The organism is Streptomyces sp. NPDC102360 (assembly GCF_044766085.1).
Taxonomy (GTDB): domain Bacteria; phylum Actinomycetota; class Actinomycetes; order Streptomycetales; family Streptomycetaceae; genus Streptomyces.
Map to the genome: position 1 here is coordinate 632224 of NZ_JBIWLG010000001.1, position 52768 is coordinate 684991.

At 71.6% G+C, this 52768-nt stretch carries 48 protein-coding genes (1 of these 48 cut by a window edge); 25 read left to right on the forward strand and 23 right to left on the reverse strand.

What is annotated here, in order from left to right:
• From ACIRHA_RS02905 to ACIRHA_RS02920, 4 genes are all read left to right on the forward strand, one after another.
• A protein-coding gene (locus ACIRHA_RS02905; RefSeq protein WP_403839154.1) for an AraC family transcriptional regulator crosses the window boundary here: on the forward strand, positions 1-324 show its final stretch. 453 nt of this gene lie to the left of the window's left edge; only the last 324 of its 777 coding nucleotides appear in the window; its start codon lies off the left edge, out of view; the stop codon is at positions 322-324.
• Between the two features lie 59 nt (positions 325-383).
• Positions 384-1145 (forward strand): IclR family transcriptional regulator, encoded by a 762-nt coding sequence (locus ACIRHA_RS02910; RefSeq protein WP_403839156.1) that lies wholly within the window; start codon positions 384-386, stop codon positions 1143-1145.
• 69 nt (positions 1146-1214) lie between these two features.
• Positions 1215-2165 (forward strand): PDR/VanB family oxidoreductase, encoded by a 951-nt coding sequence (locus ACIRHA_RS02915; RefSeq protein ID WP_403839158.1) that lies wholly within the window; start codon positions 1215-1217, stop codon positions 2163-2165.
• A 31-nt stretch (positions 2166-2196) separates the two neighbouring features.
• Positions 2197-3414, forward strand: a complete 1218-nt coding sequence (locus tag ACIRHA_RS02920; RefSeq protein ID WP_403839160.1) for a cytochrome P450 — start codon at positions 2197-2199, stop codon at positions 3412-3414.
• A 22-nt stretch (positions 3415-3436) separates the two neighbouring features.
• Here the strand turns inward: ACIRHA_RS02920 and mnhG are convergent, their stop codons facing one another.
• The 8 genes from mnhG to ACIRHA_RS02960 form a co-directional block, all read right to left on the reverse strand.
• On the reverse strand, positions 3437-3781 hold the full coding sequence (mnhG, locus tag ACIRHA_RS02925; RefSeq protein ID WP_403839162.1) for a monovalent cation/H(+) antiporter subunit G: 345 nt from the start codon (positions 3779-3781) through the stop codon (positions 3437-3439).
• The gene (locus ACIRHA_RS02930; protein ID WP_403839164.1) at positions 3778-4101 is read right to left on the reverse strand and encodes a monovalent cation/H+ antiporter complex subunit F; all 324 of its coding nucleotides are present in this window, start codon (positions 4099-4101) and stop codon (positions 3778-3780) included. Before ACIRHA_RS02930 ends, mnhG begins: the two co-directional genes overlap by 4 nt.
• On the reverse strand, positions 4098-4688 hold the full coding sequence (locus ACIRHA_RS02935) for a Na+/H+ antiporter subunit E (RefSeq protein WP_403839166.1): 591 nt from the start codon (positions 4686-4688) through the stop codon (positions 4098-4100). Before ACIRHA_RS02935 ends, ACIRHA_RS02930 begins: the two co-directional genes overlap by 4 nt.
• On the reverse strand, positions 4685-6277 hold the full coding sequence (locus ACIRHA_RS02940; protein ID WP_403839168.1) for a Na+/H+ antiporter subunit D: 1593 nt from the start codon (positions 6275-6277) through the stop codon (positions 4685-4687). Before ACIRHA_RS02940 ends, ACIRHA_RS02935 begins: the two co-directional genes overlap by 4 nt.
• Positions 6274-6867, reverse strand: coding sequence for a Na(+)/H(+) antiporter subunit C (locus tag ACIRHA_RS02945; RefSeq protein WP_403839170.1), 594 nt, complete (start codon positions 6865-6867; stop codon positions 6274-6276). The genes ACIRHA_RS02940 and ACIRHA_RS02945 overlap by 4 nt, the downstream gene beginning before the upstream one ends.
• The gene (locus ACIRHA_RS02950) at positions 6864-9758 is read right to left on the reverse strand and encodes a Na+/H+ antiporter subunit A (RefSeq protein WP_403839172.1); all 2895 of its coding nucleotides are present in this window, start codon (positions 9756-9758) and stop codon (positions 6864-6866) included. Before ACIRHA_RS02950 ends, ACIRHA_RS02945 begins: the two co-directional genes overlap by 4 nt.
• A 113-nt stretch (positions 9759-9871) precedes the next feature.
• Positions 9872-11113, reverse strand: a complete 1242-nt coding sequence (locus ACIRHA_RS02955; RefSeq protein WP_403839174.1) for a cytochrome P450 — start codon at positions 11111-11113, stop codon at positions 9872-9874.
• A gap of 469 nt (positions 11114-11582) precedes the next feature.
• A complete protein-coding gene (locus ACIRHA_RS02960) occupies positions 11583-12407 on the reverse strand; it encodes an SDR family oxidoreductase (RefSeq protein WP_403839176.1) in 825 nt (274 codons plus the stop codon).
• 48 nt (positions 12408-12455) lie between these two features.
• On the opposite strand from ACIRHA_RS02960, the gene ACIRHA_RS02965 reads away from it, so the two are divergent.
• Positions 12456-13034 carry a TetR family transcriptional regulator gene (locus tag ACIRHA_RS02965; protein WP_403839178.1) on the forward strand — a complete coding sequence of 193 codons (579 nt, stop codon included), beginning with the start codon at positions 12456-12458 and terminating at the stop codon, positions 13032-13034.
• A 24-nt stretch (positions 13035-13058) separates the two neighbouring features.
• Here the strand turns inward: ACIRHA_RS02965 and ACIRHA_RS02970 are convergent, their stop codons facing one another.
• Entirely contained in the window at positions 13059-14084 is a 1026-nt protein-coding gene (locus ACIRHA_RS02970; RefSeq protein ID WP_403839180.1) for an SMP-30/gluconolactonase/LRE family protein, read from the reverse strand.
• A 116-nt stretch (positions 14085-14200) separates the two neighbouring features.
• On the reverse strand, positions 14201-15259 hold the full coding sequence (locus ACIRHA_RS02975; RefSeq protein ID WP_403839182.1) for an SDR family NAD(P)-dependent oxidoreductase: 1059 nt from the start codon (positions 15257-15259) through the stop codon (positions 14201-14203).
• 181 nt (positions 15260-15440) lie between these two features.
• Between ACIRHA_RS02975 and ACIRHA_RS02980 the strand changes: the two genes are divergently transcribed.
• Positions 15441-17243 carry a flavin-containing monooxygenase gene (locus tag ACIRHA_RS02980; RefSeq protein WP_403839184.1) on the forward strand — a complete coding sequence of 601 codons (1803 nt, stop codon included), beginning with the start codon at positions 15441-15443 and terminating at the stop codon, positions 17241-17243.
• 34 nt (positions 17244-17277) lie between these two features.
• Here the strand turns inward: ACIRHA_RS02980 and ACIRHA_RS02985 are convergent, their stop codons facing one another.
• From ACIRHA_RS02985 to ACIRHA_RS03000, 4 genes are all read right to left on the reverse strand, one after another.
• Positions 17278-18084 carry an endonuclease/exonuclease/phosphatase family protein gene (locus ACIRHA_RS02985; RefSeq protein WP_403842064.1) on the reverse strand — a complete coding sequence of 269 codons (807 nt, stop codon included), beginning with the start codon at positions 18082-18084 and terminating at the stop codon, positions 17278-17280.
• A 120-nt stretch (positions 18085-18204) separates the two neighbouring features.
• Entirely contained in the window at positions 18205-19056 is an 852-nt protein-coding gene (locus ACIRHA_RS02990; RefSeq protein WP_403839186.1) for a PaaX family transcriptional regulator C-terminal domain-containing protein, read from the reverse strand.
• 52 nt (positions 19057-19108) lie between these two features.
• Positions 19109-20503 carry a prolyl oligopeptidase family serine peptidase gene (locus tag ACIRHA_RS02995; RefSeq protein WP_403839188.1) on the reverse strand — a complete coding sequence of 465 codons (1395 nt, stop codon included), beginning with the start codon at positions 20501-20503 and terminating at the stop codon, positions 19109-19111.
• Complete coding sequence (locus tag ACIRHA_RS03000; protein WP_403839190.1) at positions 20500-21819, reverse strand: MFS transporter; 1320 nt, start codon at positions 21817-21819, stop codon at positions 20500-20502. The genes ACIRHA_RS02995 and ACIRHA_RS03000 overlap by 4 nt, the downstream gene beginning before the upstream one ends.
• Before the next feature lie 119 nt (positions 21820-21938).
• Between ACIRHA_RS03000 and ACIRHA_RS03005 the strand changes: the two genes are divergently transcribed.
• Positions 21939-22451, forward strand: a complete 513-nt coding sequence (locus ACIRHA_RS03005; protein ID WP_403839192.1) for a GNAT family N-acetyltransferase — start codon at positions 21939-21941, stop codon at positions 22449-22451.
• A 26-nt stretch (positions 22452-22477) separates the two neighbouring features.
• Here ACIRHA_RS03005 and ACIRHA_RS03010 read toward each other — a convergent pair whose 3' ends face one another.
• The gene (locus ACIRHA_RS03010) at positions 22478-23659 is read right to left on the reverse strand and encodes an acyl-CoA dehydrogenase family protein (RefSeq protein ID WP_403839194.1); all 1182 of its coding nucleotides are present in this window, start codon (positions 23657-23659) and stop codon (positions 22478-22480) included.
• A 161-nt stretch (positions 23660-23820) separates the two neighbouring features.
• Between ACIRHA_RS03010 and ACIRHA_RS03015 the strand changes: the two genes are divergently transcribed.
• The 3 genes from ACIRHA_RS03015 (at position 23821) to ACIRHA_RS03025 (ending at position 26580) form a co-directional block, all read left to right on the forward strand.
• Positions 23821-25026, forward strand: coding sequence for a CaiB/BaiF CoA transferase family protein (locus tag ACIRHA_RS03015; RefSeq protein ID WP_403839196.1), 1206 nt, complete (start codon positions 23821-23823; stop codon positions 25024-25026).
• A 71-nt stretch (positions 25027-25097) separates the two neighbouring features.
• The gene (locus ACIRHA_RS03020) at positions 25098-25769 is read left to right on the forward strand and encodes a GntR family transcriptional regulator (protein ID WP_403839198.1); all 672 of its coding nucleotides are present in this window, start codon (positions 25098-25100) and stop codon (positions 25767-25769) included.
• Between the two features lie 64 nt (positions 25770-25833).
• Positions 25834-26580: an SAM-dependent methyltransferase gene (locus ACIRHA_RS03025; protein ID WP_403839200.1), complete on the forward strand. Its 747-nt coding sequence runs from the start codon at positions 25834-25836 to the stop codon at positions 26578-26580.
• A gap of 72 nt (positions 26581-26652) precedes the next feature.
• Here ACIRHA_RS03025 and ACIRHA_RS03030 read toward each other — a convergent pair whose 3' ends face one another.
• The 8 genes from ACIRHA_RS03030 to ACIRHA_RS03065 form a co-directional block, all read right to left on the reverse strand.
• Complete coding sequence (locus ACIRHA_RS03030; protein WP_403839202.1) at positions 26653-27933, reverse strand: YeeE/YedE family protein; 1281 nt, start codon at positions 27931-27933, stop codon at positions 26653-26655.
• A gap of 501 nt (positions 27934-28434) precedes the next feature.
• Positions 28435-29520 carry an ABC transporter ATP-binding protein gene (locus ACIRHA_RS03035; RefSeq protein WP_403839204.1) on the reverse strand — a complete coding sequence of 362 codons (1086 nt, stop codon included), beginning with the start codon at positions 29518-29520 and terminating at the stop codon, positions 28435-28437.
• A complete protein-coding gene (gene modB / locus ACIRHA_RS03040; RefSeq protein WP_403839206.1) occupies positions 29517-30344 on the reverse strand; it encodes a molybdate ABC transporter permease subunit in 828 nt (275 codons plus the stop codon). Before modB ends, ACIRHA_RS03035 begins: the two co-directional genes overlap by 4 nt.
• Complete coding sequence (gene modA, locus ACIRHA_RS03045; protein WP_403842066.1) at positions 30341-31144, reverse strand: molybdate ABC transporter substrate-binding protein; 804 nt, start codon at positions 31142-31144, stop codon at positions 30341-30343. Before modA ends, modB begins: the two co-directional genes overlap by 4 nt.
• 202 nt (positions 31145-31346) lie before the next feature.
• Positions 31347-31742, reverse strand: coding sequence for a molybdopterin-binding protein (locus ACIRHA_RS03050; RefSeq protein ID WP_267071799.1), 396 nt, complete (start codon positions 31740-31742; stop codon positions 31347-31349).
• 38 nt (positions 31743-31780) lie between these two features.
• Positions 31781-32245: a hypothetical protein gene (locus tag ACIRHA_RS03055; RefSeq protein ID WP_403839208.1), complete on the reverse strand. Its 465-nt coding sequence runs from the start codon at positions 32243-32245 to the stop codon at positions 31781-31783.
• A gap of 71 nt (positions 32246-32316) precedes the next feature.
• Positions 32317-32916 carry a TOPRIM nucleotidyl transferase/hydrolase domain-containing protein gene (locus ACIRHA_RS03060; RefSeq protein ID WP_403842069.1) on the reverse strand — a complete coding sequence of 200 codons (600 nt, stop codon included), beginning with the start codon at positions 32914-32916 and terminating at the stop codon, positions 32317-32319.
• 321 nt (positions 32917-33237) lie between these two features.
• The gene (locus ACIRHA_RS03065; RefSeq protein WP_403839210.1) at positions 33238-33918 is read right to left on the reverse strand and encodes a GntR family transcriptional regulator; all 681 of its coding nucleotides are present in this window, start codon (positions 33916-33918) and stop codon (positions 33238-33240) included.
• Positions 33919-34058: 140 nt separating this feature from the next.
• On the opposite strand from ACIRHA_RS03065, the gene ACIRHA_RS03070 reads away from it, so the two are divergent.
• The 15 genes from ACIRHA_RS03070 (at position 34059) to ACIRHA_RS03140 (ending at position 52632) form a co-directional block, all read left to right on the forward strand.
• Positions 34059-36971, forward strand: coding sequence for an AMP-binding protein (locus ACIRHA_RS03070; RefSeq protein ID WP_403839212.1), 2913 nt, complete (start codon positions 34059-34061; stop codon positions 36969-36971).
• 123 nt (positions 36972-37094) lie between these two features.
• The gene (madL, locus tag ACIRHA_RS03075) at positions 37095-37532 is read left to right on the forward strand and encodes a malonate transporter subunit MadL (protein ID WP_403839214.1); all 438 of its coding nucleotides are present in this window, start codon (positions 37095-37097) and stop codon (positions 37530-37532) included.
• 1 nt (position 37533) lies between these two features.
• Complete coding sequence (gene madM / locus ACIRHA_RS03080) at positions 37534-38298, forward strand: malonate transporter subunit MadM (RefSeq protein WP_403839216.1); 765 nt, start codon at positions 37534-37536, stop codon at positions 38296-38298.
• 101 nt (positions 38299-38399) lie between these two features.
• The gene (locus ACIRHA_RS03085; protein WP_403839218.1) at positions 38400-39716 is read left to right on the forward strand and encodes an SGNH/GDSL hydrolase family protein; all 1317 of its coding nucleotides are present in this window, start codon (positions 38400-38402) and stop codon (positions 39714-39716) included.
• Between the two features lie 94 nt (positions 39717-39810).
• Positions 39811-40383 (forward strand): TetR/AcrR family transcriptional regulator, encoded by a 573-nt coding sequence (locus ACIRHA_RS03090; RefSeq protein WP_403839220.1) that lies wholly within the window; start codon positions 39811-39813, stop codon positions 40381-40383.
• A gap of 53 nt (positions 40384-40436) precedes the next feature.
• Positions 40437-41648, forward strand: coding sequence for a GDSL-type esterase/lipase family protein (locus tag ACIRHA_RS03095; protein ID WP_403839221.1), 1212 nt, complete (start codon positions 40437-40439; stop codon positions 41646-41648).
• Positions 41649-41675: 27 nt separating this feature from the next.
• On the forward strand, positions 41676-43121 hold the full coding sequence (locus ACIRHA_RS03100) for a glyceraldehyde-3-phosphate dehydrogenase (RefSeq protein WP_403839223.1): 1446 nt from the start codon (positions 41676-41678) through the stop codon (positions 43119-43121).
• A 393-nt stretch (positions 43122-43514) separates the two neighbouring features.
• A complete protein-coding gene (locus tag ACIRHA_RS03105; protein ID WP_403842071.1) occupies positions 43515-44447 on the forward strand; it encodes a TauD/TfdA dioxygenase family protein in 933 nt (310 codons plus the stop codon).
• Positions 44448-44575: 128 nt separating this feature from the next.
• Entirely contained in the window at positions 44576-45766 is a 1191-nt protein-coding gene (locus ACIRHA_RS03110) for a sensor histidine kinase (protein WP_403839225.1), read from the forward strand.
• A complete protein-coding gene (locus ACIRHA_RS03115) occupies positions 45763-46413 on the forward strand; it encodes a response regulator (RefSeq protein WP_403839227.1) in 651 nt (216 codons plus the stop codon). Before ACIRHA_RS03110 ends, ACIRHA_RS03115 begins: the two co-directional genes overlap by 4 nt.
• Before the next feature lie 197 nt (positions 46414-46610).
• Positions 46611-46763 carry a hypothetical protein gene (locus ACIRHA_RS03120; RefSeq protein ID WP_403839229.1) on the forward strand — a complete coding sequence of 51 codons (153 nt, stop codon included), beginning with the start codon at positions 46611-46613 and terminating at the stop codon, positions 46761-46763.
• Positions 46764-46950: 187 nt separating this feature from the next.
• Positions 46951-48252, forward strand: coding sequence for a hypothetical protein (locus tag ACIRHA_RS03125; protein WP_403839231.1), 1302 nt, complete (start codon positions 46951-46953; stop codon positions 48250-48252).
• Positions 48253-48347: 95 nt separating this feature from the next.
• Complete coding sequence (locus ACIRHA_RS03130; RefSeq protein ID WP_403842073.1) at positions 48348-48911, forward strand: hypothetical protein; 564 nt, start codon at positions 48348-48350, stop codon at positions 48909-48911.
• The gene (locus ACIRHA_RS03135) at positions 48908-50272 is read left to right on the forward strand and encodes an MFS transporter (protein ID WP_403839233.1); all 1365 of its coding nucleotides are present in this window, start codon (positions 48908-48910) and stop codon (positions 50270-50272) included. The genes ACIRHA_RS03130 and ACIRHA_RS03135 overlap by 4 nt, the downstream gene beginning before the upstream one ends.
• A 245-nt stretch (positions 50273-50517) precedes the next feature.
• Positions 50518-52632 (forward strand): MMPL family transporter, encoded by a 2115-nt coding sequence (locus tag ACIRHA_RS03140; RefSeq protein ID WP_403839235.1) that lies wholly within the window; start codon positions 50518-50520, stop codon positions 52630-52632.
• Positions 52633-52768: the final 136 nt, after the last annotated feature.

The following is a 52768-nucleotide window of genomic DNA, read 5'->3' on the forward strand; positions in this document are numbered from 1 at the left end:
CTGCACCTGCCGACGCCGGCCGCGCCGCTGCTGCGCGCCGTGTGCGACCTCCTGCACGCCGACCCGGCGGACCCTCGCACCCTGGCCGAACTGGGCCGTGAGGTCGGGGCGAGCGACCGCACGCTGTCCCGGCTCTTCCGCGGCGATCTCGGCATGACGTTCCCGCAGTGGCGCACCCAACTGCGCCTGCACCACGCGCTGATCCTGCTCGCCGATCGCACACCGGTGACGACCGTGGCCCAGCTGTGCGGCTGGTCGTCGACGAGCGCGTTCATCGATGTGTTCCGGCGCGCGTTCGGACACACACCGGGTTCACACCGGTGACCAGGACAGAGGTCACGCGCGCCTCTTGACGTGTCCGTACGTACGCCGATGATGGCCGGGTGAGGACACAGAGCGGCGAATCGGTACTGTCCAGGGCCGTGCGGATCTTCGAGGCGTTCACGCCCGACGAGCCGGCGCTGACCGTCTCGGTGATCGCGCGGCGCACGGGCCTGCACGTGGCCACGGCGTCGCGCCTGGTCGCGGAGCTGGTGTCGCACGGGTTCCTGACCCGCGACGGCGACCGCCGGGTGCGGATCGGCCTGCGGATGTGGGAGCTGGTGACCCGCGCCTCGCCCGCGCTGTCGCTGCGGGACGCAGCGATGCCGTTCATGGAGGGTGTGCACGATGTGGTGGGCCACCATGTCCAGTTGGGCGTTCTCGACGGCGACGAAGTGCTGTTCCTGGAACGGCTGAGCGCGCCCGGAGGTGTCATCAACTTCACGCGGATCGCGGGCCGGCTGCCGCTGAACGCCTCCTCCAGCGGCCTGGTGCTCCTTGCCCACGGCTCCGGCGAGCTACGGGAGCGGGTGTGCGCCGAACCCCTCCACCGGTACACCGCGAACACGCCGTGCACGGCGTCCGGGCTGCGGGCCCTGCTCGCCGACATCCGCCGGCAGGGCTTCGCGTGCTGCCCCGGCTACGTCCACCCCGACGCGCTGGGCATCGCGGCGCCCGTGCGCGACGCCCACGGCGACGTGTGCGCCACCTTGTCGGTCATCGTGCCGAACGAGGAGGGCTCCGCCGCGGTCGTGCCGGTGGTACGGACCGCGGCGCGCGGCATCTCGCGTGCGCTGGCAGCGCGTTCGTCTCTCACTCATTGAGAAGGGCCTCGCGCCCGCCGCCCGCGGCCACGCATCCTTCCTGCCAACCCAACGACGGGAGGCGACAGCGTGGTCGGAACTGGCGTGGTCACCGGCAAGGAACCGATCGCCGAGGGCGTCGTGTCCGTGACCCTCGCGCACCCGGACGGAGCCCGGCTCCCGGACTGGACGCCGGGCGCGCACATCGACCTGGTCCTTCCCGACGGCACGGTTCGCCAGTACTCCCTGTGCGGCGACCGCTGGGACGCGCACACCTACCGCGTCGCCGTCCTGCGGGAACCGGACGGCCGGGGAGGCTCGGCGTACGTGCACGACCGGCTGGCGGTGGGGGACCGGGTCGGGATCGGGGGCCCGCGCAACAACTTCCCGCTCGCACCGCTCGCGGACTCGGGCGCGTACCTCTTCATCGCCGGAGGCATCGGCATCACCCCGCTCCTCCCGATGCTTCACCAGGCCGAACTCCTGGGTCTGGACTGGCAGTTGCTGTACGGCGGGCGGACCCGGCCCTCCATGGCCTTCCGTGCGGAACTCCTCGCGGCCCACGGCGGGCGCGTGCACGTCGTGCCGCAGGACGAGGAGGGCCTGCTGGACCTGGATGCCTGGCTCGGTGCGCCGCAGGCCGGAACCAAGGTGTACTGCTGCGGGCCCGCTCCGCTGCTCGCCGCGGTCGAGGAGGCCTGTGCGGGCTGGGAACCGTACGCGTTGCGCACCGAGCGGTTCACCGCCGCCGAGCGCGGTGCGCCGGTCCGTGACACGGCCTTCGACGTGGAACTGCGGCGCAGCGCCCGGACCGTGCGCGTGGCCCCCGACGTATCCGTGCTCCAGGCGGTGCGCGGGGCCGGGGCCGATGTGGTGTCTTCCTGCGAGCAGGGTACGTGCGGGACATGTCTGACGTCGGTCCTCGACGGCGAGCCCGACCACATGGACTCCGTCCTCACGGACCACCAACGAGCCGCCGGAGACTGCATGTTGGTGTGCGTGTCCCGGTCCTGCGGGAACCGCCTCGTACTCGATCTCTGACGTTCTCAAGGCGCACAAAGGAGTGTGTGACATGACCGAGGCACCCGCGCACGGCATCGTGATGCCGCCCACCAGCGACGCCGACCCGTTCGCCCACGAGCACCTGCTCGACCCCGAACCCCTGCACCGGTCGCTGCGCGCGGCCGGACCCGTCGTGCACCTGACGCGCTACGACGTGCACGCGCTCGCCCGCTACGAGCAGGTGCACGCCGCGCTCGTCGACTGGCAGCGCTTCGAGTCGGGCTCCGGCGTGGGCCATGCCAACTTCCGCCACGAGGAACCGTGGCGCAAACCCAGCGTCCTCCTGGAAGCCGATCCGCCCCTGCACGACGCGCCGCGCCGCGTCCTGCGTGACATCCTCGCCCCGCCCGCCCTGCGCCGACTGCGGGACACGTGGTCGGCGCAGGCCGAGGAGCTGGTCGACCAAGTCCTCGCGCAGGGAGCGGAGTTCGACGCTTTTGCGGCGCTGGCGGAGGCCTTCCCCCTGCGCGTGTTCCCCGACGCCGTGGGGATCGGGCCCGACGGGCGTGAGCACCTGCTGCCGTACGGGAACATGGCCTTCAACGCGTTCGGGCCGCGCAACGACCTCGTCGCCGCCGACGCGCACCGGGCCGCCGAACTCGGCGCGTGGGTGGGTGCCCAGTGCGCGCGCGAAGCCCTCACGGCGACCGGTTTCGGCGCCGACATCTGGGCGGCGGCCGACCGCGGCGATCTCACACGCGAGCAGGCCCCCATGGTGGTGCGCTCGCTGCTCACCGCCGGCGTCGACACCACCGTGCACGGCCTCGCCGCCTGCCTCTACGCCTTCGCCACCCACCCGGAAGAGTGGCAACGGCTGCGTCGTCGACCGGAGTTGGCCCGCGTCGCCTTCGAGGAGGCGATCCGCTGGCAGTCACCGGTGCAGACGTTCTTCCGCACCGCGACCACCGACGTCACCGTCGCGGACACCGTGATCCCCGAGGGCACGAAGATCCTGATGTTCCTCGGCGCCGCGAACCACGACCCGGACCGCTGGAGCGCCCCGGAACGCTTCGACCTCACCCGCGACCCCTCCGGCCATGTCGGCTTCGGCATGGGCCTGCACCAGTGCGTCGGCCAGCACGTCGCCCGCCTGGAGGCGGAGGCACTCCTCACGGCGCTCGCCCGTAGGGTCGAGTCGTTCGCGTTCGCGGGCGAGCCCCGGCGACACATCAACAACACCCTGCGGGGCTGGGAGTCGCTGCCCGTCCGGGTCCGCCTCGCGGACTGAGGGGCACTGACGGGCCGGGGCGTCACTGTCGTGGCGCCGACGCCAGCTCGTCCCGCAGCAGTGCGACCTCGCCGACCTGGCCCGTGCGATACGCGGCCCGCGCCACCAGATGGGCCGCGACCGCGCTGGTCAGGAGCTGGAAGAAGGCGACCAGGGCGAGCGTGCCCAGGTCGACGCCCGAGCGCAGCCGCAGCGCGACGCCCGCCACGAGCATCAGCATGCCGAGGGTCTGCGGATTGGTCGCGGCGTGGCTGCGGGTCAGCACATCGGGCAGCCGGAGCATGCCGATGACGCCGGTCAGGCAGACCGCGGCCCCGACGAACAGCAGGATGGATCCGGCGAGATCGGTGACGTCGTGCCAGTTCACGGGCGCTCCTTCTTGAGGGAGATGATGCCGGACCTCGGCCGGACGCCCGGCCGGTCGCGTGCCGCGATGAAGCGGGCGATGGCGACCGAACTCGTGAAGCCGAGGAAGGCGATCACCAGCATGATCGAGAGGTAGTAACTGGTGCGCGTGATGGCGGCGTTGACCCCGATCCCGGCGATGATGAGCACCGCGGCGATGTCGACGGACACGGCCCGGTCCAGCATCGAGGGGCCGCGCCAGATCCGTACCAGGAGCAGCGCGCCGGCCAGGACGATCAGCACCAGCGCGCCGTTGAGCAGGATGTCGTTGGCCAGTTTCATGCGTCGGGCGTCCTTCCTTCGGGCGCGTCAGGGGCGGCGGGTGGCGTGGTCTGTGCGAGTCGGGCGATCTCCTCGCGCGTGCCGAAGGCCCGTACGACGAGGGTCTCCAGGCGTCGCACGTCGGCGCGGGCCCGGTCCACCGCCCGCGGGTCGTCGGCGTGCACGACGTGCAGGAACAGGGTGGCGGTGGAGCCGTTGACCTCCACGAGCGCGCCGCCGGGGACGCTGGACACGGCGACGGCGGTCGCCGCGATCATCAGGTCGGTGCGGCAGCGCAGCGGCACCGCGATCACGGCCGCGGGGCCCGGCCTGGCGCGCAGCGTCTGCCAGGTCACGGTCACCGTGGACGAGGTCATGTCGTACAGGAGGTAGCCGGCGAGCCGGACGATGCCCACCGGCCGCAGGCGCAGGTCGAGTTCGACGGCGGGCAGCGGGAAGACCAGGCACAGCAGGACCGCGACGACCACGCCGCTGATCACGTTGCCCCAGCTCAGGCCGGTCCACAGCAGCGTCCAGATCACCGTGAGCCAGGCGATCAGGGGCAGGTCGATGCGGCGCCAACGGGTCCTGTGGCCAGAGGAGTTCACTGGTCGAGCACCGCCTTCACGTAGGGCGTGCGGGAGAGGAGTTCGGCGGCCGAGCGGTCGGCGAGGCCGGTCAAGGGGGTGGCCAGGAGGGTGTAGGAGAGGCCGAGGACGACCGCGGCGGCCGTCGCCGCGGTCATGGCGCGGGGGACACGCATCGTGGTGCGCACGCACACGGCGGTCGCCACCGCGGTGTCGCCGCCGCTCTCCTCCGGAGTCGAGTCCGAATCGTCGCTCTCCTCCAACACGTCGTCCTCGGAGGGGGGCTGAGCGGGCGCCGCCCGCCAGAACACCAGGTTCCAGACCTTCGCCATCACGTACAGGGTCAGCAGGCTGGTCACGGCTGCCGCGGCGAGCAGCGTGTACGACCACACTCCGCCGGCCGCCGCGCCCGCCCGCATCAGGCCCAGCTTGCCGAGGAACCCGGACAGGGGTGGGATGCCGGCGAGGTTCATGGCGGGCACGAACCAGAGCGCGGCGAGCAGCGGCGCCGAGCGCATCGTTCCGCCCAGACGCGTCAACTCCGTTGTCCCGTACCGCTTTTCGAGCAGCCCCGCGGCGAGGAACAGCGTCGTCTGTACGGTGATGTGGTGCGCCGTGTAGACGATGGCGCCGCCGATGCCTCCCTTGGTGCCGAGCGCGAGCCCGTACAGCATGAAGCCGATGTGGCTGACGAGGGTGAAGGACAGCAGGCGCTTGAGGTCGGTCTGGGCCACCGCGCCGAGGATGCCGATGATCATCGAGGCGAACGCGACCGCCATCAGTACGCCGGAGAGCCGGTTTCCGGGGAAGAACAACGTGTCCGCGCGGATCATCGAGTACACGCCGACCTTGGTGAGCAGCCCCGCGAACACGGCCGTCACCGGTGCCGGGGCCGTCGGGTAGGAGTCGGGCAGCCAGGCCGCGACGGGGAACGCCGCCGCCTTCACCCCGAACACCGTGAGCAGCAGCACCTCCGCCAACGTGCTGACCCCCTGGGGGAGTTCGGGCATGCGCTGGGCGAGCTGCGCGAAGTTCACGGTGCCCACCGCCGCGTAGGTCACCGCGATCCCGCACAGGAACACCAGGGACGAGACGAGGGAGACGACGACGTACGTCGATCCGGCCCGCACCCGTGGCTCCGTGGCACCCACCGTGAGCAGCACGAAGCTGGCCATCAGCATGATCTCGAAGCCGACGTAGAGGTTCACGAGGTCGCCCGCGAGGAACGTCAGTGACACCCCGGCGACCAGCACCAGGTACGCCGGGTGGAACACGGAGATCGGTGCCCGCTCCTCGCGGTCGGCCATGCCCTGGCTCATCGCGTAGATCAGGACGATGAAGGTGACGGCGCCGGACACCAGCAGCATCAGCGCGGCGAGCCGGTCGGCGACCAGGGTGACACCGAGCGGCGGCCCGAAGTCGCCGAGGTGCACCACGAGCGGGCCCGTGCGGTCGGCCTCGACGAGCAGGACGACATCGACCGCGACGACCGCCGCGAGCACCCCGACGGTGATGAGCCGGTGCAGCCAGCGCAGCCGCGGCCCGATGAACAGGGTCAGCCCGCACACCACGAGGGGCAGCACGACGGGCAGCGGGACGAGGGAGTTCACCGGGTCTCCTCCGGGCGGGTCTCGGTGGGCTCGGCCGGGTCGGCGGCGGATGCCTCGGGCGGGTCCGCGCCGAGGACGTCGTCCCACAGGTCGCCGCCCGCGTCCCGGGCGCGGGCCTGGTAGGCGCGGTTCGCGCGCAGTCTGCGGCGCTGCTCGCGCCGTTCGTCGCGCCAGGCGCTCGGGCCCTCTTCGCGATGGATCTCGCGCAGCTCGGCCCGCTCGGCGGAGATCTCCGCGCGCAGCACCACCCGCCGGTCAGCCACGTCGTCCGGCACGAAGTCCGAACCGGTCAACTGGCTGCTGCGGTACGCCATCGCCAGCACGAACGCCGTGGTGGCGAGCGTGATCACGACGGCGGTGAGGATGATGGCCTGCGGCAGCGGATCGGTCACCTTGGCCGCATCGACGCCCGGGTACAGCAGCGGCGGAAATCCCGCAGTCCCCGTCGAGGCGAGGACGAAGAGATTGACGCCGTTGCCGCACACGATGATGCCGACGAGCACCCGGGTGAGGCTGCGGGTGTGGATGAGGATCCCGCCTGCGCTGGTCAGTACGACCGCGCAGACCAGCAGGGTGAGACTGACGGTCACGAGTTCTGCGCCTCCCCGGCGAGCGCGAGACTCGCCTTGTGCTCGGTCTGCTGGTCGATCTTCGAGCCCAGCGCCCGTACGACGTCCAGGACCACGCCGAGGACCAGCAGATACACCCCGAGGTCGAAGAGGACGGCGGTGCTCGCGTGCCAGTCGCCGATCAGCGGCAGGTGTCCGTGCCAGGTCCAGCCGTGCAGCACCGTGCCGTCGGCGAGCCCGCCGAGCGCGACCGACGTCGACAGGGTCAGGCCGAGACCGGTGAAGAAGCCCGGGTGCACCGGCGCGGCCACCGCCAACTCGTGCCGCCCGCCCGCCAGGTAACGGATCGTCAGGGCGATGCCCGCGACAAGACCGGCGACGAAGCCGCCGCCCGGCAGGTTCTCCGCGCACAACAGCAGGTACACCGACAGCATCAGGATCGGATGGAAGACGAGCCGGGCGACCACCTCGAAGACGACCGAACGGTGCTCGGGCGCGAGCGTGTCACCGGCCACCAGCCAACTGCGCTCCGGGGCGCCCTGCTGGTACTTGGCGGGCACCTTGAGCCGCGACGTGGCCAGCGACCACGCGGTCACCCCGCCCGGAAGCCGGGGCGGCGGCGCGGTCGCCCGGCCCTGGCGGCGGTGCACGTACAGCAGGCTCGTGACACCGAGGACGGCGACGGCGAGGACGGCCGACTCGCCCATGGTGTCCCAGGCCCGGAAGTCCACGAGGATCGTCGCGACGACGTCCTTGAGGCCGTGGTGCGCGGTCTCCTCGATCAGCGCGGCGCCCGCGGGGTCCGCGGTGCGCGCGCCCGTCGCCAGCCACACCGCGCACGCCACCGCCACGCTGCTGCCGAGCGCGAGGAGCATGCTCACACCCCAGCGCCAGGTCCGCTGCGTGTCGCCGAAGAACACCGGAAGGCGCCGCAGGACGAGGACGAGCACCACGGTCGACACCGTCTCCACGCCGAACTGGGTGAGCGCCAGATCGGGCGCGCCCTGCACGACGTACAGGAGCGCCGTGCCGTACCCGGTCAGGCCCGCGAGAACCGCCGCCTTCATGCGTCGCTGCACGACCAGACACATCAGAGCGCACGCACAGGTCAGTGCGCCGACGCCCGCCTGCATCGGGTGGTCCCACAGGCGCGGCGCGGGCGTGGCGCCCCAGGGCCGGTCGGTGGCGAGGACCGCGACGAGTCCGACGAACATGACGCCCAGGACCGTCGCCACGTACGAGGGCAGCGAGCCCTTCTGTACGGCGCCCGTGATCTGGAGCGCGGACCGTTCGAGGCCGAGCACGGTCCGGCCGAACACCTCGTCCGCCTTCGGCCAGGCGAACCGCCGCCCGAGCCGCACCACCGGCCCCCGTGCCAGGAACAGCGCCGCGCCGCCCGCCCACGCGAGCACGGACAGGGCGAGCGCCGACCCGAAGCCGTGCCACAGCGCCAGGTGGTAGGGGTGCGCGGGGACCGGGTACTGCTTCGCGTACTGCTCGAAGAGGTGCGCCGGCCAGTCGATCCCGGGACCGAGCAGCAGACCGGCGAGGGCAAGGATCGCGGGCGGCGCGAGGAAGGTGGCGCCGACCCGGTGCACGGGGGTGTCGGCGACGCCGGGCTTGCGCGCGAACGCGCCCCACAGGAAGCGCAGGGTGTACGCGGTGGTGAGCGCGGACCCGACGACGATGCAGGCGAGCACCCACCGCTCGGCCACACTGCCGTGCAGCAGCGCGTCGAACGCCGCCTCCTTCGCCGCGAACCCGAGCAGCGGCGGAAGGGCGGCCATCGACGCGCCCGCGAGGACGGCGGTGCCGGCCACCCAAGGGAGCCGCCGCCCCACGCCCGAGAGCCGTCTGAGGTCACGGGTGCCGCTCGCGTGGTCGACGATCCCCGTCACCAGGAACAGCGGCGCCTTGAACAGCGCGTGCCCGAGAAGCATCGCGATGGCCGCGAGAGCGGCGTTGTACGTCCCGTCACCCGCGAGCACCACCAGAAAGCCCAGTTGGCTGACGGTTCCGTAGGCGAGCACCAGCTTCAGGTCGTTGAGCCGCAGCGCGCGCCAGCCGCCGAGCAGCATCGTCACCGCGCCCAGGATCAGCACCACGGCGCGCCACGGCGCGACATCCGCGAAGGCGGGAGCGAACCGAGCCACCAGATAGACGCCCGCCTTCACCATCGCGGCGGCGTGCAGATAGGCGCTGACCGGGGTGGGCGCCGCCATCGCGTTCGGCAGCCACATGCTCAGCGGCCAGATCGCCGACTTGGCGAGCGCCCCGCACAGGATCAGTACGAGCGCTGCCGACAGGGTGCCGCTCGCGGCGGGCGGCGACTGAAGGATGTGCGAGATCCGGTACGTGCCCGCCAGGTGACCGAGCATCAGGAAGCCGACGAACATCGCGAGCCCGCCGACCGAGGTCACCGTCAGCGCCTGCAGTGCGCAGCGACGGCTGGCGCGCTTCTCGCTGTCGTAGCCGATGAGCAGGAAGGACAGGACGGTGGTGAGTTCCCAGAACAGGTAGAGGGTCATCAGGTCGTCGGCCAGGACGAGCCCGAGCATCGCCCCCGCGAACGCGAGGAGGTTGCCGCCGAACGAGCCCAACTGCCGGGCGCCGCCGTCGAAGTAGCGCACGCAGTACAGCAGCACGAGCGCCCCGATGCCGGCCGCGAGCAGCACCATGACGAGGGACAGCGCGTCGAGCCGGAACGCGATCTCGACGTCGTAGTCCCTGATCCACCACCAGGCCTCTTCGCTCGCCCCGCCGCCGCTCACCTCGCCCCAGCGGGACAGCGCCCACCCGAGGGCGGCGGCCGGTGGCAGCGCGAGCAGGACGAACGCGCGGGATCCCACCCGGCGGATCAGCGGGGCAGCGCAGAGCGCGACGACGAAGTGTGCGAGGACCAGTGCCGTCATACACGATACATATCGGGTGAAAAGGGGTGCGTCGGGTGGGGCGCGCCGAGGGAGCTCCACCCGGTCCCCGACGAGGCGCGATGGGCGCGGCGCCGCGCATCGTCAGTTGGGCATCAGCGCGGGGCGTCGCCCTCCGGCTTCAGGCGTACGGGGAGGGACGTGTGGCCGTTGCTGATCAGCGTCGGGTACGGCGCCAGGTCCGTCACAGGAACGGCGAGCTCGATGCCGGGGAAGCGTCCGAACAGCAGGCGCAGGGCGGTCTCGACCTCGAGGCGGGCGAGCGGGGCGCCGAGGCAGAAGTGCACGCCGTAGCCGAACGCGAGGTGTTCTTTGGAGCGGCGGGTGGCGTCGAACTCGTCGGCGGTGTCGCCGTGCAGGGCGGGGTGCCGGTTGGCGGCGGCGTACGAGGCGAGGATCGCGTCACCGGTCCTGATCACCCGGCCGTCCGGGAGTGGGACGTCCTGGAGCGCGTAGCGCAGCGGGAGGTGCTTGACCGCGGGTTCGTGGCGCAGGGTCTCCTCGACGATGTCGTGCCAGGTGCAGCGGCCGGTCCGGACATGGGTGAGCTGGGCCGGGTCGGCGAGCAGTGCGGTGACGGACTGGTCGATGACGTTGACGGTCGTCTCGTAACCGGCACTGATCATCAGCAGCAGCGTGTCGCGCAGTTCGCCGTCGGACAGGGTGCCGCCGTCGTCCTCCTCGTCGCGGGTGGCGATGAGCAGCGACGTCATGTCGTCCTCCGGCCGGGCCCGCTTGGACGCGATCAGCTCGTCCAGGAGCTCGTAGACGGCGGCCGTGTTCTTCGCGGCCTCCTCGGCGGAGAGCGTGGTGGCGAACACCCGGTCCACCATCGTGCGGAACTGCTCCCGGTGTTCCTCGGGCACGCCCATCAGACGGCTGACCACGGCGATCGGCAGCGGGTACGCCAGGCGCTCGCGCAGGTCGACGACCGTGCCGGGCGGGAGGGCGTCGAGCCGGTCGAGGATGTCGGTGACGAGCGTTTCGATGTCGGCCTGTAACGCGGTGATGCGGCGGGCGGAGAACGCGGGGGCGATCATGCGGCGCAGGCGGCGGTGATCACTGCCGTACGCGGTGAACATGTTGTCGACCGCCACCCACAGGGCCAGGGGCCAGGTGGCGAGGGCGTCGGCGAAACCCGGCCAGTGGGCGCGCCCGTTCTTCGAGATGTGCGGGCTGGTCAGGAGCTGCTTGAGGAGCGCGGGATCGGAGACGGACCAGGCGGTCACCCCGAGGATGTCGACGAGGGTGGCGGGGCCGCGGGTGCGCAGGGCGTGGTGTTCGGCGTGGTGGTCCGAGGCGGTGGGGTCGAGAACGAGGACGGGCTCGTCGGCCATGGTGGCTCCTTCGTGGGGGAGGGCTCGCCCCTGAGCCTCCTGCCGGGGTGCGGCCGCGTCCAGGGTGTCTTCTCGGCCAGGCGAATGCGGGTTACGGGAGCCGTTCCTACGCCTCGGGGTGCTGCCCCGGACCCCGCGCCTCAATCGCCGGCGGGGCTGAAAAGATCGGGGCGTTGCCCCGGACCCCGCGCCTCAAACGCCGGCGGGGCTGAAAAAGATTGGGGCGCTGCCCCGGGCCCCGCGCCTCAAAGGCCGGAGGGGCTGGAAGATGGGGCTCTGCTCCGGGCCCTGAGTGTCAAACTCGGGCGGGGCTTGGAAGAGCGAGATCTGGCCGGGCGCGGCGCCTGCGCCCGGCTACTCTCTCGGCCTCGCGCGAGGGTCGGTCTCATTCGGTCTCTCGGCGGCGGATGAGCAATTCAAGCCCCTGCGGCGATTGAGCAGCGGGGTACGGGGCGGAGCCCCGATCTTTTCAGGGCGTCGGGGCGGGCGAGAGGAATGCCGCTACCACCCCGCCGTCCACCAAAAGGTCCGTGCCGGTGATGAAGGAGGAGGCCGGGGAGAGCAGGAACGACGTCGCCTCCGCGATGTCGTTCGGGGTGCCGGCGCGACCCGTGCCCGAGCCCTCGATCAGCGCCCGCATGCGGGCCCCGGACTCGCCGGCCAGCTCGGCGCGGCCCATCCGCGTCGAGATGACCCCGGGGCTGACCGAGTTGACCCGGGCCCCACGCGCGCCCCACGCCAGCGAAGCGGCCCGCACACGCAGGTGGTTGGCGCGCTTGGCGAGGGCATACGCGGCGCCGGGGTCCGACAGGGCGTCAGGCCGCAGGAACGGCAGGCCGAGGAGCTCGTCGGTAGGAGTGGAGCGCAGCGCCGCCTCGACCTCGGGCGGCAACGGCGCCATGTGCCCGGCCATGGACGCGATCACCACGCCCGCACCGCCCGCCGCGACCACCTCGCCGAACTCCTCCAGGACGAGGGCCACGCCCAGCAGGTCCACGGCGAGCACCGCCGCCGTCGGCGCCTGCACCGGGGACAGGCCCGCGGTGTGCGCGACCTGCGTGACAGGGCCGAGCCCCGCGCACTGCCCGGCAAGCGCCGCGACCGACGCCCGGTCGGAGACATCGACCCGCACCGGGGTGACCTCATAACCGTCGGCCGTCAGCTCGTCGGCCGCCGCGGCCAGCAGTTCCCCGTCGAAGTCGGCCACGACAAGCCGGGCCCCGGCGCCCTGACGTCGGGCGATCTCCCTCCCCATGCCGCCGACACCGATGACGACCACCACAGGCTTGGACATGAACTTCCTCCTCGTTGACCGGATATTGCACTGCATTACGCTGCCAACGTGACGAACCCCTCCGAGCCCGACCGGGCCCGCCCGGCCAACCAAGGCCGGCGGGTCGCCGCCCGCAATCGCGCCGCCCTCATCACCGCCGCCCGTGAGGTCTTCGCCGAGCAGGGGCTGAACGCACCGCTGTCGACGGTCGCGCGCCGGGCCGGGGTGGGGCAGGGCAGTCTGTACCGGCACTTCGCCGACCGGGTGGCTCTCGCCTCGGCGGTGCTCGACGAAAACGTACGGCAGATCGAGACGGCCGCCGCCGAGCCGGACGCCACCCTCGAGTCCGTGCTCGGCGTCGTCACGTGGCACATCACCCGCTCCACCGCCTTCGTCGATCTGCTGCGCGTACGCGGGGGCGACGAGCAGGGCCGGGAGCTGTCGGCGCGGGTGCGCGGTGTGCTCGGCGGGTGGGCGTCCGCCGGGCGCGGTCTCTCCGCCGACGAGCTGATGCTCGCCATCGCGATGGTCTCCGGCGCCGTCGCGGGCCCCACCCTCGCCGAGCGCGAGCGCCTGGCGTTCGCGGCCTGGGGGCTGCTCGGCGTCGAGGTGGGGCCGCTGCGGTCCGTCGACCTCGCGGAGAACTGAGCGTCAGGGCCTGTTCCCAGGCTCTCAGCCGCCGTTGGACAGGCGGATTCCCTTGGCCAGCGCGTCGAACTTGTAGACGTACCCGCCCTTCGGGCCGCTGACCGTCATGTAGGCCTCCTTGCCGCCCGGCTTGATCGCGACGTTCGTCGCCGACTGCAGGCCCTTGGCCTCCTTCGCGGGAACCTCCACGGTGCCGAGGCGCTCGCCGTACTTGCTGAACACCGCCATGGCGGGGCGGCCGTGCAGCGCCTGGTAGAGGTTGCCCTCGGCGTCCACGGCGATCGAGTCCGTCTGCGCGACGCCCGCGTTGACGTGGATGGCCTCGTGCTGCGTGGTCACCGCCGTCTTGTCGGCGTCGAGCAGCAGATACGAGACGGTGTCCTTGGCCAGCTCACTGATCCACAGGCCCTTCTGCTCGGGGTCGAGCATCACGCCGTTGGGGTGCGCGAGCTTGTCCGCGAGGACGGTGGTCCGCTTGCCGTCGCGGTCGATGCGCACGATGCGGCCCTCGGCCTCGCCCGTCTTCATGCCGTGCAGATCGCTGACGTAGAGATTGCCGTCGTCGTCGAACGCGATGTCGTCGGGGTTCATCGGGGAGCCGTCGACCTTGCCGGAGAAGAACGTCCGGGGGTCCGAGCCGTCCTGCGCGATGCTGATGACGTCGCCCGTCTGGTACTCCGTCAGATAGACGCGGCCGTCGTGCGGGCTGATCTGCGCGGAGGTGTAGGCGCCCGTCTTGTCGGTGTAGACGCCCTTGTGGTCACCGGTCTTCACGTCGACGGCGATCACCTTGGGCTCGCCGACCGGCGCGGTGACGTCCACGACGTACAGATCGCCGCTCTTGGTGAGCACCGGGCCCTCCAGCAGCGTCATGCCGGTGGCCTTGTGGGGGTCGGTGACGTGGGAGACCTGGGTGGCACGGATGGTGTGGCCTTCGCCCGAAGCGGCGGGGCGCGCATCCGAGTCACCGGCCTTCTCGGTGCCGCAGCCGGTCAGGGCGAGGAGACCGACGGCGGTGAGAGCGGCGAGGGTGTGTGCTCTGGTGGGCATGTGGGGGTGCGCCTTCCTGCATTCGATGGGGGCGGCTCGGTTACTTGGAGCCCCTGCGGCGATTGAGCAGCGGGGTCCGGGGCAGAACCCCGCGACCTCGACCACGGTCGACGTGATCAGGCCACGGACCACCCCCCGTCCGACGGCAGCACCACCCCGTTGAGGTTCACCGCATCCTCGCTGAGCAGGAACGTGATGGACGCCGCCAACTCCTCCGCCATCGCCAGCCCGGGAATCGCCACCCGCATCTTCGCGGCGCGGGCCGAACCATAGGGCGCGCCCGCCGGGACCTGGATCCCCGTGGCGACGGCGCCCGGAGCGACGGCGTTGACCTGCACGCCCGTGCCCGAGTACTGATACGCGGAGGACTTCGTCAGGCCCACGAGCGCATGCTTCGACGTCGTGTACGCGGCGCCGGCCGCCGAGCCGCGCAGCGCCGCCTCGGACACGATGTTCACGATCCGGCCGCGGCCCGCCGCGAGCATGCCCGGTACGACGGCACGCATCAGGAGCATCGGGCCGTCCACGTTGATGCGCATCACCCGCTCCCAGACCTTGTCGTCGACCTCGTGCACGGCGGCGTCGTTGTCCATCACGCCCGCGACGTTCGCCAGCGCGTCCACCCGGCCGCCCGCCGCGGCGAGGACGGCCTCGGCGGACGCGGGTTCGGTGATGTCCGCGGTGACAGGCACGACGGACTCGCCCAACTCGGCTGCCAGGTCGGCGAGTTTGTCGCCGGACACGTCGACGGCGACCACTCGGCCACCCTCACGCACGACACGCGAGGCGACGGCCTTGCCGATGCCGGAGGCCGCGCCGGTGACCACGACGGTCTGCCCGGCGAAGCGGCCGGAGGTGATCTGCTCGGTCCACGGCTCGGGCGTCCCGATCTCGATGCCCAGGTCCTGCGCGGGGGCGGCGGCCGCGGCCGGGGGAGCGGTGGGCAGGCCCTCGGGGATCTCACCGGTCTCGGCGGCGGTGACCAGCACGCCGACGAGCTCCGCCGGGAACTTGCCGCCGGACATCTGCACGAGCTGTTCCAGCGGCAGGGCGAGCGCGGGGGCCAGGGCCTCCTCGCTCTGCCCCTGGGAGGCCAGCATGCCGCGCAGGATCTGCCCGGCGGCCGGGTCGGCGAGCCAGTCGCGCAGCGGGGAGGCGGGGGTGAGGTTCGACATCGCGGGCCTTTCGCATCGTGGTGCCGGGGCAGGGCGGGTCCGCTCGCCGCGCGGCGGTCCGCACCGGACCCCTACCGGACAGTGTTGTCCGGTTGTTGGGTTACGGTACCCGTGACGGTGCGGAAGTCCCAGCGAGGGCACCCCCTCCGCCGCATCTCCCCCCACGAGAGGAAGCCGCCGCATGACCCTGCCGCAGTGCGACACGCCCCCCACCCCGCAGGAGGCGGCGGAGCTGCGCGAGCGCTACCGCGCCGAACGCGAGCGCCGCGTCCGCCCCGAAGGCACGGCCCAATACCGCTCCACCACCGCCGAGTTCGGCTACTTCGCCGCCGACCCGTACGCGGGAGAGGTCCCTGAGCGCGAGCCGCTGCGCGACGAGGTCGACGTCGCGGTCGTCGGCGGCGGGTTCGGCGGAATCCTGGCCGGCGCGCGGATGCGACAGCAGGGCCTGGAGAAGGTACGGGTGATCGAGCAGGGCGGCGACTTCGGCGGCACCTGGTACTGGAACCGCTACCCCGGCATCCACTGCGACATCGAGTCGCACGTCTACCTGCCGATGCTGGACGAGACCGGCTACGTACCCGAGTGGAAGTACGCGCCGGGCGACGAGATCCGACGGCACGCGGTACGCATCGCCGAACGCTTCGACCTCTACGAAGACGCCCTCTTCTCCACCGCCGTCACCGCCCTGACCTGGGACGGCGGCGCACACCAGTGGGTGGTCACGACGGACAGGGGCGACGAGTTCCGCGCCACGTACGTGGTCACCGCCACCGGCACCCTCTCCGAGCCCAAGCTGCCCGGTATCCCCGGCATCGAGGACTTCGAGGGACACACCTTCCACACCTCGCGCTGGGACTACGGCTACACGGGCGGCGGCCCCGACGGCGGCATGACGGGCCTCGCCGACAAGCGGGTCGGCGTCGTGGGCACGGGAGCCACCGGCGTCCAGGCCATCCCGAAGCTGGCCGAGGACGCCCGCAAGCTGTACGTCTTCCAGCGCACGCCCTCCGCCGTCGACGTGCGCGGGCAGCGCCGGATGACCCCGCGGGACGTCGACGCCGACCGGCCCGGCTGGGCGGAGGAGCGCCGCGAGAACTTCCTGCGGATCGTGTCCGGCGAGGACGCGGAGCGGGACCTGGTCGCGGACCGCTGGACCGAGTCGGCGGCCCTGCTCGAGAAGCTGCTGCCGAGCTTCCGCCGGGACGGCGAACCGGACTTCGAGGCCGCGTACGAGGCCGCCGACCACGCCACGATGAACCAGATCCGCGACCGTGTCGCCGCCGAGGTCACCGACCCGGCCACCGCCGAGGCCCTCAAGCCCTGGTACCGCTACGCCTGCAAGCGGCCCACGTTCTCCGACCTGTACCTGCCCGCCTTCAACCGCGAGAACGTCACGCTGGTGGACACGGCGGACACGCACGGCATCGAGCGCATGACGGAGCGCGGCGTCGTCGTCGGCGGCGTCGAGTACGAGATCGACTGCCTGGTCTTCGCCACCGGATTCTCGGTCGGCGTCTCCGGAGTCACCTCCGGAAAGCTCCCGGTGACGGGTCGTGACGGCCTCCAACTCCTGGACTCCCTCGCCCAGTTCGGCCCGCGAACGCTTCACGGGTTCACGTCCACCGGCTTCCCCAACCTGATCCAGCTGGGCCCGATGCAGAACGCTTCCAGCGTCAACTTCAGCCACATCCTGGACGAGCAGGCCGCCCACGCCGCGGCCCTCGTGGCGGCCGCCGAGAAGGCGGACGCCGTCCTGGAGCCGTCCCCCGACGCCGTCGACGCCTGGCGCGCCACCTGCGCCGAGGGCGCCCCGGACCACGAGTGGTTCCACGCCGAGTGCACCCCCGGCTACTACAACCGCGAGGGCCGGGGCCGCCCCAACGGCCCGAACTCCTACCCGCACGGCGCGGTCGCCTTCCACGAACTGCTGCGGCGGTGGCGGGAGGAGAGCGTCGCGGAGGTGCTGCGCAAGAAGGGGTGACGGCCCCGAAGGGCGGCCCGCCCCGACCCGGCCCCTATGGCTCCAGATCGGCGCGGAACGAGTGGTGGTCCGAGTACTCGCTGGGGTGCACCGCATGGCTTCGGGCGGTGAAGCCGCGCAGGAAGATGTAGTCGAACTTGCTGTACCAGTCCGTGGTCGTCCCGCAGTCGGGGGCGGCCGCGGGGTGGCACCGGGGGTCCGCGTCCTTGGCCAGTGACCACATCGGATCGAGCTCGGGAGCGTCCGGCACGGCGTTGAAGTCGCCCAGCGCGATGGTGCGTTCGTGCCGGGCGACCGCCTTGGCGAAGAAGGCGATCTGCTTCTCGCGGAACGACTCCTGCTGCCGCTGCGCGAGATGGGTGTTGAAGACGCGGACGGGGCGGCCGCCCACCGTGGTGGTGACGGCCAGATAGCCGCGGTCCTCGGAACCGCCGTCCGGATACTCGACGGTGACGGGGTCGGTCATCGGCGCCGCCGAGAGGATCGCCTGGCCGTAGCCGCCCGGTTGCCACGGAAGTCCTCCGCAGCGGCCCCAGTTGCGCAGCACCGAGCCGTACTCGACGTGGTAGGTCAGCCCGTAGAAGGTCCTCAGGTAGGCGCGGATCTCCTCCACGTCCCGCACGCACGCCTCTTGCAGGCCGACGACCTGCGGCGCGTACGTCGCGATGTCCGCCGCCCTGCCGAGGTTCTGCCCGCTGCCGCAGGGATTGCAGATGTTCCACGTCATGACGCGGTCCGCCGCGATCTCCTGCGCGGCGTCCAGCGGCAGCGGGATCGGCTCCGTGACCAGCGCGCCGCTGGGCGTGCTCGGGCCGATGAGCACCGCGCAGACGGCCGCCACGGCCACCGCGCACCACCGCCTGCCCCGTCCGGCCACCCGAGCCCCCGCCTCCTGGTCTCCGCGCCTCTTCGTCGTGGTTGGTGATCCTCCCACGACTGCCCTGCCACTACGGCCCTGGCACTACCGCACGGCCGTGGTCTCCAACAGTTCGCGCGCCATCTCCTGTGCGGGCAACTGGGTCTGCTCGGCGATGCGGTGGAACGTCTCCTGGGCGGAGCGGGCCGGCCAGTCGGGCGGGAGGTGCCCGGCGGGGAGCCGGGGGTCGGTGCGGATGGTGTCGAGCCACTCGCTGACCAGTCTCAGCCGGGTGCCGAGAGGGTCGGCCTCGACCGGGGCCGCGGTCCACCGGCCGTCGAAGGCGCGGTAGCGGGCCGCGATGCTCTCCAGGTCCCAGGTGTCCCGGACCATCTGCCCGATGTCCGTGGCCACCCCCGCGGCCCCGTGGAAGATCTTCACGTGTTCGGCGAGCCCCAGCTCCGTGACCTCGGTGGACACGTCGACCTGACCCGGCGCGATCCACAACCCGCTGTAGAGCGCCCCGAATCCGGACCAGGCGAGGCGGGAGCGCAGCTCGTGGCGCTGGCGCTTCCAGGAGTCGGGCAGCGAGAACGCGAGCAGGGTCCAGGAGCCGTCCCACTCGTCGTTGACCGCGCCCTGCTTCCAGATGCGCGTGCCGCCGTCCACCAGCACGCGCTCGGCCTGCGCCGTCAGACCGAAGTGCATGCGCCGGCCCTCGCGCCTGCGCCGCAGCAGGCCCCGGTTGACCATCCGGGTCAGCGTGGACCGCACGGCCTGCTCGCCGACGCCGACCCGGCCGAGCACCTCGATGATGCTGCCCGAGTACACGTACAGGTCCCCCTCCTCCAGCACGTGGTTGCCGAAGAAGGCGAGCAGGAGCGACTGCGGGCGCGGCTGCGGGCCGTCCGCCGCGTCACTGGTCGGGCCGGTCACGTCGTCATTGTCGTACGCCACGCTGGAAAGCCTACGGCCGCCCACCGACAACGCGGCGGGCGGCCGTCCCGCGTCACTGATCATCGGCGGGGTGTGCGCGGTCGTACGGCCGGAGATAGGGGGTCGGCCGGTAGTCGACGTAGCGGGCGGGGTCCGACGCATTCGCCCGTGCCGCGCGGGAGTTGAGCGTGCCGGGGTCGGCGGCGGGCCACTTCCCCGTGTCGATGCGGTCCTCCAGGGTGTGCAGGGCGGCGACCTGTTCCGCGGCGCTGAACGTGCAGTGCCCCGCGTTGTCCGTGTACGCCTGCCGCAGCAGGTTCGAGGTTCCGGCGGCGGTCACGGCGCGGCGCAGCGCGCTCTCGGTCTGCACCGGGACGAGCGGGTCGCCGGTGGTGTGCACGTCGAACTGCGGCTTCTCCAGCTTGCCGGTGAACGTACTGGTGCGCCGCATCCAGGCCACGGCGTCCGGCTCGGCGCCGACACGCGGGGCGCTGTTGATCGCGGCGAGGTCGTCACGCAGGGAGAGCCCAGCCTTGCGGTACAGCTCCCGGACCTCCTTGTGCACGGAGGACCGGGCGAACAGCTCCGCGTAGTCGACACCCGTGTTCCAGGAGGTGTTGCCGCCGGAGCGGGTCTCGGACTCCTGGCGCCGGTTGAAGGCGGCCACCTTGAGCAGGCCCTTGACGGCCGTGTACTGGTTGGCCTGTTGGGCGTCCCAGTCGCTCGCGCCGGGTCGTGGCTGCTTCTCGTCGTTCCAGCCGGGGATGTTGTGCAGGGCGGCGGCGAGCGCGATCCGGGCGCGTCCCCCGGCGGACGTCTGCGCCTTGTCGACCGCGGCGACCATGGTGTCCGCCGCCGCGGTGGCCGCCTTCTGGGACGGCAGGTTCACCAGCGGCACGTCGGAGCCCGGCGCGAGGAGCGTCTTGAGGGCGAAGACGGGGTCGAGGGTGTTGTTCCAGTTGGCGACGCCGCCGTGGACGAGGCCGCACAGCGACATCGAGCCGTCGATGCGCTCCGGGTGCCGTTCGGCGATCGCCGTGGTGACCATGCCGCCGTACGACCGCCCCCAGGCGACGGTCCGGTGAGCCGCCCCGAACCGCTCATCGAAGGCGGACAGGGTGGCCAACTGGTCGTCGACCGCGCCCGGCAGCGCCCAGCCGGTCGAGGCGTAGGAGGAGCCGGCCAGCGCGTAACCCTCCCGTAGGAGAAGCGACTTGGTGGCATCGTCCGGAGCGTTCTCGGCGGGGTTGGGGGTGCCGACGTCGTTGTAGCCGTGACTGAACAACAGGACGGTTCCGTTCCACCGCGTGGGAACGTCCATCGTGTACGTCGCCCCTGAGGGCAGCCGCCCGTCCACATGTGTGGTGTCGTTCGCCGATGTCGCGAACGCCGGGGCGGGCAGCGCGGTGGCGGTGAGCACGACGGCCGCGGCGCAGGCGGTACGCAGACGGGAGCGGGGGGTCGTCATACGGCGGACTCCTTGGTGGCGGTGGCGGAAGGTCGTTCGGCGGCATGGGTGAGAGCGCCCTTGCCGGTCTCGCGCACGAAGCAGACGGTCACCGCGGTGATCAGGGAACCGCCGCAGATCAGCAGGGCGATGGGAGTGCCGCTGCCGCTCCCCGCGACCAGGCTCCCGGCGATCACTGGGGAGAAGCCGGCGCCGATCAGCGTGGCTCCCTGGTAGCCGAGCGAGGCACCCGTGTAGCGCACGCGCGTGCCGAACATCTCGCTGAACAGGGCGCCCAGCGGGCCGTACATGATCGACTGGGCGAGCCCGTGACCGAGCACCACGGCGAGGATCAGCAGCCCCGGCGACTCGGAGTCGACCAGTGCCAGTACGGGGAAGGCGAGCGCCGCGGAGAGCAGGGCGCCGGCGAGGACCACCGGGCGGCGGCCGATGCGGTCGGACAGGATCGAGGCGCACGGCAGCACGACGAGCGCGACCGACGAGGAGACCGTGAGCGCGGTCAGGGCCTGCGGCCGGGCGTAGCCGATGTCGGTCGCGTACGAGATGAGGTAACTGGTCAGCAGGGACTGCGCGGTGAAGGCGCCGATGCCGACGCAGCAGGCGAGCAGGACGGGGCGCGGGCGGCGCAGCACGTCGACGATGGGCAGCCGCGCGGTGGCGCGTTCCTCCTTCACCTCGGCGAACAACGGGCTCTCGACGACCTTCAGTCGTACGAAGAGGCCGACCCCGAGCAGCACCACGCTCAGCAGGAACGGCACCCGCCAACCCCACGACAGGAACTCGTCCCTGGGCAGCGTCACCACGAGCCCGACGACGGCCGCGGAGATCAACGACCCGAGCGGCGCCCCCAACTGCGTGAAACTGGACCACAGTCCGCGCCGCCGCGCCCCCGCGTGCTCGACCACCATCAGGGTCGCGCCGCCCCACTCACCGCCGATGGCGATGCCCTGCACCACGCGCAAGGTGATCAGCAGCAGCGGCGCCCAGACGCCGATGGTGTCGTACGTGGGCAGCAGCCCGATGACGAAACTGGCGCCGCCCATCAGCCCCATCGTGAGCAGCAGCATCGACTTCCGGCCGAGCCGGTCCCCGAAGTGCCCGAACACGATCCCGCCGAGCGGGCGGGCCAGGTACCCGGCGGCGAACGTGCCGAACGCGGCGATGGTGCCGACGGCCGGGTCGGCGCCGGGGAAGAACAGTTCGCCGAAGGCGACCGCGGCGACGGTCCCGTAGACGAGGAAGTCATAGAACTCGACGGCGGTCCCGAGCAGACCGGACAGGGCAACTCGCCGCAGTTGTTTGGAGCGTTGGGACATCGCGGACTCCCTTGGGCAGGGGAAGGGTGCCCGCGAATGTATGCGCGTTGGTAACTGCGGTCAATAAAGTGCACAACATCAGTCGGTGGGTCGACACGGGTCGGGCTACCGTCTCGCGCATGACCTCGACGCCTTCTCCGCCCAGTGCCGGCGCCTTCACCACCGACCGGCTGGCCGTGCTGCCGCTGCGCGTCGAGCACGCCGAGGAGATGGCGGAGGTGCTCGACGACCCGGCCCTGCATGCCTTCATCGGCGGTACGCCGGACACGGTCGATGAGCTGCGGGCGCGCTACCGGCGGATGCTCGCGGGATCGCCCGACCCGGCCGTCGGCTGGCTCAACTGGGTGGTCCAACTCCGGGACGAGGAGCGCCTGGTGGGCACGGTGCAGGCGACCGTCGGCGGCGGGGTCGCGCAGATCGCGTGGGTCGTGGGCGCCCGGTGGCAGGGGCGCGGTATCGCCACCGAGGCCGCGCGGGGGCTCGTCGGGTGGCTCGGGGAGCGGGGTGTCGGGGCGTTCGTCGCCCACATCCACCCCGAGCACCACGCGTCCGCCGCCGTCGCCACCGCCTGCGGGCTGAAGCCCACGGACGAGTGGCAGGACGGCGAAGTGACGTGGCGGCTCACTGGTTGATGGTGCTCAGGGGCTGACGGCGGTGCTCAGCGGAAGGCCGGCAGGCCGGTGAGGGTCTTGCCGATGACCAGTGAGTGGACCTCGCTCGTGCCCTCGTAGGTGAGCACCGACTCAAGGTTGTTGGCATGCCGCATGACCGGGTATTCGAGGGTGATGCCGTTGGCGCCGAGGATGGTGCGGCACTCGCGGGCGATCTGGATCGCCTCGCGCACGTTGTTGAGCTTGCCGACGCTGATCTGCTCCGGCGTGCCTCGGCCCTCGTCCTTGAGCCGGCCGAGCCGCAGCGCGAGCAGCATGCCCTTGTCGAGTTCGAGGGCCATGTCGGCGAGCTTCTGCTGCGTCAGCTGGTACGAGGCCAGGGGGCGCTCGAAGACCGTGCGGTCACCGGCGTAGGAGATCGCGGCCTCCAGGCAGTCGCGGGCGGCGCCGAGCGCGCCGAACACGATGCCGAAGCGGGCCTCGTTCAGGCAGCCGAGCGGGCCTGACAGGCCGCGCGCGTTGGGCAGCATGGCGTCGGCGGGCAGGCGTACGTCCTCCAGGACCAGCTCGCTGGTGACGCTGGCGCGCAGGGACAGCTTGCGCTTGATCTCCGGCGCCGAGAAGCCGGGCGTGCCCGCCGGGACGAGGAAGCCGCGCACGCCCTCCTCGGTGCGGGCCCAGACGACGGCGATGTCCGCCACCGAACCGTTCGTGATCCACATCTTGGCGCCGTTGAGGACCCAGTCCTTGCCGTCGCGCTTGGCGTTCGTACGCATCGATCCGGGGTCGGAGCCGGCGTCGGGCTCGGTGAGGCCGAAGCAGCCGATCTTCTCGCCGGCCGCCATGCCCGGCAGCCACTGCTGCTTCTGCTCCTCGGAGCCGTACTTCCAGATCGCATACATGGCGAGCGAACCCTGCACGGAGACGAGGCTGCGCAGCCCCGAGTCCACCGCCTCAAGCTCCATGCAGGCCAGGCCGTACGAGACGGCGCTGGTGCCCGCGCAGCCGTACCCCTCCAGGTGCATGCCGAGGACGCCGAGGCCGCCCAGTTCGCGGGCGAGCTCGCGGGCCGGGATGGCGCCGTCCTCGAACCACTCGGCCACCTTCGGGCGCAGCTCGCGCTCGCCCATGGTGCGCACGGTGTCGCGGATGGCGCGCTCCTCGTCGCTCAACATGCCGTCGATGTCGACGAGTTCGAAGGGGTGGAGGGGGGTTGAGGACGACGGCATCGCGGGCTCCTTGGCTGCGGCTGACTGCTTACTACTGACTGCTGACAGATGCATCGAGTGACGCTAGGGTGCGGATATCGGATTTTGGATCCAACTTCTTCGAGTCCCTCGGATCGTAGCCGCACGCCCACCGCTTGCCAAGGTTCCACAAGGAGAGCCGTATGCCGGCCACAAGGCCCGCCGCCCAGGGGGCCCTTTCGGGTCTCGTCGTCGCCGACTTCGGCCGGGTCCTCGCCGCCCCGTACCTCACGATGCTCCTCGCCGACCTCGGGGCCGAGGTCATCAAGGTCGAGCGCCCCGGTGTCGGCGACGAGACCCGCTCCTGGGTACCGCCGTTCGCCGACGGGGAGGCCACCTACTTCCTCGGGGTCAACCGCAACAAGCGCTCTGTCGCCCTCGACCTGACCGAGGAGTCCGGGCGCGAGGCCGCCCGCGCCATCGCCGCGCGCGCCGACGTCCTCGTCGAGAACTTCCGGCCCGGCACCATGGACAGACTCGGCCTCGGTTACGAGGAGTTGAGCGCGCTGAACCCCGGACTCGTGTACTGCTCCGTCACCGGGTTCGGCACCGCCGAAGGTGCCGCGCTGCCCGGCTACGACCTCCTGGTGCAGGCCATGGGCGGACTGATGAGCGTCACCGGGGAGCCGGGCGGCCAGGGCACCAAGGCCGGTGTCGCGCTCGTCGACGTCATCACGGGGATGCACGCGGGGCTCGGCGTGATGGCGGCGCTGCGCCACCGTGAACGCACCGGCGAGGGGCAGAAGGTCGAGGTCTCCCTGCTCACCTCGCTGCTCTCCGCACTCACCAACCAGGCCTCCGCGCACGTCGCCGGGGGAGTGGTGCCCCGCGCGATGGGCAACAAGCACCCGAGCATCGCCCCGTACGAGGTCCTCGACGCCAAGGACCGGCCGCTGGCGCTCGCCGTCGGCAACGACCGGCAATTCGGCGCGCTGTGCGCCGAGTTGGGGGTGCCGGCCTTGGCGGAGGACCCGCGCTTCGCGAGCAACACCGCGCGCGTGGCCCACCGGGAGGAACTCCTGGCCGAGCTCACCGAGCGGCTTCGCGAGCGCGGCGCCGACGAGTGGTTCGAGACACTGACCGCCGTCGGGGTGCCCTGCGGCCCGATCAACGACCTCGGGGAGGCCTTCGCCTTCGCGGAACGGCTCGGCCTCGCTCCCCGCGTGCACATCGACGACCCCAACCGCGAGACCCCCGCCGCGCAGGTCGCCCATCCCATCCGGCTGAGCGCGGCCCCGGCCGCGTACGTCACGGCTCCGCCCAGGCTCGGGGAGCACACCGAGCAGATCCTCGCCGAGCTGGGACTTTCCGCCACCGAGGAGGCGGGCGATGTCAGTGCGGCTCCGTAGGATGGACGCCATTCACCACGTGCTGCCGACGCCCGGCAGTGAGCGCCCGGCAGAGAGGAAGAGGAGCCGCCATGACGACGCCCGCACCGAGGCGGCGGCCCCCCACGGCGCAGCAGTTCGTCCTTGAGGAGCTGCGCCGGGCCATCACCAGCGGAGAGATCAAGCCGGGCATGCCGATCCGGCAGGACGCCCTCGCCGAGCAGCTCGGCGTGAGCCGGGTGCCGCTGCGCGAGGCGCTCAAGACGCTGGAGGGCCAGTCCCTTGTCGTGCACCACGCGCACCGCGGCTACTTCGTGGCCGAGCTGTCCCTGGCCGAGCTGCGCGAGGTGTACCGCATCCGGGAGCTCCTGGAGGCCGAGGCCGTACGCGAGGCGATGCGCGCCGGCGGCGCCGTCCTCGACGCCCTGGAGGACGCCCAGGAGGAGGTGGAGGCGCAGGCCGCCGCAGCAGACGTGGCGGCGATGGCGGCCGCCAACCGCCGCTTCCACTTCGTCCTCTTCGAGGCGTCCGGCATGCACCGCCTGGTACGCCTCATCGCGACCCTGTGGGACGCCACCGACGCCTACCGCTCCCTCTACTACGCCGACTCGATGAGCCGCGAGCACGTCCTCGTCGAACACCGTGCGGTCCTCGACGCGCTGCGCGAGGGCCGCACGGAGGACGCGGTGCGGCTGCTCGACGGGCATCGTGAGCACGCGGTGGCCGCGCTGGAGGGACTGCTCGGCGAGGCGCCCGGCGCGTAATTCGGTGGAGCGGTACGCGAGGACGACCTAGGTTGGCCGGGCCTCGACGTAAGGAACACCTCTCGTGGATCTGCCACGCATCTTCACCGTCCGCGAAAGCAGCCACCGCATCCACAACCCGTTCACCCCGGGCAAACTCGCCGCCCTGGGCCGGGCGCTGCGTCTGGCGCCCGGGACCCGCGTGCTCGACCTCGCCAGCGGATCGGGCGAGATGCTGTGCACCTGGGCCCGCGACCATCAGGTCACCGGGACCGGAGTGGACATCAGCACGGTGTTCACCGAGAAGGCCCGCGCCCGCGCCGCTGAACTCGGTGTCGCCGACCGGGTCACCTTCGTCCATGGCGACGCCTCCGGGCATGTCGCGGACGAGCCGGTCGATCTCGCCGCGTGTGTCGGGGCGACCTGGATCGGGAACGGAGTGGCCGGCACCGTGGAACTCCTCGCCAGGAGTCTGCGCCCCGGCGGCCTGATGCTCATCGGCGAGCCTTACTGGCGCCGCGAGGTGCCGGACGAGGAGACCGCCAAGGCCTGCCACGCCACGCGCAAGGACGACTTCCTGCTGCTGCCGGAGCTGATCGAGAGCTTCCACGACCTCGGGTACGACGTCGTGGAAATGGTGCTGGCCGACCAGGACAGCTGGGACCGGTACCAGGCGGCGCAGTGGCTCAACCTCCGCCGCTGGCTCGACAAGAACCCGGCGGACGAACTGGCCGCCGAGGTACGGGCAGAGCTGTCCACCGAGCCCGCCCGTTACACGCGCTACCAGCGCGAATATCTCGGCTGGGGAGTCTTCGCGCTGATGGCGCGCTGACCGGCCGATGAACGACGAGGGCCCGGGCGGTACGCCGCCCGGGCCCTCGTCCCTGTCCGCAGTCCGGTGGGTTCAGCAGACGCTGTCCGAGGGCTTCGGGTTGCCGAGGCCGAACAGCGGACGCAGGCGCAGGCCCGCCCACGTGCCGAGGATCGCGACGGCGCCCCAGATCCAGCCGTGCAGCGAACCGGAGACGATGCCCGCGAGGTACGCGCCGATGTTGCAGCCGCCCGCGAGGCGTGCCCCGATCCCCATCAGGATGCCGCCGACGACCGCGGCGACCGCCGTACGCGCCGGGATGCCGCGGTGCAGCTTCCACACGCCGCCCGCCGCGGCGGCGACCGCCGCGCCGACCATGATGCCGATGTCCGTGAGGCTCGTCTTGTCGGCGAGCACCGGGCCCGCCAACTGGGCGGAGTTGCCGGGCTGCTGCCAGAACGCCCACGTCTCGGGGGACCCGCCGAGCGCGCCCACCACCTTCGAGCCCCACAGCGAGAACGCGCTCGTCACGCCCCACGCACCACCGGACACCAGCAGCACGCCCGCGCCGAGCACCGCGAGCACCACGGCGCCCGCCGCCAGCGGCCAGGAGCCACGGACCGTACGCAGCAGCGCGCCCTTCGCCGACGGCGGGGCGCCGACCGGCGGGGGATTGCGGCGGGCCTGCACGGCGCGCGCGATGAACCAGATCGCGGCGAGCGCGACGATGGTGATCGCCCAGGAACCGGCCCAGCCGACGTGGTCCGACAGCAGGTACGGGTCGAGCGCGGGCAGATCGCCCCAGAGCCCGAACTGCCAGGCGGCGAGGGTGGAACCGACGATGAACCCGAAGAGCGTGAGCACGATCGAGCTCTGCCCCGAGCCGACGGCGAACAGCGTTCCGGACGCGCAGGCGCCACCGAGCTGCATGCCGACTGCGAAGATGAAGGAGCCCACGATGAGGCCGATGCCGATCGGCCCCGCGCTGGGCGCGGGCACCGAACCGAACAGGCCGGTGCCGGTGCCGATGATCAGGGCGAAGAGCGTCGCCGTGGTGCCGAGCAGCAGGGCGTGCGCCCGCAGCCCGGTGCCGTTGCCGACGGCGACGAGCTGGCGCCAGGCGGACGTGAACCCGAACCGCGAGTGGAACAGGGCGAACCCGAGCCCGAGGCCGAGCAGCAACAGGACGCCCGGCTTGGCGCCGTGCTGGACGAACACGTAGACGGCGAGCGCCGCGCCGATGACTCCGGCGCCGGCGAGCGGCCCCCACCGGGTGGGCGGCGCGGCCTCGGCGACCGGGGCGGGCGAGGAGGTGGGGGACGGGCTGAGCAGGGCGGCGCGCGGTGGCGCCCCGGCGGGGGGAGCGGTGGTCACGGCAGATCTCCGGCAGGTGGAGTGGGAACGCTCGAGGACGCTTCGGGACGTTCGGGGGAGTGATGGACGTCAGCGACGACAGAGCGCGTCGTCGACACTCCACGTCGTGGCCGCGAAGAGCGCGAGAGCCAGGTGCCGAGCGGGTCCGAACATGTGCGCCACTTTAGGCGCCGCCGGGAGACCGGTGGAGGGTGTCTCACATTCTGGCCGGATGGTCTCGCGTGGTGGCCCGTTGCCCACGCCACGGGGCTCCGCCCCGGACCCCGCGCCTCAAACGCCGGCGGGGCTGGATCGCCTCAAACGCCGGCGGGGCTTGAAAATCAAGCCCCGCCGGCGATTGATCTTTCAAGCCCCGCCGGCGTTTGAGGCGATCTTTCAAGCCCCTGCGGCGATTGAGCAGGCACTTCAAGCCCCGCTCTTGTGACGAGAGCCAGCGGGGTCCGGGGCGGAGCCCCGAGGGCTTGGCCCCGGGGGCCGGCACGCACGCAGCCCGCTCCCCGGCTACGCCGGATACGCGTGTGTCTGTGTCGCCTTCACCGTTGCCCATACCTCCGCCCCGGGGTGCAGCCCCAGTTCCGCCGCCGCCACCGTCGTGAGGTCCGCGGCCAGCGGGAGCTCGCCGGAGAGGGCCGCGCGGATCTGGTCCCCGTGGGTCTCCATGCCGCTCACCTCGCAGCGCCACAGGTTGCGCGCGCTGGAACCGGTGGGCCGATCCCGATGCAGCGTCACCGCGCTCGGCGGGAACGCCACGAAGACCGGCCCGGTCAGGTCTTCCGTGGTCGTGATCGCGGGACCGTCGTCCGCGATGTGGACGGTGTGTCCATCCGCGCTGCCCCGGTACAGGTTAAGGCCGACGAGCTGCGCGATGTAGTCCGTGCGCGGGCGGCGCGCGACATCCGACGGGGCGCCCTCCTGGACGACGCGGCCGTGCTCGATGACGACGAGCCGGTCGGCCAGCACCATCGCGTCCAGCGGGTCGTGGGTCACCAGGACCGCCACCGCCTCGAACTCGGCCAGGTGGCGGCGGAGTTGGGCCCGTACGTCCAGGCGGGTGCGGGCGTCGAGCGCGGCGAGCGGCTCGTCGAGGAGGAGGAGCCGAGGCCGCGTGGCGAGCGCGCGGGCGAGCGCCACGCGCTGCGCCTGTCCGCCGGACAGCCGGCGCGGCTTCGCCCCTGCGTGCTCCGCGAGCCCCATCCGGTCGAGCCAGGCCTGCGCCCGCGTACGGGACTCGGCCTTCGTGGCGCCCTGGCAGCGCGGCCCGAAGGCCACGTTGTCGAGGGCGCTCAGGTGCGGAAAGAGGAGGTAGTCCTGGAACACCACGCCCACCGGGCGCGACTCCGGCGGCGTGCCGTCGAGGGATGTGCCGTCGAGTCGGAGGTGTCCGGCGTCGAGCGGTGTCAGGCCCGCCAGCGCGCGCAGTGCGGTCGTCTTCCCGGCCCCGTTCGGGCCCAGCAGTGCGACGACGTCGCCGGGGTTCGCGGTCAGCGCGACATCGAGCCGGAAGGCGCCGCGGTCCACGACGAGCCGCGCGTCGAGGCCCGCCTCGGCCACATCCTCGTACGGCGCCTGCTTCTGAAGGTCGGTCATGACGCGGTCATCCAGCGGTCGCGCAGGCCCGCGAGCACCGTGATCGACACGGCGAGCAGCACCAGGCTGAGGGAGATCGCCGCGGCCGGGTCGCTCTGCATGGCGAGGTACACGGCGAGCGGCATGGTCTGGGTGCGGCCGGGGAAGTTGCCGGCGAAGGTGATCGTCGCGCCGAACTCGCCGAGTGCGCGCGCCCACGCGAGCACCGCACCGGCCGCGATACCGGGCGCGATCAGCGGCAGCGTCACCCGCCGGAACGCGGTGAACCGGGAGGCGCCGAGCGTCGTGGCGGCCTCCTCGTAGCGCGGGTCGGCCGCACGCAGCGTGCCCTCGACGCTGATCACGAGGAACGGCATCGCCACGAACGCCTCGGCGATCACGACACCCGTCGTGGTGAACGGCAGCGTGATCCCGAACCAGGAGTCCAGGTACTGCCCGACGACACCGTTCCTGCCGAGCGCGGTGAGCAGCGCGACGCCGCCCACCACGGGCGGCAGCACCAGCGGCAGTGTCACCAGGGCCCGTACGAGACCGCGTCCCGGGAACTCCGTGCGCGCGAGCAGCCAGGCCAGCGGCACCCCGAGCACCAGGCTCACCAGCGTCGCCAACGTGGCGCACACCAGCGACAGTTGGAGCGCCTGCCACACCTCGGGGCTGGTCAGCTGCTCGGGCAGCTGCGCCCACGGAGCCCGTACGAGCAGCGCCACCAGCGGCACCACCAGGAAGGCAAGCCCCACGAGCGCGGGGACGAGCAGCGGCAGCGGAGGGACGCGGCCACGGCGGCGCCGCGGCCCGCCCTCCACGGTGTCGTGCACTGCGGTCACGGCTTCAGGAACCCGGCATCGGTCAGCGCCTTCTGCCCGTCGGCGGACTTGACCAGCTCGATGAACGCCTTGGCCGCAGCGGCGTTCGGCGCCTTCTTCAGCGGGGCGATCGGGTAGGCGTTGATGGCGTCCTTGGACTCGGGGAACTCCACGCCCTCCACCTTGTCACCCGCCGCGTGCACATCGGTCTTGTACACGACCGCCGCGTCCGCCTCCTTCAGCTCCACCTTCGTCAGGGCGCTCTTGACGTCCTGCTCGTACGAGACCGGGGTGAGCTTGAGCTTGCTCGCGGTCAGCGCCGTCTGCGCGGCGGCGCCGCACGGCACCTCCTTTGCGCACAGCACGACCTTCTGGCCGGGCTTCGTGAGGTCCTTCAGGGACGACACCTTGTGCGGGTTGCCGGGGAGGGTGGCGATCTCCAGCTGGTTGCGGACGAAGGTGCTCGGCTCGCCCTCGGCGTCACCGGCGTCGGTCACCGTCTTCATCGTTTTGGGGCTCGCGGCCGCGAACACATCGGCGGGCGCGCCGCCGGTGATGCCCGCGGCGAGGCTGTCGCTGCCGCCGAAGTTGAAGGTGACCTTGGTGCCGGGGTGCTCCTTCTCGAACTGCGTGCCCAGCTTCTCGAAGCTCTCCTTGAGGGAGGCGGCGGCGAACACGTTCACCGTCCCGGACAACTTCTTGCTGCTGGACGAGGAGCCGGACGAGGAGCTGGACGAGGAGCCGGAGGAGTCCGTGTCGGACGATCCGCAGGCGCTCAGCGTCAGGACCGCAGCCGCCCCGATGCCGGTCACCTGCAGCATGCGGCGGGTTGTGGTCCTGTGCGCGGAACGAGTTGTCACGGTTCGGCTCCCCTGCTGTGTCCTGGAACGCTTACGGCGACCATACTGCCGCATCTGCCAGGGGTAAGTCGCCTGTGGGTTCGCATGATCCCGATGGATGGTCGAGGTGGGTGCGCATGTGCGTTCCTACGTGCGTTCCTGCGTGCGTACCGCCGGGAGTCGCTCACGCGCGGTCGATATGGACATTCGTCGACTTCACGCGGGCCGTGGCCTCCATGCCGACCTCCAGGCCCAGCTCCTCCACCGCCTCCCGCGTGAGCAGCGAGACGAGTCGGTGCGGACCGGCCTGGATCTCCACCTGGGCGGCGACGTCGCCGAGCTTCACGGCGGTGACGATGCCGGGGAAGGCGTTGCGCACCGACGTGTACGAGGGGTGGTCGTCGGCGTCGTCCCCCGCGGCCAACTCCACGGAGAACGCGGCGAGATCCTTGCCCTGGACGACGCGGTGCCCGCTCGCGTCGCGGTGTGTGACGATCCGCCCGGCGTCCGCCCACCGCCGCGCGGTGTCGGGGCTGACGCCGAGCAGCCGTGCGGCCTGGCCGATTGTGTAGGACTGCATGCGGCCAAGCTACCTTCCGGTCGCCACGCTCCGGTCGCTCAGCGCACTCGCTCGGGCCGTGGCACGACACGTACCGTCAGCGCGGCCGCGGCGAGCCACAGCACGGCGGCGAGCGCGCCGATGCGGTGCAGCCCCGCCGTGAACCGGGCCGGCGACGCCGGGTCCTGCGCCAGCGCCCCGAAGACCGCGATGCCGAGGGCGCCCGCCGCCTGCCGTGCGGTGTTGTTGACGCCGGACGACAGGCCGGGCCGGTCCTGCGGCCCGGCCTGCAGCGCGGCGGCGACCGTCGCGGCCACGAACAGCGGCAGCAGCATCGCGCCCGCCGTCAGGGCATCGTGGTGCTGGACCTGCTGCAGGTACAGCGGCATCACGAGGATCGAGACGATCCCGACGAAGTTCATGGCCGCGGCCACCGCGTTGGCGCCGACGAGGAACAGGCCGACACACATGGGGCCAGGGACGAGACCGCGGTGCCGGGTCGTCGTGGTGTGCAGGTGCGCCATGGTGACCCGTGAACGGTTCGGGGCGTGCCAAAACGTCACCGGGCGTCGCCCACGGGCCGTCGCTGCCCCGCCTACATGCTCGCGAACAGCCCCTCAAGGGGCGCCGGTACCCGCCCGGCGTCGCAGGCCGCCTCCGTCAGGAGCCGCCCGTAGCGGATCTTGCGGCCCGCCTTGGTGCCGAGGAAGCGGCGCAGACGGCGGTGCGCGGACCTGTCCTGCTGGGCGGGCTGGCGCGCGAAGGTCTGCCAGGGGTGCCACTCGCCCGCCTCGCGGACGACCTCCTCGACCCGTGCCACGCCGAGCGCGCGGATGAACTCGTCCTCCAGGTCCGCGACACACACGAACACCCCGCCGCTCCGCTCCAACGCCCGGTCGTAATACCGTCGTTCGCGCTCGTCGCACAGCCCGGTGAGCCGCAGCCCGAGCCCTGCAGGCCCGAGCAGCCGTGCGTACCGCCCCACATTCATCGCCCCGCCCATGGACACGACACATACGCCCTCGGCCGCGACATCCCGCCCGCGTCGCTCGGCGAGCGCGTCAACCGCCGCGACGTCACTCAGCCCTTCGAGGAGGACGGCGCTGTGCACGCGCAGGCGCACGGCCAACGCGCGCGCCGGGTCACCGGGGCCACCCGCTGCCCACTCGGTGACCGCCTCGTGGAACGCCTTCATGCCTGCCGTGTCCGTCGTCTCCGTCACGCGCTCAATCCTCTGCTGGAAGGGCCGGGAGCCCAACCGAGTATCACGGCGAGGAGGAAACTCCGTCGAACCGCTCGGCACCCCCAGCGCCGTCCGTGAGTCCCTGCGCCGCGCGGCCGCGTCGGCACCACCGGAGCGGGCACGCGCCCTGCTCACGGAGGCGGTACGCAAACTCGCAGCTTCCCCGGCGGCGCACAACGCTACTGGGGGCCATATAAGCCCCCGCGGCAATTCAAGCCCCTGCGGCGATTGAGCAGCGGGGTCCGGGGCGGAGCCCCGTGACGTAGGCGACGGTCAACCCGCCCCCTGCCCCGCCGGTTCCGTCAAATGCCGCCACGTCCGCACCAACTGGCTGAACTCCTTGACCTGCACAAGCACATGCTCACGCGCCGCATCCTCCGCCCGCCCCGCCGCCCCCGCGGCAATCGCGTCGGCAATCTCCCGATGCTCCGCAAGGGACCTCCGCATCCGGTCCGGCACCCGCAACTGCAGCCGCCGGTACGGCTGAAGAGCCCGCTTCAGCGCATGGGCCTGCTGCCGCAGATACTCGTTCCCGCACGAGTCGTAGACGACAGCGTGGAAGCGGGCGTTGGCGTAGTAGTAGGGATCGGCGTCGCCCGCGTGCGCATGCTGCTCGCACTCCCGCAGCGCGTCCTCGAGCTCGGCGAGCGCTTCGCGCTCGATGCGCCGCGCCGAGAGCCGCGCCGCCATCCCCTCCAGCTCCGCCATGACCTCGAAGCGCTCGGCCAGCTCGGAGACGCTCAACTCGGTGACGTACGTGCCCTGCTTCGGGCGGATCTGCACGAGCCCTGACCGCTCAAGAGCCTGCAGCGCCTCGCGCACCGGCGTGCGTGAGCAGCCGAACTCGCGCTCCAGCTCCGCCGGGTCAAGGCGTTCGCCCGGCCGGTACCGGCCGTCCACCACCGCGTTCTCCAGGGCGTCACGCACCCGCCTGGCCTCAGGCACTCGAGCCATCTCCACCTCCGATTGCCCAGATTATCCGCCCGCACAGGGGGTGGCGTCGGTCACTCCTGTGATCTACGGTGCGCTTGTTATATACATCACGGCCTGCGATGCATATCAAGTGTCGGGGCGAGGCGTGGGGAGGAGCGCGGATGGGCCAGCGTGACGACCGGCACGACGAAGACCATGGCGAACACCACGACGGCTGGCTGCTCACCGACCTGTACCGGGCCCTCGGAAGGCTCGGCGAGCAAGGAGAGGGCGGCGCCGGCCGCCCGACGACCGACGCCCCCCTCGACCAACTGCTCGCGGCCTGCGAGGTCCTCATGAGCGACGTGGGTGAGGCCTCCATGCGCGCCGTCGCGGCCCGCGCCCTCGCCGCCTACGGCGCGCTCGACGACACCGGCAGGATCGCCTTCTTCGCCCACATCACCCAGACCTACGGCGCCGACGCCGACCAGGTCCGCGCCGCCTACCGCCGCTGGGAAGAGGCCCGCGCCACCGGCTCCCAGGGAGAGGCGGAACTCGTCCGCCTCTTCGACGTCGTCGAACCGGCCCGCCAGCAGCTGCTGCGCCGCATGAACCACGCGCCCGACGCCACCCTCGCCCTGGTCCACATGCGCGCCGACCTGCGCCGCCTGCTGCCCGCCCACCCCGAACTGCGGCCACTCGACCACGACTTCCACCACCTGCTCACGTCCTGGTTCAACCGCGGATTCCTGCGCATGCAGGAGGTCACGGTGGACTCGCCGCCCGAGCTGCACCGGCATCTGCTGCGCGGCGAGCGGGTGCACCCGATGGCGAACGAGGCCGAACTGCGGCGCCGCATCGAGCCCGAGGACCGCCGCGTCTACGCCTTCTTCCACCCCGCCACCGGCGACGTACCCCTGATCTTCGTCGAGGTCGCCCTCGTCCGCGGGCTGCCCGACAGCATCGCCCCGCTGCTCGAGCCCGGCCCCGCGCTCAGCCCCGCGCACGCGGACACGGCGGCGCTCTACTCCATCAACAACGCGCTCGACGGCCTCGCCGGAGTCTCCTTCGGCAGCTTCCTCATCAAGCAGGTCATCGAGCAGGTCGGCGAACAGCTCCCGCACCTGACGCAGTTCGCGACACTGTCCCCGATCCCCGGCTTCCGGTCGTGGCTGGAGGGACGAGCCGCGAGTGAACCCCAACTGCGCGCACTGGTCGCGGAGTTGGCGGCAATGGAACCGGGTGCGCTCTCCGCGGCAGCGGACGTCCGGCGCATCCGCCCCCGCCTCCTCGACGCCCTCGCCCGCTACATCACCGTCGAGCGGCGCCCCGACGGCCGGCCCCTCGACCCGGTCGCCCGTTTCCACCTGGGCAACGGGGCCGCCGCCTGGCAACTCGACTGGCCCGCCAACCAGTCGCGCGAAGCCTGGGAACAGTCCTACGGAGCGATGATCAACTACCGCTACGAACCGGACCAGTTGGAGCGCCGGCACGAGGACTTCGTGCGCCGCAGGACCGTCGCGATCGGCGGGCCCCTCAAGAACAAGAAAGGAACCACCGCCATGGGAACCATCCCGACGGAACCCTTCCGCACCATCCACCGGTCCTTCGTCGAGCAGACGGAACTCCGCCCGGACAAGGCGCTCTTCGAGCTGCCGGGCGGGCGGTCCGTGACCTACCGGGAGACCGCGGGCCTCGTGTCGCGCATCGCCGCGCGCCTCGTCGCCGACGGCGTCACCCCCGGCGACCGCGTCGCCATGCAGGTCGACAAGTCGGTCGAGGCCATCGCCCTCTACCTGGCGACGCTGCGGATCGGCGGCGTGTTCCTGCCGCTCAACACCGCCTACACCGGCGCCGAGATCGACTACTTCATCGGCGACGCCAAGCCGCGCGTCCTCGTCTGCCCGCCGCGGCGCCGCGCCGACCACGCCCACCGCGAGGGCCCGGACCTCGTCGTCGAGACCCTCGGCACCGAGGGCGACGGCAGCCTCCTCGAAGGCGACGCCTACCACGACGACGTATACGAGGCGGCAGCGAGCGACCCGGCCGCCATCCTCTACACCTCCGGCACCACCGGCCGCTCCAAGGGCGCGATCCTCACGCACGAGAACCTCGCCTCCAACTGCGAGGCCCTGCTCGGCTCCTGGCGGTTCACGTCCGATGACCGGCTGATCCACGCCCTGCCGATCTTCCACGTCCACGGCCTCTTCGTCGCCGCCAACATGGTGCTCGCCTCGGGTGCCTCCATGTTCTTCCTGCCGAAGTTCGACGCCGACGCGATCGCGGAGCTGCTGCCGCGCGCCACCGTGCTCATGGGCGTGCCCACCTTCTACACGCGCCTGCTCAAGCACGAGAAGGTCACCCCGGAGACCTGCGCCTCCATGCGCCTGTTCGTCTCCGGCTCGGCGCCGCTGCTCGCCAGCGACCACGAGGCGTTCGAGGCCCGCACCGGACACGCCATCCTCGAGCGCTACGGCATGACCGAGACCGGCATGAACACCACCAACCCGTACGAGGGCGGCCCCCGCAAACCCGGCACCGTCGGCAAGGCGCTGCCCGGCACCGAGATCCGCGTCGTGGACGCCGAGACCGGAAAGCCGCTGCCCGACGGCGAGGTCGGCAGCGTGGAGGTGCGCGGCCCCAACGTCTTCGCCGGCTACTGGCAGATGCCCGAGAAGACCGCCGCCGAGTTCCGCGAGGACGGCTTCTTCATCACCGGCGACCTCGGCCTCATCGACGAGGACGGCTACCTCTGCATCTCCGGGCGCGGCAAGGACCTGATCATCTCCGGTGGTTACAACGTCTACCCCAAGGAGATCGAGTCGCTCCTCGACGCCCACCCCACGGTCCTCGAATCGGCCGTGATCGGCGTCCCGCACCCGGACTTCGGCGAGACGGCCGTCGCCGTGGTCGTCGCCGCACCGGGCCAGGAGCCGCAGGAGCGGGACCTCATCGACTCCATCTCCGCCGACCTCGCCCGCTTCAAGCACCCGCGCGCCGTACGCGTCGTGGAGTCGCTGCCCCGCAACGTCATGGGCAAGGTCCAGAAGGCCGAACTGCGCAAGACGTACGCGGACTTGTTCACGACGTCCTGACCTTCCCTGCCTTCCCTTTCTCTCCCTTTCTCTCCCTTTCTCTCCCTTTTCCTCCCTTTCCCTCCTTTTCCCTCCTTTTTCTCTTCCTTTCCTCATTCCCGGTCTCTCAGTGTGGAGAAGACGATGGTCCTCTATGGAGTGGCAGCGCTGGCGGTGTGCATGCTCATGGGCACGCTCGCCGGTGAATACCTGGGCGAGGCGCTCGGCGTCGACGCCAATGTCGGCGGCGTCGGCTTCGCCATGATCATGCTCGTGTTCGCGACCCACTGGCTGCGCCAGAAGGGGAAGTTCCCCGAGGCGAGCGAACAGGGCGTGCTCTTCTGGAGCGCGATGTACATCCCCATCGTCATCGCGATGGCGTCGACGCAGAACGTCTACAAGGCCGTCACCGGCGGCCCGATGGCACTCCTGGCCGGTCTGCTCGCGCTCGTCGCGGGGTTCGCCCTGGTGCCGGCGATCGCGCGGATCGGAGGCCGGGGCGAGCCGCTCCCGCCCTTGACCGAGGCGGCGGCAGAGGCCGACACCGAGGCGGGGACCGCCACCGAGAAGCAGGGGGCCTGACGTGGATACGTTCGTCTCCGTCTGCAAGGACAACGGCCTCATAGTCGCCTTCGCGCTGGTCGGCACGCTCATGCTCGTCTCGGCATGGCTGTCCAAGAAGCTGACCCGAGGGCGGCTGCAGGGCTCCGCCATCGCCATCGTGCTCGGCCTCGCGCTCGCCTACTGGGGCGGCTCGGCGACCGGGGGAGAGGCGGGGATCGCCGACATCACCGCGCTCTCCGGGATGAGCCTGATGGGCGGGGCGATGCTCCGCGACTTCGCGATCGTCTCCACCGCGTACGGCGTCGACCTGAAGGAGATCAAGGGCGCGGGCCCTGCCGGTGCCCTGTCGATCCTGCTGGGTGTCGTCGTCTCCTTCGTCGCCGGCGCGCTCATCGCCGCGCTCTTCGGCTACCGGGACGCCGCCTCGCTCGCGACCATCGGCGCGGGCGCGGCCACGTACATCGTGGGCCCCGTCACGGGCACCGCGGTGGGCGCGAGTTCGGACGTGATCGCACTGTCGGTCGCCGCCGGTCTGGTCAAGTCCGTGGTGGTGATGGTGGGTACGCCGCTGGTCGCGCGCCTGATCGGCCTGAACAACGCCAAGTCGGCGATGGCCTTCGGCGGCCTGCTCGGCACCACGTCCGGCGTCGCCGGCGGCCTCGCGGCCACCGACAAACGACTCGTCCCGTACGGGGCGATGACCGCGACCTTCTACACGGGCGTCGGCTGCCTGCTCGGCCCGTCGCTGTTCTACGTGTCGCTGCGGGCGCTCGTCGGAGGATGACCGGGTGACCCGGGCCTGACGGGCCCACCGCAAGATCGGCGAAACGAAATCCAGCACAGCACCATCCACACTCCCGTTCACCGGAAGCAAAGGTTGTGCACATGCCTCGACTTCGTACGATCACGACCGCCGCGCTGGCCGTCCTCGCTCTCGCGGGCGGCGGCCTCGCGGGAGCCCCGCACCCGGCGGAGGCGAGAGCCGGGCAGGGCGGCGGCAGCGCCTGGTTCACCTCCTGGGCACAGTCCCAGCAGGACGCGGCGACGGACCCGCTGCGCGACCAGTCCGTACGGACGGTCACGCACCTCAGCCAGGGCGGGGACGGCGTCCGCGTCCGCATCCAGAACACCTTCGGCACCGCGCCCCTGGAGATTGGCGGCGCCTCCGTCGGCCTGAGCGGCGACGGGGCGTCCATCAAGGGAGACACCCACCCGGTCCGCTTCGACGGGAAGACCCACGTCACGGTCCCCGCGGGCGGCGAGGTGTGGAGCGACCCCGCCGGCCTCGACACGGCCGCCCAGGACGACGTCGCCGTATCCGTCGCGCTCAAGGGAACGGCCACCCCCGGTCAGCACCGCACCGCGCTGCGCACCAACTACCTCACGCCGGAGGGCACCGGCGACCACACCGCGGACACCAACGGCGCCTCGTACACCAAGACGGTCGACGCCACGTACCTGATCAGCGCGGTCGACGTGCACAACCCGCGGCTCAAGGGCACCTCGGTCGCCTACGGCAGCTCGGTCGTCGACGGTGTCGGCAGCACCAACTGCGGCCCCGGCTGCACCGAGACCGGCACCAACCGCCGCTGGACGGACGACCTGGCGCGCCGCGTGCACACCGAACTCCCGCGCACCGAACAGGTCGCGATCGCCAACGCGGGGCTCAGTGGCACGACGAGCGCAGCCGACTGCCCCGGCACCCCGTCGAACGTCCAGGGCCTCGATGCCGCCACCCGCCTCAAGAGGGACGTCCTCGCCCTGCACGGCGTCACCTCGGTCCTCTACTACTACGGCACGAACGACCTCGCCTTCGGTTGCGACGGCGAGCAGATCCTCGCCAGCTACAAGAAGGTCTTCAAGGAACTCCGCGACGCCGGCATCACGATCTACGTCACGCCCATCACACCGCGCCCCGGCTACACCGACCAGAACAACCTGGACCGCCACACGGTCAACCTCTTTACGAAGAAGGCGAGTTCGTGTGACGGAATCTGCGAAGGCGTCATGGACTTCGACGAGGTCCTGAAGGACCCGCTGCACCCCAACAGCATCAAGCCCTCGTACGACAACGGGGACGGCGTGCACGCGAACATCGCGGGGCAGCAGGCGATCGCCGACTCGATCTCGCTGCGGATGCTCACGGCCGGTGTCGACGCCGAGGCTGGGGCTGGCGCCGGGGCCGGAGCCGCGACCCGTTGAGCGAAAGCCGACGCTCATTTGCCTAAAGATATTAGGTGGATGCAGAATGGGCTTCGGTAACAGTGACGGGGGTCGAGGGAGAGGGCGTACGGCCATGGTGCGTGCCGGACTGACCGCCGAGCGGCTGGCGCGAGCCGGTGCCGAGCTCGCGGACGAGGTCGGCTTCGAGCAGGCGACCGTCTCGGCCCTCGCCCGGCGCTTCGACGTCAAGGTCGCGAGCCTGTACTCGCACGTCAAGAACTCGCACGACCTGAAGACGCGGATCGCCCTGATCGGCCTGCAGGAACTCGCCGACCGGGCCGCCGAGGCCCTGGCCGGACGGTCCGGCAAGGACGCGCTCGTGGCCCTCGCCAACGTCTACCGCGACTACGCCCGCGAACACCCGGGCCGCTACGCCGCCGCCCAGTACCGGCTCGACCCGGAGACGGCGGCGGCGAGCGCGGGGGTGCGCCACGCGCAGATGACGCGGGCCGTGCTGCGCGGCTACGACCTCACCGAACCCGACCAGACGCACGCTGTCCGGCTCCTGGGCAGCGTCTTCCACGGCTACGTCAGCCTCGAACTGGCCGGCGGCTTCAGCCACAGCGCACCCGACTCGGCCGAGAGCTGGGCGCGGAGCCTGGACGCGCTCGACGCACTGCTGCGCAACTGGCCCGCGCAGGCGTGAGCCCGCGAGCCCCGTGTGCCATCCGCCCCCTTGACCAACAGATTGACGCCACCATGACCAGCACGAACACCCCGAACTCCGTCCACACATTGACCACCACACCGCTGACGGACAACCTCGTCCACGGTGCGATCGACATTGAGCGCACCGCCCGTGGCCTCCTCCCGCACCGGCTCCCCGGCTGGGCCCGTGCCCAGAACACGGACGGCCAGCTGGCCATGGCCGAGTCGCAGCCCTCCGGCATCCGCCTCGCCTTCCGCACCCGCGCCACCGTCGTCGAACTCGACACGGTGCCGACCAAGCGCGTCTACGTAGGCGTGCCCCCGCGCCCCGACGGTCTGTACGACCTGCTGGTGGACGGCCGACTCGCCGGGCAGGGAAGTGTCACCGGCGGTGACATCCTCACCATCGACATGAGTGCGGGCACCTACGAGCACGAGGAGGCCGGGCAGCCCGGAACCCTCCGGTTCGACGGCTTGTCCGATGCCGACAAGACCGTCGAGATATGGCTGCCGCACAACGAGACCACCGAGCTCGTGGCCCTGCGCACGGACGCCCCCGTGGAGCCGGTGGGCGCATCCGGCCGCAAGGTGTGGCTGCACCACGGCAGCTCCATCAGCCACGGCTCCGACGCCGCGAGCCCGACCACGACCTGGCCCGCACTCGCCGCAGCGCTCGGCGGCGTCGATCTGGTCAACCTGGGGTTCGGCGGCGGCGCCCTGCTCGACCCGTTCACCGCGCGTACCTTGCGGGACACCCCGGCCGACATGATCAGCGTCAAGATGGGGATCAACGTCGTCAATGCCGACCTGATGCGCATGCGGGCCTTCACTCCCGCCGTGCACGGCTTCCTCGACACCATCCGCGAGGGGCACCCGACCACCCCGCTCCTCGTCGTCTCGCCGATCCTGTGCCCGATCCACGAGAAGACGCCGGGACCCGGCGCCCCCGACTTCAGCACGCTCGCGAGCGGACAGCTGCGCTTCATGGCGATGGGCGACCCGGAGGAGCGCGCCCAGGGCAAGCTCACCCTCGAATCCATCCGCGAGGAGCTGGCCCGCATCGTCGCCCAGCGCGCGGCCGACGACCCGCACCTGCACTACCTCGACGGCCGCGAACTGTACGGCGAGGCGGACCACGCGGAACTCCCGCTGCCCGACTCCCTGCACCCCGACGCCGCCGCCCACCGCCGCATCGGCGAGCGCTTCGCGGACCTGGGGATCGGCCCCCTGATCGATCAGCCGAACGGGCGGGTTAGCATATGAGCGCCGCCTAGCTCGAAAGAGACGCACGTGACTGTCAACGACGACTCGTTCACCAACTGGAAGCACCGTGAGGAGACCGCGGAGGCAATGATCCCGATCATCGGGAAGCTGCACCGCGAGCGGGACGTGAACGTCCTGCTGCACAGCCGCTCCCTGGTGAACAAGTCGGTGGTCAGCCTGCTCAAGGCCCACCGATTCGCCCGCCAGATCGCCGGCGAGGAGCTCTCGGTCACCGAGACGATGCCCTTCCTGAAGGCCCTCGCCGAGCTCGACCTCGGGCCCTCCCAGATCGACCTCGGCATCCTCGCCATGACGTACAAGACCGACGACCGGGGCTTGAGCGTCGAGGAGTTCACCGCCGAGGCCGTCGCCGGTGCCACCGGCGCGCTCAAGATGGAGGGCGGCACCGGACGCGACGTCGTCCTCTACGGCTTCGGCCGCATCGGCCGCCTGGTCGCCCGCCTGCTCATCGAGAAGGCGGGATCCGGCAACGGTCTTCGCCTGCGCGCCATCGTGGTGCGTGGTGGCGGTGAGCAGGATCTCGTGAAGCGGGCCTCGCTGCTGCGCCGCGACTCGATCCACGGCCAGTTCCAGGGCACGATCACGGTTGACGAGGCGAACAGCACGATCAACGCCAACGGCAACGCGATCAAGGTGATCTACGCCAACGACCCGTCCGAGATCGACTACACGGCGTACGGCATCAAGGACGCCATCCTGATCGACAACACCGGCAAGTGGCGCGACCGAGCGGGCCTCTCCGAGCACCTGCGTCCCGGTATCGACAAGGTCGTCCTCACCGCGCCCGGCAAGGGTGACGTGCCGAACATCGTGCACGGCGTCAACCACGACACGATCAAGCCGGACGAGCAGATCCTGTCCTGCGCCTCCTGCACCACCAACGCGATCGTGCCGCCGCTGAAGGCGATGGCCGACGAGTACGGCGTGCAGCGCGGTCACGTGGAGACCGTCCACTCGTTCACGAACGACCAGAACCTGCTGGACAACTACCACAAGGCCGACCGCCGTGGCCGCTCCGCGCCGCTCAACATGGTCATCACCGAGACCGGCGCCGCCTCCGCCGTCGCGAAGGCCCTGCCGGACCTCAAGGCGCCGATCACCGGCTCCTCGATCCGCGTCCCCGTCCCGGACGTCTCGATCGCGATCCTCAGCCTGCGGCTCGGCCGCGAGACCACCCGCGAGGAGGTCCTCGACCACCTGCGCGACGTCTCGCTGAACTCGCCGCTGCGCCGCCAGATCGACTTCACGGACTCGCCCGACGCGGTCTCCAGCGACTTCCTCGGCTCCCGGCACGCCTCGATCGTCGACGCGGGCGCGACCAAGGTCGACGGCGACAACGCGATCCTCTACCTCTGGTACGACAACGAGTTCGGCTACTCGTGCCAGGTGATCCGCGTCGTCCAGCACGTCTCCGGCGTCGAGTACCCGACGTTCCCTGCGCCCACCGCCTGACACCCGGTACATCCTCCGAGGCCGGTCCCGCTTCCCGCGGGGCCGGCCTCGGGGCGTTCGGGTCGGCAGGTGGGCCGCACATGGGCGCCACGTGGACCGCACTTGACGGGATGATCAACTGACAGGCAGGATGAGGAACATGTTGACGCATCGCACCCTCGCTCTCGGAACGGCCCCCGTTCCGGACCGATGTGGTTGCGCGCGCAGCGGCCTTTAACGGCGGCTCGTAGTGGGCGTTCAGACCCCTCGCCGTCCTTTCCTCCCGTACGTTTCGTAAGAGCCCCCGCCCCGCTGGGCGATGGCCGCGCACGTACGGATCCCCCTCGCGTTCAGCGCGTTCCCTCGTCACCCGTCACCGCGTGCCTGTGGAGGCTCCCCTTGTCCGTGACCGAAATGCCCCCTTCTTCCTCCGCCTTCGAGCTCCGCCCCGCCCACATCCCCGCCGACGGCCTCTACGAGGGGCAGCGCACGCTGCACCGCACACCCGACGGCTGGCAGGACCGCCCCTACGAGCTGTTCGAGCTCGTCCCGCAGGGCGCCACCATCGGCGCCGAGATCAGCGGCCTCGACCTGAGCCGGCCGCTCTCCCCGGAGCTGCGCGAGGAGCTGAACCGGGCCCTGCTCGAATGGAAGGTCCTCTTCTTCCGCGGCCAGAATCTCAGCAGCGAGCACCAGCGTGAATTCGCGCGCAACTGGGGCGAGTTGGAGACTAACCCGCTCCTGGAGCGCGGCGACAGCGTGGACGTCGTCCGCTTCGACAAGGGCGCCGGTGGCGTCCCCAGCTACGAGAACGTGTGGCACACCGACGTCACCTTCCGCGAACGCCCCGCCCTGGGCGCGGTGCTGCAGCTGCGCGAGGTCCCGCCGTTCGGCGGCGACACCATGTGGGCCGACATGGCGGCCGCGTACGACAACCTCTCCGACGAGGTGAAGGCGCGCATCGAGGGCGCCGAGGCCGAGCACGACTTCCTGCCCGGTTTCCGCCGCTTCTACGGACCCGAACGGCTCGCCCAGTGGCAGGAGTTGTTCCCGCCGGTCACCCACCCGGTCGTGCGCCGCCACCCCGAGACCGGGCGCCGCATGCTCTTCGTGAACACCTCCTTCACCACCCGGATCCTCGGCATGGAGCGCGAAGAGAGTGACCGGCTGCTGCGTCTGCTGTACCAGCAGGCCCATGTGCCGGAGTTCCAGGTGCGGTTCCACTGGCAGCCGGGCGACATCGCCTTCTGGGACAACCGCGCCACCCAGCACTACGCGGTGGCCGACTACGGAGACGCCCGCCGGGTCGCCGAACGCGTCGCCATCGCGGGGGACCGCCCCTTCTAGGAAGACGGCGCCGGCGGCCCGAAATCCCTCTCCCCGGCGAGGTGTTGACCGGGCCGCCGCCTCGATACTGGCTCCCCAGAGGCCCCTGCGGGACCCTCCGCAGGGGCCGGGTCACGAGGAGCCGCACCATGCGTCTGCCGCGCCGCACCAACCCGTACCTCGTCGACGGGGCGCTGGCCGCCCTCGTCCTGTTCGCCATGTCGCTGCAGTTCCTGTTCCCCGACGAGGGCGGCGACCCGCTGTCCTGGCAGGGCTTCCTGCTGGGCGCGGGCACGGCGGTGCCGCTGATCTGGCGGCGGCGCGCACCGATCCTGTGCGCGGTCGCGATCTCCTGCGCCACCCCGGCCATGGCGCTGTACCACGCGCCGCCGCCCGACGTCGTGTACGGCGGACTCGTGCTGCTCTACACGCTCGCCGCGTACGTGGAGCCGGTGCCGCGCCGCGTCATGCTCGTCGGCTGGGTGATCGGCACGTCGGCGACGATGTCCATGAAGGAGCACGCCGAGCCCTTCGAGTACGCCTTCCACCTGCTCAGCCTCTTGAGCGCCTACGGATTCGGGCTCCTTGCCCGTACCCAGCGCGCGTACACCGCCGCACTGGAGGAGCGCGCCCGCGCCCTGGAGCGGGAGCGTGAGGTCGACCGGGCCCGCGCGGTCACCAGCGAACGCGCCCGCATCGCCCGGGACATGCACGACGTGGTCGGCCACGCCGTCAGCCTGATGGTCGTCCAGGCCGAGGCGGGCCCCGTCGTGGTGCGCAGCAGCCCCGCGCGCGCCGAGGCGGCGTTCGAGGCGATCGCGGGCGCCGGACGCGAGGCCATGCAGCAACTGCGCCTGATCCTCGGCGTATTGACCGACACGGGCAACGGCAGGAGCGGCCTCGAAGCCCCCGTCCCCGGCCTCGACCGCCTTCCCGACCTGATCCGTCAGGTGTCCGCGACCACCGAGGTGACCGTCACCCTCCACGCCACGGGCCACCCCCGCCCCGTCGGCTCCGAAACGGAGACCGCCGCGTACCGCATCGTCCAGGAAGCCCTGACCAACACCGTCAAGCACGCGTACGCTGCCCGAGCGGACGTACAACTCGACTGGGGGGACACGGAGTTGGCGATCACCGTGACGGACGACGGAAGCGGCTCGGGCCCACTCGGAGCCGGTGGCGGGCGCGGCCTCGTCGGCATCGAGGAACGCGCCGCGGCCTGCGGCGGCAGCGCGCACAGCGGCCCGGGCCCGCACGGCGGATTCCGGGTGACCGCCCGACTGCCCGCGGCGACCCGACTGCCCGCGGCGACCCGACAGGCCGTCGAAAGAGCGCCATGAGCATCCGCGTCGTCGTCGCCGACGACCAGGAACTCGTGCGCAGCGGCTTCACCATGATCCTCGACGCGCAGCCCGACATCGAGGTCGTCGCCGAGGCGGCCGACGGGAACGAGGCGGTCACGGCGGTGCGCAGGCACGCGCCCGACGTCCTCCTCCTCGACATCCGCATGCCGCACATGGACGGCATCGAGGCAGCGCGCCGCGTCTGCGAACAGTCCAGCTGCCGCGTCGTCATGCTGACCACGTTCGACCTCGACGAGTACGTCTACGAGGCGCTGTACGCCGGTGCGTCCGGGTTCCTGCTCAAGGACGTGCGCCGCGACGACCTCGTGCACGCCGTCCGGGTGGTCGCCGCGGGCGACTCCCTCCTCGCCCCGTCCGTGACCCGCCGCCTCGTCGCCGACATCACGCGCCGCAGGCCCAAGTCCCCCGAACCGCCCGTCCTTTCGGCCCTCACCGCCCGCGAGACCGAGACCCTGCGCCACCTCGCGCGCGGCCTCACCAACGCGGAGATCGCCGCGACATTCCACGTCAGCGAACACACGGTCAAGACACACGTCAGCAACGTCCTGAGCAAACTGCACCTGCGCGACCGGGTGCAGGCGGTCATCTGCGCGTACGAGTCGGGCTTGGTGGCGCCGGGCTGAGGGTTGTCCTCCCATGTCACGCGCTTGTGGAACTGCTTGTCACACCGGCCGTTGGCGATCGGTTCGAGCCGATTTCACCTCGCCGTTGGCGAGTTCACTTTGCCTACCTTTGACATTGCATTGGGGATCCTTTTACGCTCGGCCGGGCGGTACGGATCTTGGTCGTACCGCTGTCCCCACCAATTGCGGAGGTCGACATGGAGAAGCTCGTCAAGAAGATGGCCCAGGACGCCAACTGGCAGGGCTGGGTCGCCGCCAACTCGGCGACGGTCGCCAAGGACGGTTGCATCAGCGCCGCACCCAAGGCGGGCTGCATCAGCGCCGCACCGAAGACCGGCTGCATCTCCTGAAGCGGGACGCACCCGGTCGCATGATCAGGGCTGTGGCTGACCACCGGCCCAGGTGACAGCGGCGGTCCCCAGGGCGGGCCGCGGCCGGATCGACAGGACCGGCCCGGCCCGCCTCCAGGCGGCGTACGGGCGACAGCGAGCGCCTCGCCCACCCCCCCCCCACGTTCCCGATCCCGCGAGGACGACCATGGACGGTCAGCCGACGGCCGACGTCATAGAGCAGGTCAAGGACATACCGATCTACCGCGACTCCGTCGCGCGCGGCCACTTCCCCGTGCTGGAGAAGCCCGAGATCGCCCGAGGATTCCCGGACAACTGGATGACACCGCGGCTTGAGGCCGCCCTCGCGGCAGGCGAGGCGGAGTACGTCCTGTCCACCGGCACCAACCATGCGCGGATGCAGCTCATCCGCCCCCCGTACTTCCTGCTCCGCTCCTACTACCGGCTGTGGAGCGAGCACCCCGACATCGCGCCCACCTGGCGGGACGGCTGCCGACGCGCCTCCCTCACCACCGTCCTTGCGACCGAACACGTGGCCCGCGTCAACGCGAAGAAGCGCGGCGGGCAGGACGAGAACGGCGGCAGCAGCGGCGACGGGGGCACCCCGGACGCCGAACCCTCCCTCGAGGACCGGCGCTTGGACGAGCGCACGGTCTACCTCAACCTGCGGCTCGACCCCGCCCTGTGGGAGCGTGCCGATGTCGAGCGCATGCTCGGTGAGCTGCGCGCGATCGCCGCCTCGCACCCCGAGGGCCGCTACCACCTGGACTGCTCCGGCTACCACCTGGCGCACCTCGTGCGCCACGCCGAGGACGCCGGACTGTGGGAGAACCCGGAGGCGTTCCCGCGCCCGGCGAGCATCATCACCGCGTACGAGTACACGCCGCGGAACGTGCGCCGCTTCCTGGAGAGCCGGTTCGACTGCCCGGTCGTGGACCTCTTCGGCAGCACCGAGCTCGGCTACCTCTTCTACAGCGACCGCACCGGCGGATACCGCCCGTACCTGGAGGGGATGGGCGTCGAACTCCTCCCCGTGGCACCGGGCAGCACTCTCTACTCCCTCATCGTCACCAGCGTCCGCAACCCGCACATGCCGCTGATCCGCTACCGCTCCGGCGACTGTGCCCGTACCCGGGACGGCTCACCGGACCCCGAGAAGATCGTCTCGTTCTGCGGCCGGGAGAAGGAGCTCCTCGACGGGCCGGACGGGCCCGTCGCGGCGGGCGACCTGGACGAGCGGATCGCCGCCGCCGCACCCCGCGTTTTCGTGCACCAACTGCTGCTGACGGAGGGCGAGTCGGAGGGGCGCAGGCCACAGGCGGCCGTGCTCCGCTGCACCACCTTCGACGGCAAGCCGCTCGGCACGGACGAGTCCGAAGCGCTGGGGCGCTCCGTCTCCGCCCTGACCGGGCGCGCCTGCCGCGTCGAACACTGGGACCACATCCCCATCGGCGCCTCCGGCAAGTACGCCTGGCTGGCGAGGAGTTGAGTGACGGCGGTCATGCGGGGGAGCGAGGGCCGGGATGTACCGGGGAAGCGCCGGGGAAAGCACCTGAGGGGAACGACGTGAACGACCAGAACCACATGGGCAACCAGAACGACCCGCGAGAGGCGCCCGCCACGACCGTCACCGGCGAGGACCTGCGCGAACTGCTCGGTCACGACCTGCACGGCGAGGTGGTCGCGCACTTCGTGAAGGAGACCGGCGAGGAACACGCCTACGTGGAGCGGCAGGTCACCGAGTGCCTCCGCTACCTCTACCTCGTCTCGAAGTACCGCGAGCGGCTCAGCGGCCTCTTCCTCCCCGTCGAGCAGGCCATCGACGAGATCTGGCACTACCTGATCCTGCAGACCCGCGAGTACGTCGCCCTGTGCGAGGAGCGCCTGCCGGGCCGGTACTTCATCCACCACCGCAGCATCGCCTACGAGGACTACCAGGCCGAGCCGGGCCGCGAGCAGGCGGCCGAGGAGGCGCTGCGCTGGATCCCGTTGTACTGCCGGGAGTTCGGGCCCTTCGACGAGGGTGCGCTGCCGCACTGGACGATCGTGCGCTACCTGCACCAGCACTTGGACATGCCGCTGGACGAGATCTCGGCGCTCGAACCGATGGCGCCGAGCGCCCCCGCCGAACCGATCGGCGCGGCGTGACCTCTGCGGCACGGTCCCCGCAGGCCGGACGGCCGACGCCCGAACACCCGGCGCAGCAGCGGGTGTTGACCGTCCTCGTCCTCTGCCAGGCGCTGAGCGGGGCGGGCCTCGCCGCCGGCATCACCGTGGGGGCGTTGCTCGCCGAGCAGATGCTGGGCTCCACGGGTCTTGCCGGACTGCCCAGCGCGCTGTTCACCGGCGGCGCCGCGCTTGGTTCTGTGGGTATCGGGCGGCTCTGCCAGCGGTGGGGCCGCCGCCCCGGGCTCGCCCTGGGGTACGGGACGGGCGCGGTCGGCAGCCTCGGCGTCGTGCTCGCCGCGGTCGCGGGCAGCGTGCCGCTGCTGTTCGTCTCCCTGCTGGTGTACGGCGCGGGCACGGCCGCCAACCTCCTCGCCCGGTACGCCGGAGCCGACCTCGCCTCGCCCGAGCGGCGCGGCCGGGCGGTCAGCACCGTCCTGTTCGCGACGACGTTCGGGGCGGTCATCGGCCCCAACCTCGTCCATGTGACAGGGGATTGGGCGCACTCCTGGGGCATACCGCGCCTCGCGGGCCCCTTCCTGCTCGCCACGGCCGCGTACGGTGCGGCCTCCGTGGTCCTGGCCGTCCTCCTGCGCCCCGACCCGTTGCTGCTCGCGCGCGAGCGAGCGGCCGAGGAGGAGGCCGAGGAGGAGGCGGGGGAGTGGGTGTCGGCCACCGGGAACGCAGGACGTATGGACACCCGCGGCGTGGCCACCGGCACCGCCGTCATGGTCCTCACCCAGCTCGTGATGATCGCTGTCATGACGATGACGCCGGTCCACATGCAGGCCCACGGGCACGGTACGCAGGCCACGGGCCTGGTCATCGCCCTGCACGTGGGCGCCATGTATCTGCCGTCCCCGCTCACTGGACTGCTTGTCGACCGCATCGGACGGCTGTGGCTGGCCGCGGCCTCCGGGGCGACGTTGCTCGCGGCGGGTGCGCTCGCCGCCCTGGCGCCGCCACACTCCGTCGCCGCGCTCGCCACGGCCCTTGTCCTGCTGGGCCTCGGCTGGAACTTCGGCCTCGTCAGCGGCACCGCCCTCATTACGGACGCGCTCCCCGTGGCCACCCGGGCCCGCACCCAGGGCCTCGTCGACGTCGGCATCTCTCTCGCGGGCGCCACTGGCGGGGCGGCCTCCGGCGCGGTGGTGGCCGGCGTCGGCTTCCCCGCCCTGGGCCTGGGCGGCGGTCTCCTGGCCGTACTCCTCACCTCGCTGGCCCTGCTACGGCACCGAGCGAAGAGCCGCCAGGGAGACACCGCAACGGACAAGCTCCCCAAGTCGGCTGGCCCAGAGGGCAGTTCCGATACCGGTGCGGCCGCGGAGCCCGCGGGCCACTAGGTCCTGTCTTCGCACTGCGAGTGAGGGCCGGTCGCGGGCGTCGATGACGATGTGGTGCAGCGAGAGAGACATGCCGGCCAGTGTGCGGGGCGCGCCCGCCGCCCGTCCCTCACCCGCGCGACCCATGCCGAGCGCCCCGCCTCCCTCCCGCGCGCGAGTCGGGAACCGCCCGCCCCGGCGATCCGCCGCACCCCGGTGCGCGACCACGCTGACGGTGTCCCATCGGAACCCTCCGAGGAGGCGCCGTGCTCAGCGCACTCGCCCGGGCGGCGACCCGCCGCCCCCGTACCGTGATCCTCACCTGGCTCGCCCTGATCGTGCTCGGTTTCGGGCTCGGCACCGGCGTCTTCGGCCGGCTCTCCGACTCGGTCCCCGACGTACCGGGCACCGAGTCCGACCGCACCGCCGAACTCCTCGACGACATCGACCCGCGCGGCGAATCCCTCAGCGCCGTCGTCGAGGCACCCCGCGTCACCGACCCCGCACTGCGCGCCCACGTCGAGCGGACCGTCACGGACCTGCGCCGCATCCCCGGCGTCGCCGCCGTCCCGAACCCGTACGCCGCCGAGGACCTGGCCTCAGGCGACGGCCGCGCGCTCATCGTGCCCGTCACCCTGAAGGGCGGCCTCGACGACGACGCGCAGGACGCGACCGTCGACGCCGTCGCCGACCGCGTCAAGGAGATCGACGGAGCGGACGTGCATGTCAGCGGCGGCCCACTGCTCGGCCGCCAGCTCGGCGAGCGGGCCCAGGAGGACGTCCAGCGCGCCGAGTTGATCTCGCTGCCGGTCGTGCTCGTACTGCTTCTGCTGATCTTCGGCGGGCTGCGCGCGGCCGGGCTGCCGCTGCTCGTGGCGGTCAGTGGCGTGGCGGGCGCGTTCCTCGCTCTGTTCGGCTTCAGTCAGGTCACCGAGATCTCCGTCTACGTGATCCAGGTGACGACCATGCTCGGGCTCGGCCTGGCCGTGGACTACGCGCTGCTGATGGTGATGCGGTTCCGGGAGGAACGCCGGACGAGCGCGGACGTCACCGAGGCCGTGCACCGCACCGTCGAACGGGCGGGCCGCACCATCCTGTTCTCCGGCCTCACCGTCGCCGTCAGCCTCAGCGGACTGCTCGTCTTCCCCAGCCCGTTCCTGCGCAGCATGGGCCTGGCCGTGGCCGCCGTCGTGGTCGTCGACATGCTCGCCGCGCTGACCCTGCTGCCCGCACTCCTCACCCGGTTCGGCGCGCGCATCGCCCCGTCGAAGCCGAGCGCGCCCGGCGCGGAGGGGCGTGTCTTCGCCCGCCTCGCCCGGTTCGCGGGCCGCCGCCCCATCGCGGTGACGACGGTGAGCGTCCTCGCCCTGCTCACGCTCGCGCTGCCGGTCGCGAACCTGCGCATCGACATCGGCGACGCCCGCCAACTCCCCGCCTCCACCGAGGCGCGACAGCTGTACGACACCGTGCACGCGCACTATCCGGCGGGCGGCGGAGTCGATCCGGTCGTCGTCGTGGCACGCCCCGGCACGGACCCCGCCTTCGAGACCCGGGTGAAGGCGCTGGACGGCGTCGCGTCGTCCGAGACACAGACCCTCGGCGACGGAACCCGCGTCCTGCGCGTCACGCCGTCCGGCTCGATCGACGGAGAAACGGCGACCCAACTCGTCGAACAGGTAAGGGAGTTGCGTGGAGACGATCCGGTGACCGTGGCGGGTGTCGCCGCCCGGCTCGTCGACTTCCGCCAGATGCTCGCCGACCGTGCCCCCTGGGCCGCGCTCACCGTCCTCGCAGGCATCCTGGCCCTGCTCTTCGCGTTCACCGGTTCGCTGCTGATCCCGCTGCGCACGGTCCTCACCACACTGCTCAGCCTGGGCGCCGCGCTCGGCGTGGTGGTCCTCGTCTTCCAGGACGGGCACGCCGCGTCCTGGCTCGGCGGGGAAGGGCTCGGCGCGCTGAGCCTGACCGCGCCCCCGCTCATCGTCGCCATCGCCTTCGGGCTCGCCATGGACTACGAACTGTTCATCCTCGCCAGGATGCGCGAGTCGTGGCGCGCGACGGGGGACGCGCAGGAAGCGGTGGTGACCGGGCTGCGGCGCTCGGGCCGCGTCGTGAGCTGCGCCGCCCTGCTCCTCGCCGTCGTCTTCGGCGCCTTCATGACGGGCGGCTTCGCCCCCATCCTGGAGATCGGCCTCGGCCTCACCCTGGCGGTCGTGATCGACGCGACGATCGTACGGATGCTGCTCGTACCGGCGACGATGGCGCTCATGGGCAAGCGTGCGTGGTGGGCGCCGCGAGCACTGCGCAAGGTGCACGAGCGGTTCGGCGTACGGGAGGAAGAGGCCCCGGCGGAACAGCTGGTGACGCCGCGTCAGCAGTGAGGGCACACGTACGAGGGGTCCCGGGCCCCCGCGGGTGCGGGCCCCCACCTTCGGCCCCCAGGCGTGGGCCCGCAGACCGCGGCGGTGGACCCGCCCCCCCCCCCCCCCGCGGGGGGCCGCCGGGTGGGGTCTCCGG

Coding starts and splice junctions, on each gene's coding strand:
- ACIRHA_RS02920 (WP_403839160.1), top strand. CDS start 2,197: ATGACCGAGGCACCCGCGCACGGCATCGTGATGCCGCCCACCAGCGAC.
- ACIRHA_RS02930 (WP_403839164.1), bottom strand. CDS start 4,101: ATGAAACTGGCCAACGACATCCTGCTCAACGGCGCGCTGGTGCTGATC.
- ACIRHA_RS02950 (WP_403839172.1), bottom strand. CDS start 9,758: ATGACGGCACTGGTCCTCGCACACTTCGTCGTCGCGCTCTGCGCTGCC.
- ACIRHA_RS02955 (WP_403839174.1), bottom strand. CDS start 11,113: ATGGCCGACGAGCCCGTCCTCGTTCTCGACCCCACCGCCTCGGACCAC.
- ACIRHA_RS02960 (WP_403839176.1), bottom strand. CDS start 12,407: ATGTCCAAGCCTGTGGTGGTCGTCATCGGTGTCGGCGGCATGGGGAGG.
- ACIRHA_RS02970 (WP_403839180.1), bottom strand. CDS start 14,084: ATGCCCACCAGAGCACACACCCTCGCCGCTCTCACCGCCGTCGGTCTC.
- ACIRHA_RS02975 (WP_403839182.1), bottom strand. CDS start 15,259: ATGTCGAACCTCACCCCCGCCTCCCCGCTGCGCGACTGGCTCGCCGAC.
- ACIRHA_RS02980 (WP_403839184.1), top strand. CDS start 15,441: ATGACCCTGCCGCAGTGCGACACGCCCCCCACCCCGCAGGAGGCGGCG.
- ACIRHA_RS02995 (WP_403839188.1), bottom strand. CDS start 20,503: ATGACGACCCCCCGCTCCCGTCTGCGTACCGCCTGCGCCGCGGCCGTC.
- ACIRHA_RS03000 (WP_403839190.1), bottom strand. CDS start 21,819: ATGTCCCAACGCTCCAAACAACTGCGGCGAGTTGCCCTGTCCGGTCTG.
- ACIRHA_RS03005 (WP_403839192.1), top strand. CDS start 21,939: ATGACCTCGACGCCTTCTCCGCCCAGTGCCGGCGCCTTCACCACCGAC.
- ACIRHA_RS03010 (WP_403839194.1), bottom strand. CDS start 23,659: ATGCCGTCGTCCTCAACCCCCCTCCACCCCTTCGAACTCGTCGACATC.
- ACIRHA_RS03015 (WP_403839196.1), top strand. CDS start 23,821: ATGCCGGCCACAAGGCCCGCCGCCCAGGGGGCCCTTTCGGGTCTCGTC.
- ACIRHA_RS03020 (WP_403839198.1), top strand. CDS start 25,098: ATGACGACGCCCGCACCGAGGCGGCGGCCCCCCACGGCGCAGCAGTTC.
- ACIRHA_RS03035 (WP_403839204.1), bottom strand. CDS start 29,520: ATGACCGACCTTCAGAAGCAGGCGCCGTACGAGGATGTGGCCGAGGCG.
- modA (WP_403842066.1), bottom strand. CDS start 31,144: ATGCTGCAGGTGACCGGCATCGGGGCGGCTGCGGTCCTGACGCTGAGC.
- ACIRHA_RS03050 (WP_267071799.1), bottom strand. CDS start 31,742: ATGCAGTCCTACACAATCGGCCAGGCCGCACGGCTGCTCGGCGTCAGC.
- ACIRHA_RS03055 (WP_403839208.1), bottom strand. CDS start 32,245: ATGGCGCACCTGCACACCACGACGACCCGGCACCGCGGTCTCGTCCCT.
- ACIRHA_RS03060 (WP_403842069.1), bottom strand. CDS start 32,916: ATGAAGGCGTTCCACGAGGCGGTCACCGAGTGGGCAGCGGGTGGCCCC.
- ACIRHA_RS03065 (WP_403839210.1), bottom strand. CDS start 33,918: ATGGCTCGAGTGCCTGAGGCCAGGCGGGTGCGTGACGCCCTGGAGAAC.
- ACIRHA_RS03070 (WP_403839212.1), top strand. CDS start 34,059: ATGGGCCAGCGTGACGACCGGCACGACGAAGACCATGGCGAACACCAC.
- madL (WP_403839214.1), top strand. CDS start 37,095: ATGGTCCTCTATGGAGTGGCAGCGCTGGCGGTGTGCATGCTCATGGGC.
- ACIRHA_RS03085 (WP_403839218.1), top strand. CDS start 38,400: ATGCCTCGACTTCGTACGATCACGACCGCCGCGCTGGCCGTCCTCGCT.
- ACIRHA_RS03090 (WP_403839220.1), top strand. CDS start 39,811: ATGGTGCGTGCCGGACTGACCGCCGAGCGGCTGGCGCGAGCCGGTGCC.
- ACIRHA_RS03095 (WP_403839221.1), top strand. CDS start 40,437: ATGACCAGCACGAACACCCCGAACTCCGTCCACACATTGACCACCACA.
- ACIRHA_RS03105 (WP_403842071.1), top strand. CDS start 43,515: ATGCCCCCTTCTTCCTCCGCCTTCGAGCTCCGCCCCGCCCACATCCCC.
- ACIRHA_RS03110 (WP_403839225.1), top strand. CDS start 44,576: ATGCGTCTGCCGCGCCGCACCAACCCGTACCTCGTCGACGGGGCGCTG.
- ACIRHA_RS03115 (WP_403839227.1), top strand. CDS start 45,763: ATGAGCATCCGCGTCGTCGTCGCCGACGACCAGGAACTCGTGCGCAGC.
- ACIRHA_RS03120 (WP_403839229.1), top strand. CDS start 46,611: ATGGAGAAGCTCGTCAAGAAGATGGCCCAGGACGCCAACTGGCAGGGC.
- ACIRHA_RS03125 (WP_403839231.1), top strand. CDS start 46,951: ATGGACGGTCAGCCGACGGCCGACGTCATAGAGCAGGTCAAGGACATA.
- ACIRHA_RS03130 (WP_403842073.1), top strand. CDS start 48,348: ATGGGCAACCAGAACGACCCGCGAGAGGCGCCCGCCACGACCGTCACC.